The organism is Actinokineospora lacus (assembly GCF_053813445.1).
The window spans coordinates 681,157-737,888 of sequence record NZ_JBQERA010000003.1 but is presented as its reverse complement, the minus strand read 5'-3'; the positions used below and the strand labels follow the sequence as shown (position 1 = coordinate 737,888).

The window sequence follows — 56,732 nt, the reverse complement described above, 5'->3', positions numbered from 1 at the left end:
GCCAGGGAAGCGGCCGAGGAAAGTGGTTGGGAACCTGTAGGCGAATCGGAGCACTTGATTAGCTTTGAGCCGCTGCCCGGTCAGGTTACGGCAGCAGTGGACGTCTACTTGTGGCGCGACGCTCAACGAATCGGTGAGCCAACCGACACCGAGGAAGTTGGGCGAGTGGAGTGGGTTCCACTGGCGCAGGTCAACGAACTTGCGAAGAACCGTCAACTATTGGGTGCGGGTACGCTTGTTTCACTGCTCTACTACATAAGCTCACGCGCTATGTGAGGAACTGTTCGGCAGGATGAGCCGTCCGAGCCGACGAATATGTCGATCGCTGCGAATCTGTTGGCCGAGTTTTCGCGCCTGCTGTGTGTACGAGTGCGCTGCGTCTCGCTCACCTGCGGCGGAGTGCGCGAACGCTAGGTCTACCAGCATCCCGACGCGGGCACGGATGAACTCTCGTGGCAGGACCGGGAGCGCGCCTGTCAGGTGGCTGATGGCTTCCGGGTCGCCGACCGTGGCAAGGGCGTTCCCGCGCCACCGTGCGAGATGGCTACCGCCGAGAAAGACGTACGGGAGAGACGGGTCGGTCGGGTCTTCCGGGAGTAGGGCGTCCGCGTCGTCGAATGCCTGCATTGCTTCGTCTCGCCGACCGTTGGCGGCGTAGCCCTCGCCGTGTGCGGCGGCCAGCCACGCGCGGAGAAGTGGCGTAGCCGTGTCATCGGCGAGGCTGCGGGCCTGTGCGAGTTGATCCAGGGCCAGCGCGGTCTCACCGAGATCGATCAGCACGAACGCTTGCTCGGCCGTGGCGTGTGCCAGCAACGGCAACGAGCCCGCTTCCCGCGCTGCCGCTTTGGCGCGTTGGTAGTGGTTCCATGCCTGAGTGATCGCGTTCCGGTCCAGCGACTCCCAACCGGCCAGTGTGGACGCTTCGACCATGACGCTCGCTAGTTCCTCCCGGTGCCTCTGCTCTGTGCTGTACCGGAGGAACGTCTCTACCTGGTCGATCTGACTCCTGAGCTGGTCAAGCAAGGTGATCCCGCCGAAGCGGCGGTCCATGTGCCGCGTCTGGTCGACTTGCCGCCGGAAGATGTCCACAGTCGCGGGATCGATGATCCGAGCGGCGGCCAGCCGTGCGCGTAGCTCCACCGCTTCCTCGTCCTGAGCTTCGGACGGGAACCCAAGTTCCTCGTTAGTCCGCCCGTAGATATCCCGGAACAGCCGACGGTAGATATCTCCGGTTACCGGCTCATGGCCGTTCTCCCACCGCGACAGCTTTGTCTTGAGACTTGTACGGGTCATGATCTGCTCGCCGAGCATCTCGGCGCGTTTGATCATCATGCTCATGACCGCATCAGCCGAGTAGCCAAGGTGCTTCCGCACGGCCTGAAGCTGTGTCGGTGGCATCAGGCGGCACCCCCTGGATAACCGCGTTGAGCTGCGTAGTTATCTCTGGTTAATGGGCCGCGGGTTAACTCGCGCCACCTGTTTCCGGCATCCGAAATGCCGATGCTTGGAAGCATGAACGCGAACCGGAACGACAAGCGGACTGAGCCGGGTGGTTGCTCGGCAGTCCGCACGGCGTGCCTACCGGCCGTCCTGTCGGCCGGTGCGGCCGATGGCCTGAGCTACGTCAGCGCTCACGGCGTCCAGACGTTCGCTGAGGCTCTCCAAGCGGTCCCTGATGGCGTCCAGGTGGGCGAGGATCTCGTCCGTGGGGTCGCCACGCTCCCCGGGCTTCAGCGGCGTCCTGCCGTGCAGCAGCGCGGCCAAGTGGCCCGGGTGCCACTCAAGCGCGATCGAGAGCGCTTCGAGCGTTCGAGTACTGCGCCTGCGTTCCACGGTGTGGTTCTCAAGCTCACGGATGATGGCCTGCGACACCTGCGAGCGTTCCGACAGTTCGTACTGCCGCAACCCAAGCTCCCGCGAACGGCTCTTAATCGCCGCCGCGACCGCAGACCAATCCTCTGCCACGTATTCCTCCGCGCTCCGCCTCGTCGCCGAGATTAGCGCGATCAGCGGTTTTGGTGGCTGAGGGCGCAGCCCCGCCACGCGAATGAGCCATTTGTCGCAACGACATGCGCTGAAGTTGGCGTCCACAAGCGATGAAATAGTCGCTTCTTAGCTTCGAGGTGATTCAGCAATGGGTACCGCCATGTCAGACGCCGGAAGCCCGGCGTTCTACTCAGTTCGAGAAGTCGCCCGAATTCTCGGCATCGATCAGTCGACTCTCTACCGGGCGATCCGCGAGGGTGGGTTTCCGGCCGTGCGTGTTCGGTCTCGGTACCTCATCCCCTCCGCTGTGCTGGACAAGTTGATCGCCGAAGCCGCTGAGTGCGGTGGTGTGGTCGACCCGTCGCAGATGACGCTGGAGCGTCGTGCCGCCCGTGAGGCTGCCCGCCTGTCCGGGGGTGCGTGGTGAACGACCACGTGAATCCGGATGGCTGGCTTGAGTCGGTGGTGGCTGGCCTTGACCGGCTGGCCGACGTCCCCGAGGACGTGTTGTGGACGGTCGTGACCCGCGACGGGGCTTGCATGTCGCTGGCACCAGGTGAGCCCGGTTGGCCGGAGTTCAGCGGGCAGGCCGTGACCGATCGAGAGTTGGCCGCGCGAGTGTGCGCGGGCTGCCCGGTGCGGGATGCCTGCCTTGAACTGGAGTTCCGCACGGCCGGTGCGGACGGGCTCGGCGTGTGGGGCGCGCTTGGTGAAGACGACCGGCGCGCGGTCTACCCGCTGTGGCTCGCTCGCCGCGCCGAGTCCGAGCAGGACGACCGGACGGGAGGTGAGCGGAAGTGAACGCCGAGATGTTCACCGTCACGCCCACGGTGCTGTTCGCCGGGTTCGGTGTCCTGTTGGGTGTGCTGTTGGTCTGGCGGGCTGGTGTCCGCAAGGCGCGGGCTGCCGCTGACAGGGCGCGGGCCGGTGCTCGCGCGGTCTCCCTGATCGGGCGTGTTCTGGTCGTGGCCGGGGTGATCACCGGGATTCAGTGGGTGGTGATCACCCACGCTGCCCAGGACACGACGTTGCTCGCGGTGGTGCTCGGGCTGCCTGCGTTGTTCACCGCGCACACCGTGGTGCGCGCGTTGACCATCGTCGCCGACGCCGGCACCGGTCGGGAGCGTCGTCGGGGTGGTGGTCGCTGATGAGCACCCGCCCTGGTGGGTGGGCGACCGGGGAAGGGGCAGCCGCCGGCGTGCGGCTGCCCCGCCCGCCCGGCGCCGCTCGTGATCAAGAAACGGTGACTGACCGGCTTGCGCGTGAGGCGGCCGACGCGGCTCGGGTCCGGGCATACCGCACGCACCCGGACGTAGTGGCACTGCGCGTGGAACAGGTCCGCCACCAAGTCGACCGGCTGTGTTGGGCCGGGGTCGTACTCGGGCTGGCGTTCACGATGGTCAACGTCCAACAGTTCGCCGCCAACGGTGCCCCGGTGTGGTCGCTGCCGTGGTGTGTGGCGTGGCTGGTCGATCCGATGGTCTCGCTAGTCCTCTTGGCGATCCTGCGGGCAGAGCAGGTCACCGCTCGGTACCGGGTGCACACCGGGGTGTGGGTGCGACGGGCGAAGTGGTTCACGTTCACGGCTACCTATGTGATGAACACGTGGGAGTCGTGGGCGGCCGGATCGGTGTCGGGTGTGGTCCTGCACTCGGTGCCGCCGCTGGTGGTGTTCACGGCTGCGGAAGCCGTCACTGACCTGCGGGACAAGCTCACCGCGGCCGTCACCGCAGCGTTCACAGAAGCCCGTGACCAGGCTGCCGTGAACCCCATCCTCGCCGCCCCGGTGACGGGAGTAGAGCCTGTTGACCGACCCCGGCCGGACGCGCTGGTTCGACGTCGGCCGACGCCCAGGCCGAAGGCCGGTCGGCGGCTGTTCGCCGACTACCTCAGCGATGCCCGTGCCGCTTGGACACCAGGCGTCGAGGTGACTCCGGCATGGGTGCGGCAGGCGACCGGATGCTCACGCGGGCTGTCCTCCCGACTGGCCGCCACGCTCGCGGCCGAAACCGGTCAGGAGGTGACTCAGTGAGCCCCCGCGACCACGAGGCCGTGAACGGTCCGCAGAGCGCCGTGGTCGGGCCGGTGCTCGATGGCGAGCTGGTTGACGACACCGACCAGTCGGCGGCACGTCGTGAACGGCTCGGCGAGCGGCTGGCACGGTGGTGGCGATACTCCCCGCGCGTGCCGCTGTGGGCCAAGGATCGCGCCTACGCCCGCCAGCGAGCGCGGGACGCGCTGGTGTGGCTGATGCTGCGGCCGTGGCGGTTTCTGCGCGCCGTGGTCCGGGGCATCGTGTCCGCTGCCCGGTGGTGGCGAGCATGGGTCAAGGTCGCGGACTATCGGCAAGCCGCGACCGATCAGGACAAGCTGGCGGACAAGTTCACCGAGATACGCACACTCACCCTGTTCCGGTGGAAGGTCACCGGTGCTGTGCTGGCCGCGCTCGCCGCTGGCGTTCTGGTCGCCTACCTGGTCTATGGAGACCAGGTGTGGTGGATAAGTGGCACTACTGTCTCCGTGGCGCTGGCGGTGCTCGGAAGGCAGCGTGACGGGGCACCAGGCCGCAAGGCCGTGCTCTCCGGGCCGCGAAGTCTGACGTGGACGATGGACCCACAGATTCTGGTGGACGCGTTCCGGGATGCCCGGTTGATCGGCAAAGACGAGACGCTGCGTTTGGTGCACCGCGCCCAGCGTCAAGGCGACGGGTGGGCCGTCACGGTCGACCTGCCCGCGACCCGCAAGGCGGCAGACGTGATCAAGAACCGGGACGCGCTCGCCTCCGCGCTCGCGGTGGATGAGGTCCAGCTGATCGCCGAGCGGGTCCGGGGCAACGGCGGGCACGCCGGGCGGGTGGCGCTGTGGGTGGCGGACAACGACCCATACTCGGCACCGCCGCAGCGCACGCCGTTGCTCGGCGCTGCCCGGTGGGATGCCTGGCGGCCGGTGCCGTTCGGCCGTGACGCGCGGCAGCGCCGAATCGATCTGCCGTTGGTGTGGACGTCGCTGCTGGTTGGCGCGATTCCTAGGCAGGGCAAGACATTCGCTACTCGGCTGGCAGCCGCGGGCTTGATCTTGGACCCGCACACCCGTGTCTACGTGGCCGATTTCAAGGCGGGAAAGGACTGGGACGCCGCCGCGCGGGTGGCACACCGGTTCCTCTCCGGTGACGAGCCCGAGCACATCTTGACCTTGGTCGGGTGGCTCTCCGAGCTGATCGGCGAGGTTCAGGGCCGGTACCGGCGGATGCGGGACCTGGACGACACGGTGTGTCCAGAATCCAAGATCACCCCGGCCATGTCTCGTGATCCGGGCCTGGACATGCCGGTCACGGCGATCGTCGTTGACGAGGTCCAGGTGCCGTTGGAAGACCGGACACCGTTGCAGGTACAGGGAAAGAAGCTCACCGCAGGCGAGTACGTGGGGGAGCTGTTGACGTGGTTGGCGAAGAAAGGGCCAGCAGCCGGGATCGTGCTTATCCTCGCCACCCAACGCCCGGACTCCAAGACCATCCCCTCCGGCTTGCGCGCCGTGCTCGGCTCTCGGCTCGCGCTGCGGGTCATGGACTGGCGTGACAGCAACATCGTGCTAGGCGAACAGATGAACACGCGCGGCTATGACGCCAGCCGCCTACTCCCGACACACAAGGGTGTCGGCATCCTGCGGCCGGACGGGGACACCGACGCCGGGGCCGACGTGCTCGCCGTGACCGTGCGCACCGACTACATGCCCAACGAGGATTGGCGCACCCTCTGCGAGCGTGCCCGCACGTTGCGGGAGACAGAGGGCACGCTCACCGGACATGCGGCCGGACAGGACACCCCCGCACTGATCGGACCGGGAACGGTCGTTGACGTGCTCGCCGAGGCCGGGCCGTCCGCCGTGGTCGAACCGGTCGAGCTGCCCGAACCGCTCGCGTCCGTCGTGGACTACTTGGACGATCACGGCGACGGACGGGACTTCGTACCGAGTGCCGAACTCACCGACGCACTCGGGATGGAACCGACGATGTTCGGACGCCAGATGAGCGAACTGGGGTGCGGCACCGTCCGGGGCAGGATCGCCACACCAGAAGGCCAACGGCAGGTACGCGGCTACCTCACGGCCGCCATCCGCAGCGCCGCCGAGCGGCACGCCGATCCGGGCGAACCGACGTGACGGGTAGCCGCGCCAACCCGTCACACGCCCGCCGAACCCGTCACACGTCCTGTGACGGGTTCGCGGCGTGTCTGAGCAGGGAAAACAGTCTTTGTGACGGGTGTGACGAGTTCAGTCGCAACCCGTCACACCTCGCCGATCTCGACACGTACGCGCCAGGGACAGAGTCGACTGAACCCGTCACATCAGCTCGCCGCCCGCCAACCCTCCCCGAGCGCAATCAACCGCCCCCGCGACTGGTCAGTGTTGAGCGCTGCCAGCCGGAGATCAGCCAGGACACCCAGGCAGTCCGCCACCGTCGCCGGATCGGTGTAGTAATGCGCGGCGGTCCGTGTCTCCTGACACACCACAAACCACTCCGGCGACCGGTACACCTGGAACGCACCGGTCAACCCCGAGTGCACCCCCACCGACGCCGGAACCACCCGCACCGACACATTCGGCCGCTTACTCATCTCCACCAAGTGCGCGCACTGATCAGCCATGACGCGGGCGTCCCCCACCTCGCGGTACAACACCTGTTCCTGCACCACCCAGCACAACTGAGCCGAAGCGTCCGCCGAGATCGTCTCTCGCCGACGTGACCACCTCTCGTCGTCCACACGGGCGAGCTGGCCGCCGAACGCTTCGGCCAAGCAACGCGTGTAGTCCCCAGTCCTCAGCAACGGCGTGATCACGCTCGTGTCGTACACCTCGATCGTGTCTGACACCGCTTCCAGCCCTACGGCCAAAGCGCCATCCAGAACCCACCAGCCCGCACCGCCGACATACCCGCAGACTGCCGCACCCGGATTTCGCCCAGATCGCGCGATAGTGAGAATCTCCGTCAGCACCGGCAAACGATGCTCCGCGCCCAGGTAGCTCAACATCACTTCCAGAGCAGCGCGGCTCAGCAAGTTCTTTCCCGTCAGAAATTGAGTCACCGATGCCCGGCTTATCCCCAACCGTGCTCCCAGCTCGGCATGTGTCACCCCTGACCGCGAACACCACAACTCCAATTCAAACCGCAGCAACCGCCGCGCGACCTGTGACTCCAACCCTGCTACGCGCATCGCACACCCTCACGGTCGGAACGGATCTAAATGAAGCGGGCGGGTGAGGTGGCTTGAACCAGCCTCACCCGCCCAACGGTCCAGAACGGACCGCATTCCTGGTGACGAGTCGGGAACCACTCGTCACCAGGGAACCCATCCAGCCAGCGTGTGGGGCGGACACGGCCGGTGGACGGGTCTCAACCGCTGCGGAACCTCTCCGGGGCGGAGGCAACCCGGAGGTATCAACGCGGCGGGAGCATCACCCCTTCTCCCAGCATCAATTCCCGCAACCGCACCATTTCCGGTGTCGGAGCCTGCGCCATGCAACGCTCACACGGCATACCGGTAATGCCGTCCAACACCTCAGCGTTGCTCGGTGCGACGCTTGTGCCGCACCACGTCTTCCAAGGGTTGTCTGGTTCGTTGATCGCGTCGGCAGGAACAACGTGCACAGCACGCTGACTCTGCCGAATGCCGGGAATGTCGTGCCTGAGTCGAACGAGAACGATCGGCACACTCGCTTGCATCTCGTTCTCTGTCATCGGTTTCGCCGCCGAACTCCGCAACGGAAGATCCGGCGACGCGGCGTCTGCCGCGCCATCCGCTCTTGGACTCCGCGCATGGTCCGTTGGGCTCGCAGGTACAACAAACACCGTTCGCACGGCCGTTGCGATACCTCGATCATCGGCGCGGGAAGGAACCGCGTACCGCAGACCGCGCGGAACTCGTTCCTCCCGTGCAATCCGGCAGTCATGTCCTCATCCGTGACCGCGTGGTCCACTGGCACGCCGTCAACGCATGTGATCCAACGGGTGAAGTCGCGCCGCGTCTGTGTCGTCATCACGTCCTCCCGATCGTTCGCTCAGACGTCCCGAACGGACATGACGACGGCGGCGGCCGTGAACAGACCTAGCAAGATCAATCCCGCGATCGGCGTGTTCATCTACCCGCTCCTTGGACGTCGTCCGTCCGTGTGCTTGACGGTCCGTGAAAGACTCAATGTCAGCGTTCCGTCAGCGCATGGGCTGACGGAACGACACGAGCACGCCGTAGGGACGACATCCGGTGACCGATGAGACGAGCGGAGGAGGTGGAGTCATGGGGGTGCCGGGCTCTGCGCCGATCAGGACGGAACTGGTCCGCCAGATCCGGGAGCGCCGGATGACCTTCCAAGAGTTCGTGGACTTCGCCGAACGATTCGCCCGTGAAAACGGCGAGGACGGCACTCTGTCGTTTCGCCAACTGCAACGACTGGCAGCCGGAAGAAGGCCGGATGGAACACCACTCGGATCGGTTCGGCCAGCCACCGCTCGACTGCTTGAAAAGATCTTCGGCATGAGTATCGCCGACTTGCTCGGTCGGCCCAAGCTTCAAACGAACGATGACACGTCGGATGAGTTGCGGCGGATGCTGAGTGCTTCCAGCCGCATTGACTCGTCGGTGATCATTTTGTTGCGGACACAGCTGGATTCGACACGTCGCCTTGATCGACAACTTGGCGCAATTGTGGCCCATGAAGAAGTTGCGGCCAAGGTTTCTCAGGTGGAACGGCTGCGACAGTTCTGTCTGTCGCCTGGGACCAGGTCCGCGCTAGGGGCATTGCAGTCTGAACTATGCACGCTGGCCGGATGGCAGGCGCTAGACCTCGGTAAGCGGGCCGAAGCGTGGAATTACTACGAGCGCGGTAAGGCTGCGGCGAGCGAGTGTGACGATCCTTCGTATCTCGTACACACTGTAGCTGAACAAGCGTTTGTGCTGCTTGACGTTGACAACAATGAAGGCGCGGTCAAGCTGCTTGAGCCGCTGGTCGCTCAAGCAACGGCCGTCTCGTCGCTACTCGCGTCGTGGCTTTACGCAGCCGTGGGAGAAGCCTACGCGGCCACTGGTGACATTTCGGCCAGTATGGGAGCGTTCGATAAAGCGTCGGCACGGTTGGCGGCAGGTGAGAATTCTACTGACGGGCCATATGTGGCACTTGACCCGACCCACTTGGCACGGTGGCGCGGTCACGCTCTTGCTCGTCTTGGTGCCCCCGAAGCAATCGACCTTTTGAACTCGGCTCTCGATTGCCTCGACCCCTCGTTCACGCGTGCCGCGACGAGCCTGCGTGTGGATCTCGGAACTGCGCATCTCATGATGGGGGAGCGCGATGAGGCGCGACGTCATATTGACGCTGCGGCGAGTTCGGCCGCAACAATCGGTTCGGTCAGGCAGCAGAGGCGAATTACAGCGCTTCTGGCTTCATGAAGGTTTTCTCTGGTAATTCTTCTTTGTGTATGTGAAAATTCGCGGTCGACGTGAGGTGGCATCGGCTGGCGGATGACGACACGCCCGACGGACGCGACACGCCCGCCGAGACCATGATCTTTTACCGCTGGTCGTGGAGCCATATGTGGAGCGAGACGCTGCCCAACGGTGCCTCATGGAGCCGTTTTTGATCCTAGGTGGACAGCTAAAGACGCAGGTCAGCAGCCGTGCAGTCCGGGAAATGGACTCTCGTAATGAGCAGGTCAAGGGTTCGATTCCCTTAGGCGGCTCGCAGGTCAGAGGCCCGTCCCCTTCCGGGGACGGGCCTCTTGCGCGCCATGGCTCGTGACGCGGGGCGCCTGAAAAGCGGGGAGCTGCGAGGTCGTGGCCGAGCGACCGGCTTTGCCTTGCCGTGGGGCGCTTTCAGCTCTCGCAGGCCAGGCCGTTGTGGTCGCGGTCCAGGGCGGGGCGGTAGCCGGGGGAGCCGAGGGGGATGGGGGCCACTCCGGCGGCGCGGGCGGCGGTGCAGTTGCGGTAGTAGCCCGCGGGCTTCTTGGCGGTGGTGGGGGCGGGTTTGGTCGCCGTCGTGGGCAGGGCGACCGGGGGCGGCACCGGCACCGGGAGGACGTCTTCGCCCAGGCAGGGCTGGCCCCACAGGCCCTGGGCGCCCGCGCCCGCGGCCGTCGCGGCGGCGTGGTGGGTGGGGGAGGCTTCGCGGGTGGGTTTGGCGTGGCCCTGATGCAGGGCCACGGCGGCGAAGTCGGTGCCGTCGGGCAGGAGCAGGGTGGCGGTGACGGCGGGGGTGCCCTGGGTCGGGAAGTCGCCGATGGCGGCGGTCAGGAGCGGGGCGGGGTCGACGATGGAGACCTCGGCGCCCAGCAGGGTGACGGTGGTGAAGTCGGTGGCCGCCGCTGACCAGCAGCGGCCCGGTGGGGCGAGGCCCGCCACCACGACGCGTTCGCCCGCCGAGGTCAGGACGGTTCGGGCGTCGACTACCCGGGACACCGTGGCTTTCGCCTGCGCGGGCGGTGTGGTGGGTGTCGGGGACGCGATCGTGGTGGCGGGCCTCGCCGCCGGGAGTAGTGCCGAGGGGGCGGGCGGGCCGGACAGCTCGCTCACCAGCCAGACGATGCCGCAGGCGCCGACGACGGCCATCGCTGTGCTCAGCCTGCGGTGGCTCTGGCGCGCTGTCGTCATCTGGTCCCCTCGCGCACGGGTGTACTCGTGATGGAGGTCGACCGGGCGGCGACCCAGTGTTACTTGAGCATTCAATTATCACTCGAACGGACTAGCGAATCCGTTATCGGCGGCGGGCCGACCACGCGGTCGCCAGCACCAGCGCGGAGGCCGCGACCGCCCCCGCCCCCGCCGACCCGAGCCCGTAGGCCAAGGCGGGCTCGCGGGCGGTCAGCGCCGAGACCAGCAGCCACACCGCCGCGCCGAAGAGCGCGCCCAGCGGCAGCGCGGCGAACGGCGCGGCCGGACGACGATATCCCCGCCGCAGCGTGCGCGCCAAGGACTCCACGTACGCCAGCGCGAACAGCGCCAGCAGCAGGCTGCCCGCGCCCATGACGCTGGCCATCGGGTGCTGCGGGGTCCGCACGGTGAACGCGTGGACGCGGCCGTCGGCGGTGATCTCCCCGGTGGCCGCCCCGCCGACCACCCAGCGCAGCAGCGGCTGCGGCTCGGCGGTGACCTTCTCGCCCTCGGGCACGCTCACGCTGCCCAGCGGGATGCCCGCGGCGTTGAGGGTGAACGCCGTCGCGCCACCGGTGATCCGCAGCGGCTCGCTCAGGTCCAGCGTCACCGGCGCGGTGATCGGCTGCCCGTTGACGCTCACGCCCCCGCCCGTCGGGTGCTCGACGGTCGCCCCCGCCAGGAACGGCAGCACCGCCACGACGACCAGCGCGACGGCGGCCACCAGGCCGGGCCACAGCGGGGAGGGAGCGGACCGCATCAGCTCGCGAGCCGGGCGCAAACCCTTGTCGCGCAGGATGTTCGGGTCGAAGGTGCGGGTCGCCTCGTGAACGGCGCCGCGCACCGGCGGGGTCGCCACCGTCGGGGCGTCCGGGCGGGCGTGCGCGGTGATGGCGGTCAGCACGCGCGGGGCCAGGTGCACCGGCACGCCCGCGCGGTCCAGCCAGCCCGGCCCGAACACCGCGGTCGCCGCGCCCGCCAGGTCCACCGCGAACGCCTCGGCGTCGCGGTAGCGCTCACCCGGGTCCCTCGCCAGGCTGCGCATGACCACAGTGGACAGTGGCGCGGGCACGACCGGCAGCGGGCGGGGGTCGTTGAAGATCCGCTGCCGCATCATGCTGACCGCGCCGCGCGTGCGGTCGTAGGGCAGGTCGCCGGAGAGGAGTTCATAGAGAACGGTGCCCGCGCCGTAGATGTCGGCGGCCGGGGTGAGCGCGTTGCCCATCGCCTGCTCGGGGGCGATGTAGGCGGGGGTGCCGAGGACCTCGCCGCCGTGGGTGACCAGGGTGGCGCCCTCGCTGACCACCTGCGCGATGCCGAAGTCGGCCACCTTCATCACCCCGGCCGAGGTGAACAGCAGGTTCTTCGGCTTCACGTCGAGGTGCAGCACCCCGGCCTGGTGCGCGGCGTGCAGCCCGGCCAGCATCGCCAGCGCGATCGCGCACGACTGCTCGCCGGTCAGGCCCACGCCGTGGAAGCGGCTGTAGACGGTGCCGCCGTCGAGCTTCTCCATCACCAGCAGGTTGTCGCGCCCGGTCTGGACGTAGTCGTACACCGGGACGATGTGCGGGTGGTCGAGGCTGGCCAGCACCCTGGCCTCGCGGTCGAACCGGGTGTCGACGTCGGCCTCGCCGGGCACCAGCTGCTTGATCGCCACGGCCCGGCCGAGCGAGCGGTGCACCCCCTCGAACACCACCCCCATGCCGCCGGAGCCGATCTTGGCGCCGACCGCGTACTGCGGCAGGGCCGCGCCGACGTCCGCGGTCATCCGGTCCTCATCGGCTGGGTCGTCATGCTGTGGGTCTTGTCGTCGTCGGGGGCCATCAGCGGCGCCGGGTGCGGGGTGAGGAAGCCCAGGATCATGGCGACCAGCGCCGCGCCCAGCACGATCGGGACCTCCACCGCGGGCTCCGGCGGCACGAGCCGCAGCACCGACAGCGTCACCACCGCGACCAGCCCGGTGCCCACGCCCGCGGGCAGGAACCGCAGCGCCCGCCGGAACCGGTTGCCCGACAGCCGGTGCCTGGCCAGCGCCAGCAGGGCGCTCGCCCAGGTCAGGACCGTCAGCAGGAACATGGCGATGCCGAAGACGCCGTAGACCGACCACAGGGAGCCGCGGACGTCGGCCACGGTGTCCACCCCGCCCAGCACCTCGCGGTCGTCGTCGAGGAGCTCGATCGACGTGGGGAGCAGGCCGATCGCCTGATCCCGCAGGTCGCGCACGTCCAGGGGGAAGGTGCGGGTGGTCTGCCCGCCCGCGGGGACCTCGAAGGGGATGGTGGTGTCGTAGGCGAAGAAGGTCAGCGCGAGCGCGACCCCCGAGACGCGCACGAGCCGGACCTCGCGGGCCTGCCTGCCCGGGTTGACGGCCGTGACCGACAGCTCGGCGGGCCTGCTCGGGTCGAACACCACGGTGCGGCCGGTGACGTCCTGGCCGTCCAGGGTGACGGTGACGGTGAGCGGATCGCTCTGCGCGGTCGCGGCGGGGGCTCCCAGCAGGGAGATCCCCACAAGCGCAACCGCGACGACGGTGAGACGTCCCATGGGTGACCCCCGGTTGGTACGGGTCCGAACGAGGCGGAATGCTACAGCGGGTCGGGGCCCGCTGGAGCGTTCCTTCGGACAAGGGATGTGGCTTGTGCGCGCTTTAGGACGCATCGTGAGCATCGCGGTTGCCGCTGTCACCGTAATGCTGGCAGTGGGCGGTGTGATGCCCGCCTCCGCCCAGAGTGTTCTCAGCCTGTCGGTCTCGCCGAGCACCGTGCAGGCGGGGGGCAAGTTCGCGCTCTCGTGGGCGGTCGCCTCGGAGCGCTACTGCCGGGTGATCACCTTCGAGTCCGCCCTCGGCGGCATCCCCGGGGCGACGGTCCCGCCGCTGTCGGGGTCGCGGTCGGTCGCTGTGCCCGCCAACGCCAAGCCGACGGCGTACTCGATCACCGGCTACTGCGGCAATTACCAACAGACGGTCAGGGTCGTGGTGACCACACCGCCCACCACGACCACGCGACCGCCCACCACCACGACCCGCCCCCCGGTCAGGACGACGACGACCCGGCCGCCGGTCGTCACCACCCGTCCCCCGACCACGACGCGCCGCCCCCCGGTGAGGACCACCCGGCCGACCACGACGACCACCACCCCGCCGCTGACGACGACCACGACCACCACGACCACCACGACCCCGCCGACCACGACGCCACCGACCACAACGGACACTCCGGCGACGACGACCGGTGCCGCGCCAGGCGACCTGACCCTGGACCGGGAGAGCGTCCAGCCCGGTGAGCCGCTCTCGGCCAAGGGCACCGGCTGCACCCCGGACACGCCCGTGCGCCTCACCTCCGGCGGCGAGACCGTCGGCACCTCCTTCGCCGACGGCGCGGGGGTCTTCACCGCGCGGATCGAGTTCGCCAAGGTCGAGCCGGGCAGGCACCTGATCACCGCCGAGTGCGGGATCGTGCTCACCGGGACCGTCGACCAGCTCGTCACCAGCTCCATCGGCGGCGGGTCGACCGCGCTGGTCGTGCTCGTGTTCTTCGTGCTTGCGGGCGCGGCGCTGATCCGGTTCAGCTGAGCGCGGCCAGCACCGCCGGGTCGGGGGCCGTGAGGGTCACGCGGTCCACGACGTCGCCGTAGCGGCGGGTGATCTCGGCGGCGGCCTCGGCGGGCGTGCCGACGACGGCGAAGGTGTGCAGCACCTCGTCGTCGATGAGGGCGGGCATCTCCGCCCACCGGCCGCGCTTGGCCAGCGCGTTGAGGTCGTCCTGCAGGTCGCCCCAGCCGTGCAGCTCCAGGACCGGGCGGTAGGACGGGGTGGAGCCGTAGAAGGCGATCTGGCCGCGGGTCTCGGCGACCGCGGCATCGACATCGCTCCCGCTGGCCACAAAGGACGGTCCGCTGATCTCGAAGCCCGCCAGGGTCTTGCCCGCCTTGGCCCGGCCGCGCTCGACTGCGGGGATGGTCACCTCGCGCAGGTAGCGCTCGGTGCTGAAGCTGTGGCAGAGCAGCCCGTCGGCGACCTCGCCCGCGACCTCGGACATCAGCGGCCCCACGGCGGCCAGCCAGATCCGCGGGTTGCCGTGCGGGTTGGGGCCGGGGTCGAAGAACGGGGTCATGAGGGTGTGGGTGTGGAACTCCCCGCGGAAGGCGGGCTTCTCGCCGGTCTCGAAGGCCCGCCAGATCGCCCGCACCGCGAGCACGAACTCCCGCATCCGCGCCGCGGGCCGCGACCACGGCATCCCGAACCTCTTGGTGATGTGCGGCTTCACCTGCGAGCCCAGCCCGAGCACGAACCGGCCGCCGGAGAGCAGGTGCAGGTCGTTGGCCTGCACGGCCACCGTCATCGGACTGCGCGCGAACGCCACCGCGATCCCGGTCACCAGGTCGATCCGGCTGGTCTTCGTCGCGGCGACGGCCAGGGCGAGGAACGGGTCCAGCTTGGTCTCGGCGACCCACGCCCCGGCGTACCCGGCCGACTCCGCCTCGGCGACCGCGTCGGCCGCCTCGGACACGGTCGCGGCATAGCCGCCTGCGTCCAGTTTCATGTCGCCACATTACTGTGGGGTAATGCCGCTGTACTCCTTTGAAGGCAAGCAGCCCGTCGTGCACCCGAGCGCCTGGATCGCGCCGACGGCCACCCTGATCGGCGACGTGACCGTCGAGGCCAACGCCTCGGTCTGGTACGGCGTGGTCGTGCGCGCCGACTTCGGCCCCGTCGTCATCGGCGAGGGCGCCAACGTCCAGGACAACTCGGTGATCCACGTCCAGCAGGGGGTCAGGATCGGCCCCGGCGCGACGATCGGGCACCTGTGCGTCATCCACGACTGCACGATCGGCGCGGGCGCGCTGGTCGGCAACGGCGCCACCGTGCAGGACGGCGCCGTCATCGGGGAGCGGGCCCTCATCGCCGCGGGCGCCATGGTCGGGCCGGGCGCCGAGGTCCCGCCCGAGGTGGTGGCGATGGGGGTGCCCGCGAAGCGGCAGGTGCCGCTGGAGGGCGCGCCGAGGATGTGGGTCGACCACAACGCCGCGATCTACCAGGAACTCGCCCGCAGGCACGCCGCGGGCGTCGAGCAGGTGTGAGGCCCCACCGGTCGTGACCCGCGGTGACCGGTCGGCTCCGGTCCTCGCGCTATGACGTGTTGGCATTACCCCGATCCCATCCGAGCGGGGTATCAATGCCCCTTATGGCAGAGCTTGAGCTGCGGCATTTGCGGGCGATCTGCGCGATCGCCGAGGAGGGCAGCGTCTCCAAGGCGGCGAGCAGGCTGGGCGTGACCCAGCCCGCGCTGACCGCGCAGCTGCGCTCGATCGAGCGCATCCTCGGTGGCGAGCTGTTCCGCCGCTCGCCCAACGGCAGCGAGGCCACCGAACTCGGGCGCAGCGTCGTGCGCTCGGCGAAGGTCGTGCTCCAGGACATGTCCGCGCTGATGGCCTCGGCCCGCACCGACGCGCCCGTCCCGGGGGAGTCCCCGCTGGTGCTGGCGTCGAGCCCGATGCTGTTCACCAGCGCCCTGATCACGGAGTTGCGCGGCTGGTTCCGCTGCTCGGAGCTGCGCACGGAGATCGACTCCTCAGGGCCCGCGCTGCTGGACCTCGTCGTGGCCAAGCAGGCCGACATCGCCATCTTCGAGCGGTTCGAGGGCTTGGAGCAGCGCTCGCTGCCGGAGGTGGAGATCCGCACGATCGTCGAGGAGCCCCAGTTCGTGGCGCTGTCCTCTGACCACCCGCTGGCCTGCGAGGACGAGGTGGACCTCGTCGACCTCGCCGACATGGACTGGGTCGTCCCGCCCGCTGACCAGGACGCCATGCGCCTGCGGTTCCGGGAGGTCTGCGAGTCCATGGGCTTCACCCCGCGCATCACCCACCACGTCACCGAGGCCCGCACGGCGATGGCGCTGACCGCCGCGGGCGCGGTCTGCCTGGCCCAGCCCGCGTCCCTGAGCGGCCCCGGCTTCGTCATCCGCCCCCTGCGCGGCGTTCCGCTGCGGCTGCCCGTGGTGCTGGTGACCCGCCTGGACGGGCTGCTGGCGGGCCGCAAGCACGAGGTCTTCGCCTGCGTGGCGCACGCCTACCGATCCATCGTGGACCGCAATCCCACCTACGCGCACTGGTGGGTCGAGCACCCGCAGGCCCACGCCGACCTCGACGCCGCCCTGGCCCTGCCGCGGCCCAGCAGCCCGCGGTAGGTGCCCCGGTTCACAGCGAAATTCGGTTGTCTTCGATCGTGCTCGACGCGCATCCTTGCATTGACCAACTACTTGGATGCTGCACGCAAGGAGATTGCCGTGGAATCCGAGCTGACCGAGCGCGAGATCGTCAGCGGCAGGCGCCTGGCGTCGGTGCTGTTCGCGTTCGGCAAGCAGCAGACGACCGTGGGCGCGCGGCTCAGCCGCTCCGGCGTCGACCGCTCCACGATCATCCTGCTCAAGACGCTGGTCGCCATCGGGCCCAGCCGCTCCAGCGCGGTCGCCGAGGCGGTGCACTCCGACCCCTCGACCGTCTCCCGCCAGGTGGCGGCCCTGGTCAGGGAGGGCCTCGTCGCCCGGCAGGCCGACCCCGACGACGGCCGCGCCAGCCTGCTGGCGCCCACCGAGGAGGGGCTGGCCGTCCTGGAGTGCCAGCGCGCCCGCTTCGCGCTCTCGCTGGCCCGCATGGTCCGCCACTGGGACGCCGAGGACCTCGACACCTTCATCGGGTTGTTCGAGCGGTTCATCGGCGACCACGAGAAGTACCTGCCGACCTTGATCGCCGAATGCGCTCCGCCGCGTTCTGATGGGGGAAATCCGTTATGACAGACACCGAGACCGAGCAGAAGCTGAGTCACCGACAGATCCTGGTCATCCTCTCCGGCCTGATGCTCGGCATGCTGCTGGCCGCGCTGGACCAGACCATCATGTCCTCGGCCATGAAGACCATCGCCGACCAGCTGCACGGCCAGACGATCCAGGCGTGGGCCACCACCGCGTACCTGATCACCGCCACCATCTCCACCCCGCTCTACGGCAAGCTCTCCGACATCCTCGGCCGCAAGCCGCTCTACCTCGCCGCCATCACGGTGTTCCTCATCGGCTCCGTCCTCTGTGGAATCGCCGACTCGATGTACGAGCTCGCCGCCTACCGCGCGGTGCAGGGCCTCGGCGCCGGTGGCCTGATGTCGCTGGCGATGGCGATCATCGCCGACCTCACCACCCCGCGTGAGCGCGGCAAGTACCAGGGCTACTTCATGGCCGTCTGGGGACTGTCCAGTGTGGCCGGTCCGGTGGTCGGCGGGTTCTTCGCCGGGCTGGACACCTTCGCGGGCATCGACGGCTGGCGCTGGGTCTTCCTGATCAACCTGCCGATCGCGCTGGTGGGCCTGTTCGTCGTGGCCCGCAACCTCAACGTGCCGCACAAGCGCGTCCCGCAGCGGGTGGACTACTGGGGCGCGGTCGCCCTGACCGTCGGCCTGGTGCCGCTGCTGATCGTGGCCGAGCAGGGCCGCGAGTGGGGCTGGACCTCCTCGGCGGCGTTCACCTCCTACGCCCTGGGCGTGCTCGGCCTGGTCGCGTTCGTCGCGATCGAGCGGCGGATGGGCGACGCGGCGCTGCTGCCGCTGCGGCTGTTCCGCAGGCCGGTGTTCAGCCTGGTCAACCTGATCAACTTCGTGCTGGGCATGGGCATGTTCGGCGCCCTGATGTCGCTGCCGCTGTACCTGCAGATCGTCAAGGGCGCCACGCCCACCGAGTCCGGCCTGATGACGCTGCCGCTGACCTTCGGCATCATCGTCGCGGCCCTGGGCAGCGGGCAGGCCATCTCCCGGACCGGGCGCTACCGGGTCTACCCGATCGTCGGGCTCGCCCTGACCACGGCGTCGCTGCTGCTGTTCAGCACCATCGGCGTCGACACCCCGCTGCTGACGACCATGGGCGTCATGGTCATGATCGGCGTCGGGCTCGGCCTGTGCATGCAGACGCTGATCCTGGCCATCCAGAACGACGTCCCGCCGGGCGACATGGGCGTGGCCACCTCCTCGGCGACGTTCTTCCGCTCCATCGGCGGCACCATGGGCACCGCGACGTTCCTGTCGATCCTGTTCACCGTGGTCGGCGGGCGCATCGAGGCGGCCATGTCGGCCGCGCGCACCGACCCGGCGTTCCTCGCCGCGCTCCAGCGCGACCCGGGCTTCGCCGGGCAGGGCGGCGCGATCGACCTGAACAACACCGCGTTCCTCACCGAGATCGATCCCGTGCTCGCCCGCCCGATCCTGACCGGGTTCGCCGACGCGCTGAGCACGGTGTTCCTGGTCGGCGGCGTGGTGATGGTCGTGGCCTTCGTCGCGGTCTGGTTCCTCAAGGAGGTGCCGCTGGGGGACAAGTCCGGCATCCAGCGCGCCGCCGACGCCGTTCGACAGCGCCAGGCCACCGCCGAACGGGAGCCGAGCCAGATCACCTGACCGGTATCACTTGGGCAACAGCTGTGCACCGAGCGTGCGGCCATCTGGGATAGTGGGCACCGACATTTGGGGGGTGCCGTGCGCGTCGTGCTCGCCATTTTCCTGATCGGCGGTCTCGTGATCGCCACGGCCTACGTGCTCGGCGTGGGGTTGCCCGCGCCGGACAGGGCGCCTGCGGTGCTCGCCTCCGGCGCGCCGTCCTCCACCGCGGCCACCACCCCCACCCCGCGCGTCCGGGACTGCGCCGTCGGCGGTGGTCCCGACCGGGTGGTGGCGGTGCCCGCCGAGGTCGCCACCCGGGTGGACCAGGCGTGGGAGCGGGTCGAGCGCTGGCTGGCCGACACCGTGCCCGCCGAGGTGACCTGGAACCCGCCCGCCTCCGACGCCGCCATCGTGCGCGCCCAGCGCGCCGCGGGCGTCGCCTTCCCGCCGGACCTGGTGGCCAGCCTGCGCAGGCACGACGGCGTGCGCGCGGGCGGGTTCACCTTCCCGCCGTTCTACGCCCCGATGTCCACCGGCGAGATCGCCGCCGACGCGCGCAAGCTGTGCGCGCACGACGCGGGCTGGGACGGCGCGGGCGTCCCCTTCGCCCGCGACCGGGGCGGCTGGTACCTCTACCTCGACCCGGCGGGCCGCGTCGCGGAGCACGCGCCCGGCACCGCGGGCGGCCCGCGCGCGGCGACGCTCGCCGAACTGCTGGACATGACCGCCGACCTGCTTGAAGGCCGCCGAACCGACACCTACCTCCCTGCGGTAGGCGCGGACGGCGTCCTGAGCTGGCGCTTGCGTTAGTGCTCTTCGGGGGCCTGGTCCTTGAGGCGGGCGTAGGACCGGACGATCTCGGCCTCGGCCTCGACGCGGCCGACCCAGCTGGCGCCCTCGACGCTCTTGCCCGGCTCCAGGTCCTTGTAGACCTCGAAGAAGTGCTGGATCTCCAGGCGGTGGAACTCGGCGAGGTGGTGGATGTCGCGCAGGTGCTCGGTGCGCGGGTCGTGCGCGGGCACGCAGAGCACCTTGTCGTCGCCGCCCTTCTCGTCGGTCATGCGGAACATGCCGATGGCCCTGGCCTTGATCAGGCAGCCGGGGAAGGTGGGCTCCATGACGAGCACCAGCGCGTCGAGCGGGTCGCCGTCCTCGCCGAGGGTGTTCTCCACGAACCCGTAGTCGGCCGGGTACTGGGTGGCGGTGAACAGCGTCCGGTCCAGCCGCAGCCGCCCGGTGACGTGGTCCACTTCGTACTTGTTTCGGCTCCCCTTGGGGATCTCGATGGTGACGTCGAACTCCACGCCGTTCCTCGCTCGTCTCGGCTGTCCTCGTTGAGGCCCTAGTGTGGACCACGGTATGCCGGTGGCCCGAACGTGCGTTGGGTGGCCGAATCCGGGGGTTTTTCGGGAGGAAGCACGTGCGCGACGGCGGGTCGGGGGACCAGGGCAGAGCCCAGGAAAACGCTCCTGAGCAGGGGGAACACGCCTCCCCGCCGGAGATCGCCTGGCCGGGCGCCGAGCAGGCGGAATGGCGGCCCGACGACACCGCGGGCACCGCCCCGACCCCGCCCGATCCCCCGTTACGTGACGAGACCCACGTCCCGGACGCGCCCGCGGAACCCACCCCGCCGAGTGAACCGCGGTGGCCCGCCACCGACCCCGGCCCGACCGAGGAGCTGCCCACCCCGCAACCCGACCCGACCCGGGTCATGCGCCCGGTCGCCGACCCGAGCGCCCCCCAGGCCGACACCCGCCCACACGCGCCCGGCGACCGCGGCCGGCAATCGCCCGCTGACAACCGCCCGTCACCCGGTGACCGGGCTCAGCAGCCGCTCCGATCGGCCGACGGCCCTGAGCAGCGGCCCGGTGACCGCACTCAGGAGACCCCCCGCCCGCCCGATGGCCGTCCACAGTCGCCGGACGACCGGACCCGGCAGGTGCCGCACACGGCCGACGCCCGCCCGCCGTCGCCCGGTGACCGCGGCCGGCAGGCGCCGCACTCAGCCGATGGCCGCCCGCAGGCGCCGGACGACCGCACCCGGCAGACGCCCCGCCCGCCCGACGCCCGCCCGCAGGCGCCGTTCCCGCAGCGACCAGCCCCCCGGCAGGGGCCGCCCGGTCACCCCCGCCCTGACGGCAGGCCAGGCGGTCCCCGCGCACCCCACGGCCCCCCTGGCCCGCGTGAACAACCTGGTCAGCAGGGCAGGCCCACCCAGCAGGGCGAGGCGACGCGGGTCGTCCGCCCGGTGCCGCCCGAGCGGCAGGCCGAGGAGACCCGGGTGGTCCGCCCGGTGGGGACCGAGCAGCCCGCCGATCCGCCCAGGACGTCCGAGGCGGATTCCTCCACAGAGGACGGCAAGCCTCGTCGCAGGCGGACAGGGCTGGTCATCGCGATCGCCGCCGCCGTCGTCGTGGCGCTGGCGGCGGGCGTCGTGTTCGTCGTCCCCGGGGTCGCCGAGCGGCTGGGGCTGCGGTCGGCGCCCGAGGTGGCCATCGCCCCGCCGCCCGAGGCCGTCGTGTTCAGCCCCGTGCTGACCGCGCCCGGCGCCTCCGCCCCCGCGCCCTCGGCCGACGGCGTCGCCGCCGCGCTCGCCGGGCCCGCGGCCAGCCCGGCGCTGGGCACGCTGACCGGCGTGGTCATCGACCCGCTCAACGGGCAGACCCTGTTCAGCCGTGGCGCGGACACCCCGCTGGTGCCCGCGTCGACCACCAAGATCCTCAGCTCCGCCGCCGCGCTGCTGCTCCTCCCGCACACCGAGCAGCTCAGCACCCGCGTCGTCGCGGGCGACAAGCCCGGGACCGTGGTCATCATCGGCGGCGGCGACCCGTCGCTGTCCTCCCTGCCGCGGGGCAAGGACTCCGTCTACCCCGGCGCCGCCCACCTCGACGACCTCGTCGCCCAGGTCAAGGCCAAGGGCCCCGTCAACACCGTCCTGGTCGACCTCGGCCGCTACACCGGCGACGACCTCGCCCGCGGCTGGGACCCCGCCGACGTCCCGGCGGGCCACATCACCCCGATCGTCCCCGCCATGCTCGACGGCGCGCGCCAGGACCCGACCACGGCGGTGTCCAGGCGCTCGGGCAACCCCGGCCGCGCGCTGGCGGAGGCGTTCGCCAAGCGGATCGGCGCCACGGTGCCCGGCTCGGCGTCCACCACCGCCGCGCCGAACGCCAAGGTCCTCGGCGAGGTGAAGTCGGCGCCGGTCGTCGAGCTGGTCGACACGGTCCTGCAGCGCTCGGACAACGTCCTCGCCGAGACCCTGATCCGCGAGGTGGCCATCGCCAAGGGCGCGCCGCCCACCTTCGCGGGCGCCACCGACTCGGTCATCGGGGTCCTGCGCGACAACGGGTTCGCCGTCGACGGCCTGACCCTGCGCGACGGCAGCGGCCTGTCGACCGAGAACAAGGTCACCGCCGCGCTGCTGGCCGAGGTCCTCAAGGTCGCCGCGGGCGACGGGTCCGACCCCCGCACCGCCAAGCTGCGCCCGCTGCTGGGCGGCCTGCCGGTCGCCGGCGGCAGCGGCACCCTCGCCACCCGCTACCTGGAGCCGCCCGCCGCCGCGGGCAAGGGCTGGGTGCGGGCCAAGACCGGCACGCTGTCCGCGGTCAGCTCGCTGGCGGGCGTCGTCCTCGACACCGACGGGCGGCTGCTGGTGTTCGCGCTGATGTCCAACGGCTCCAATCCCGGCGACGCCCGACCCGCGCTGGACACCGTCGCCGCCGCTTTGCGCAAGTGCGGGTGCCGGTGACCAGGTAGCGTTTTCCCCGTGAACCCCGTAACCGGACCCACCGCCGTCGACTGGGACCTGGCCACGTCGACCGCGCGGCGGCTGGTCCGCCCGGGGCCGGTGGTGTCCATGGCCGATGCCGAGCGCACCGTCGCCTCCCTGCGCCGGATCACCGCCACCGCCGAGGAGCACGTGCGCGGGCTGACCGGCCTCGGCCACGGCCTGCCGCTGCGCGAGGGCGACGTCGTCGACCGCGAGGGCTGGATCTCCGCCGCCGCGCACAGCATCGCCGCCCTCACCGAGGGCGCGCTGCCCGCAGGCCCCGGCAAAATCGGCAGCGGCGTGCTGGCCTCCAGCGCCGGTGTCCAGGCCGGGATGGTGCTGGCGTACCTCGGCAGCCGCGTGCTCGGGCAGTACGACCCCTACGGCGGCGACACCGGCGACGGGCGGCTGCTGATGGTCGCGCCCAACATCGTCGCCGCGCAGCAGGCACTGGACGTGCCGCCGGAGGACTTCCACCTGTGGGTCGCGCTGCACGAGTGCACCCACCGCCTGCAGTTCACCGCCGTGCCCTGGCTGGCCGGGTACTTCCGCGGCCAGGTCGCCGGGTTCATCGCGGGCCTGGAGGACGACGCCTCCGGCGTGCTCTCCCGCCTGCCCGAGGTGCTGCGCGCGGCCCGCGCCCGGCCCGACCCGACCGCCTCCACCGGCCCGCTGGCCATCGTCGAGCTGCTGCAGTCGCCGCCGCAGCGCGCCGCCTTCGACCGGCTCATCGCGCTGTCGACGCTGCTGGAGGGCCACGCCGACCACGTGATGGACGCCGTGGGCCCGACCGTGGTGCCCAGCGTGGCCACCATCCGCCAGCGGTTCACCGCGCGCAGGCGTGGCGGCGGGCTGCTCGACCGCGTGCTGCGCTCCCTGCTCGGGGTGGACGCCAAGATGAAGCAGTACGCCGTGGGCGCGAAGTTCACCAAGCACGCCGTGGACGCCGTCGGCATGGCCGCCTTCAACCGGATCTGGGACTCCCCGGAAACGCTGCCGCTGCGCGCCGAGCTGGCCGACCCGGACGCCTGGCTGCGCCGAGTCGCGTGAGCAGGCCCGACCCCGCGCTCGCCGACGTCCGCAGGGCCGTGCGCGGCCTGCTCGCCCTCGCCAAGCCCGGGGACGGCCGCGTCGCCGTGGCGGTCTCCGGCGGCGCGGACTCCCTCGCCCTGGCCGCGGCCACCGCGCACGTGCGCCCCGGCCGCGTCGAGGCGCTGATCGTCGACCACGGGCTGCAGCCCGGGTCGGCCGAGGTCGCCGCGGGTGTGGCCAGGCAGGTCGACGCTCTCGGCATGCCCGCCCGCGTGCTCACCGTGACGGTGGCAGGCCCCGGTGGCACCGAGGCGGCTGCCCGACGCGCCCGCTACGACGCCTTGCGCGCGGCCGCCCGGGGATCGCTCGTCCTTTTGGGCCACACCCGCGACGACCAGGCCGAGACCGTGCTGCTCGGTCTCGGCCGCGGTTCCGGCCCGCGCTCCATCGCGGGTATGCGCCCACTCGACCCACCCTGGGCCCGCCCTCTGCTCGACCTCCCGCGCGCCACCACAGCCGCCGCCTGCGCCGCTTTGGGCCTCACCCCCTGGCAGGACCCGCACAACGCCGACCCGCGCTTCACCCGCGTGCGCCTGCGCCACGAAGTTCTGCCGCTGCTGGAAGACGTCCTGCAAGGCGGTGTCGCGGGCGCCCTGGCCCGCACCGCCGCCCAGCTCCGCGACGACCTCGCCGCCCTCGACGCCCTCGCCGAGGACCTGCTGGCCCGGGCCCGCGAGGGCGGCGACCTCGACGCGGGCCTCGACGTGGCCGAACTCACCCCCGCCCCGCCCGCGCTGCGCCGCCGGGCCCTGCGCGGGTGGCTGCTCCAGGCAGGGGTGCCCGAACTGACCGACGCCCACCTGCGCGCGGCCGACGCCCTGATCGCCGACTGGCGCGGCCAGCGCGGGGTCGCCCTGCCCGGCGGCTTGGTGGCGCGCCGCGCGCATGGCAGGCTGACCTGCGTCCGGCCGTGACCTGGAAGGGACCACTGTGTACGACGGTGACATCGCCTCCGTGCTGATCAGTCAGGAACAGATCGACGAGAAGATCACCGAGCTGGCCAAGCAGGTCGCCGCCGACTACGCCGAGACCAACGCCGACCTGGTGCTGGTCGGCGTCCTCAAGGGCGCGGTCATGTTCATGACCGACCTCGCGCGCGCCCTCCCGGTGCCCGTGCAGCTGGAGTTCATGGCGGTCAGCTCCTACGGCTCGTCCACGTCGTCATCGGGCGTCGTGCGCATCCTCAAGGACCTCGACCGCGACATCGCCGGGCGCGACGTGCTGATCGTCGAGGACATCATCGACTCCGGCCTGACGCTGTCCTGGCTGCTGAAGAACCTGGCCTCCCGCAACCCGCGCACCATGGAGGTCGTCTCCCTGCTGCGCAAGCCCGACGCGATCAAGGTCGAGGTGCCGGTCAAGTACATCGGCTTCGACATCCCCAACGAGTTCGTCGTCGGCTACGGCCTGGACTTCGCCGAGCGCTACCGCGACCTGCCCTACATCGGCACGCTGGACCCCCGCGTCTACACCTCCTGACAAGCGCCACTTGTCGTGATCTCCTGACCCGGTGCACCCGGGTGCGTTAGCCTCAGGGCACTGCTACGGGTGGAGCAGTCGAACGCGGGGACCAGGGGAGACTGACGTGTACGACGCAGGCGGGATCGGCGGCGCGGTCGGCGCGTTCTCGGGCGCGGCGGCCAGCGGGATGGTCTCGATCGACCCGGACGCCGCCCAGGCCGCGCTCACCGAGATCGGCGCCGTCCGCGACGAGCTGGCGCTGCTGCGGCAGGCCGCGGCCAACCAGGCCGAGGACGTCAAGCTCGGGGCGAACCCGGTCGGCCAGGCGATGGCGACGAAGTCGATGGACCGCTTCGACGGCTCCGGCGACTCGTTCATGCACCTGGTCCGCCAGCTGTCCGAGCAGACCGAGACCGCGGAGCGGGCGCTGAAGCAGGCGATCGCCAACTACCGCGACACCGACTACGGCAACGCGACCACAATCGGGAGCTGACCGCCGTGGTCTCCACGCTCGCGCGCGGCATCGGGCTCACCGTGATCGCGCTGTCGGTGATCGCGCCGTCGGTCGCGTGCTCGGCGGAGCCGGGTGTTCCCGCGCCGAGCGCGACCGGCCAGGCGGACATCGGACCGGCGCCCACCACCGCCGCGTCGACGACCACTTCGGCCGGACCGCGCACCGTCTCCCTCGACAGGGAAGCGCTCTGCGCCCTGCTCACCGAGGCGGAGGCCGCGCGGTTCGGGTCGAGGAGTCCCCGGGAGGGCAACAGCACCGCGACCGGCAACCCGCAGTGCCAGTGGCGGGGCGAGATGGGCCTGACGCTGGAGTTCAGCGACAGCGGCACCTACACGCCGGAAGCGGGCGCCACCGGGATCACAGTGGACGGACTGCCCGCGTTCCTGGTGCCCGTCGCTGAAGAGCAGTTCTGCAAGGTCGTCGTGCGGTTGAACGAGGGCGTGTCCGGTCTCGCCATGGGCGCGGGAGTGCTCTCGGCTGGAGAAGGCAAGGGCCGCCAACCGTGTGATGTGGCGAAGCAGCTCGCCGAAATCGTTATTCCCAAGGTGAAGGGCTAGGGGGCCGCCACGATGCCGAACGGCGATCAGCGCTACGACACGCACGAGTACGCGGGCGACCGCGCGGGCGACATCTCCCGCGTCATGCGGAACATGCCGGAGGAAGACCGCTCGACGCGGACCGAGTTGCAGCAGAGCATCGCGCAGCGCCAGCAGCAGCAGCTCGCGCCGAACGTCGACATCGGCGCCGACCGCGTCGTGGTCCCGCAGAACTGGGAGAGCCGCACCAGCACCGAGCTGTACGCCGCGGCCACCGAGCTGAACGTGCCCACCAGCGCCGACGGCCTCGGCCGCGGCTTCACCGAGGGCGGCAACCGCCTCGCCGACGCCGCCAACCGCCTCCTCGACGCCGTCGCCCAGCTCGATCAGGCGTGGAAGGGCGAGGCCGCCCAGGCCGCCCGCGGCGCGCTGACCCCGCTGGCCCAGGCCACCGGCCAGGCGGGCATCGCCGCGCAGTACATGGGCACCGCCATGGCCCAGCAGGCCACCGCGGCGGCGACCGTGCGCAACCTGCCCCAGCCGATGGAGTTCGACCCCGGCGCCGAGCTGACCAAGGCGCTGGCGAACCCGAACCCGGTGGCGGGCATGGCCGACATGGCCGCCAAGGAGCAGCAGGCCAAGGAGGTCAAGGCCGAACAGGTCAAGTACCTCAACGACTACACCACCACGATGCGGGACATCGACGCCCGCACGCCCACCTTCGTCCCGCCGCCCCCGCGCATCGACGAGGGCGGCGGTGACACCGGCTTCCAGGACAGCGCCCGCGTCAACTACGGCGACGGCCCCGGCGGCGGCAGGGACTTCCCCCCGACCGGCGCCACGGGCTGGACCGGTCAGCCGGGCCACGTCCCCGGCCACGGCACCAACACGCCGTCGACCACCACCCCGCCCGTCGGCACCGTCGGTGTCGACACCGGCACCACGATCTCCGGCCACACCCCGCCGTCGACGTCCCCGGTGACCACGCCGACCGGCCCCGGCCTCGGCACCACCCCGCCGTCGGCGCCGCAGCCCACCACCGGCAACCCCACCCCGGTCGGCCAGTTCAGCCGCGGCCCCGGCGGGCTGCCCACCGGCACTCCCACTGGCACTCCCACTGGCACGCCCGGCAGCGGACGCGCGGGCACCGGCCTGGGCGGACCGCGCGGCGGCCTGGGCGCAGGCGGTGCTGGTGGTGCTGGTGCTGGTGGTGCGGGCAACTCCGGCGCGGCCAGGCCAGGCGCGGGTATGGGCGCGGGCGCGGGCCCAGGCGCGGGCCAGGGCGGTCCCGCTGGTCGTCCCGGCGGCCCCGGCGCGGGTGCCGGGACCGGCGGCCGTGGCGGCGCGGGCGGGATGGGCGGCGCGGGTGGCCGCGGCGGGCAGGGCGGGGAGGACAGCGAGCACGAGCGCGCCTCCTACCTGGTCGAGCCCGACCCCGAGGCCGCCTTCGGCACCGACCAGGCCACCGCCCCGCCCGTCATCGGGGGGTGACGCCATGCCCTCGGCCGAGACGCTGGACCAGCTCGCCCTCGACTTCCTCTGGGAGGCCATGGACGCGGGCGAGCTGCCTTACCCGCTGCGCGTGCGCTCGCACGGCGACACCGTGGACGAGCGCTCCCGGCTCCGCGCGCGGATGCACGCGGAGCTGGCCTCCCGCGGCCTGATCGACCGCTACGGCCGCGTCGAGCCGCACGTCGAGGACTGGCTGGGCGTGCTCGCCCGGCCGGAGGTGGCGATCGACGCGCTGTTCCTGCCCGCGGTGCCCGGCGCCGCGATCTGCGTGTACGCCGCGGTGGCGGGCGGCATCGGGGTGGTCGCCACGCAGTCCGCCGACGACCTGCACCTGCGCCGCGTCCGGGCCGACGGCCTGGTCGCCGAGGTGGTCGGGCTGCTGCCCGCCGCCCAGCGCGGCGCGGAGGCGTCGGTCTCGCTGCCCGCCGAGGAGTTCGCCGCGATCACCCCGGGCAGCGCCCGCGGGGTGCCGGACTCCGACCCGCGCGCCGGTCTGGCCCGGCTGGTGGCGCAGCCGAACCTGCGCGGCGGGCAGTTCGGGGTCAGCTCGCGCGACCGCTCCGGGACGCGCAGGCGCGGCCCGGTGCTGTCGTGGTTCGACAAGCCCAACGGGCGCTACCTGGCCTCCACCAGCCGCGGCCGCGACGGCCGGGACTGGATCACCGTCGCGCCCGCCGACGTGCAGACCCTGCGCCACCGGCTCGGCCTGCTCCTCGCCGAGGTGGCCGAGCCGCGCTGAACACCCGTCGACGGCGGCGGGAACCTGATCCGCCCGCCAACCGTTGACCACGTGGCACCCCTTCCCGGCCACTTCGTGCGGTGAGGGGGCCGACGCGGGCGGTACTCTGGGATGACCGGGGCCAACGCCCGGCCGGGTAATGGTCGTCATTGCCCTCACGTGCACGTCAGGGAGGGTCGAGGCCGCACGCCGGCCGTAAGTGAATGGACCGTAAGCGACTGCTGCGCAACCCGCTGCTGTGGATTTTGGCGGTGTTGCTGATCTACTTCGCCTTCAGCATGCTGTTCGACGACACCCGTGGGTACACGTCCGTGCCCACGTCGAAAGCCGTCGCGCAGATCGAGGCCAACAACGTCAAGGCCGTTGAGCTGGGGGACAAGGAACAGCAGCTCAAGCTGACCCTGAACACGCCCATCGAGCACGACGGCCAACAGGTCACCCAGATCCTCGCCCAGTACCCGGCGGGCGCGACCGCGCAGCTCTACACCTCGATCATCGACAAGTCGGGCATCGAGCTGCGCACGACGGTCACCCAGGACAGCTTCCTCACCCAGATCCTGATCTTCCTGATCCCGTTCGCCCTGCTCCTGCTGCTGCTCATGTGGATGATGAACAACGTCCAGGGCGGCGGGAACCGGGTGCTCAACTTCGGCAAGTCCAAGGCGAAGCAACTCTCCAAGGACATGCCGAAGACCACCTTCTCCGACGTCGCGGGCGCCGACGAGGCGGTGGAGGAGCTCTACGAGATCAAGGACTTCCTCCAGAACCCCGGCCGCTACCAGGCCCTCGGCGCCAAGATCCCCAAGGGCGTGCTGCTCTACGGCCCGCCGGGCACCGGCAAGACGCTGCTGGCCCGCGCGGTCGCCGGTGAGGCCGGGGTGCCGTTCTACTCGATCTCCGGTTCGGACTTCGTGGAGATGTTCGTCGGCGTCGGCGCCTCCCGGGTGCGCGACCTGTTCGAGCAGGCCAAGCAGAACGCGCCGTGCATCATCTTCGTCGACGAGATCGACGCGGTCGGCCGCCAGCGCGGCGCGGGCCTCGGCGGCGGGCACGACGAGCGCGAGCAGACGCTCAACCAGCTGCTCGTCGAGATGGACGGCTTCGACGCGCGCGGCGGCATCATCCTCATCGCCGCGACGAACCGCCCCGACATCCTGGACCCGGCGCTGCTGCGCCCGGGCCGCTTCGACCGGCAGATCCCGGTGTCCGCGCCGGACCTGACCGGGCGGCGCAAGATCCTGGAGGTCCACTCCAAGGGCAAGCCCTTCGCCTCCGACGTCGACATGCTCAGCCTGGCCAAGCGCACCGTCGGCATGTCCGGCGCCGACCTGGCCAACGTGATCAACGAGGCCGCGCTGCTCACCGCGCGCAAGAACGGCACGGCGATCGACGGGGCCGCCCTCGAGGAGTCGGTGGACCGGGTGATCGGCGGTCCGGCCCGCAAGAGCCGGATCATCTCCGAGAAGGAGAAGAAGATCACCGCCTACCACGAGGGCGGGCACGCCCTGGCCGCGTGGGCGATGCCGGACCTGGAACCGGTCTACAAGCTGACGATCCTGCCCCGCGGGCGCACGGGCGGTCACGCGCTCGTCGTCCCCGAGGACGACAAGCAGCTCATGACCCGCTCGGAGATGATCGCGCGGCTGGTGTTCGCCCTGGGCGGGCGCGCGGCCGAGGAGCTGGTGTTCCACGAGCCCACGACGGGCGCCTCCAGCGACATCGACCAGGCCACCAAGATCGCCAAGGCGATGGTCACCGAGTACGGCATGAGCGCCCGGCTCGGCGCGGTGCGCTACGGCCAGGACCAGGGCGACCCGTTCCTGGGCCGGTCGATGGGCCACGCGCCGGACTACTCCCTCGAGGTCGCGCACGAGATCGACGAGGAGGTGCGCAGCCTGATCGAGGCCGCGCACACCGAGGCGTGGGACGTGCTCAACACCTACCGCGACGTGCTCGACGAGCTGGTGGTCGAGCTGCTGGCCAGGGAGACGCTGACGCGCAAGGACCTGGAGCGGATCTTCTCCAACGTGGAGAAGCGCCCCCGGATCACCGCGTTCAACGACTTCGGCGACCGCGTGCCCTCGGACAAGCCGCCGATCAAGACCCCGCGCGAGCTGGCCCACGAGCGCGGCGAGCCGTGGCCGGACGAGGTGCCCGCCCTCGATCCGACCCCGGTCGGGGCCGTGCCGGGCGCGGGCGACCTGCCCGGCGGTCCGCCGCGGCCGAACCCGGAGCTGCCGCCCGGCGGCGGCAACGGCAACGGCGCGCCCCCGCAGTACGGGCAGCCGCACCCGCCGCCGTACGGCCAGCCGAGCCCGCCGCAGTACCCGCAGCCCTACGGCAGGCCGCAGTCCGACGGTCCGGGCGCGGGCCCGCCGCACTACGGCGCGCCGCCCGGCTGGAAGCCCGCCACCACCCCGTCCGGCCAGCCGTGGCCGCAGCCGGAGTGGGGCAGGCCGGAACCCCGTGACCAGGACAACTCTGACGGGCGCGCACGCGGGTCCGAATGAGATGGTGGCGGCAGCCTGCCGCGACGATCTCGGAGACTGGCGATGACTGATTTCGCAGTGACGCGCGGCGGGACGGGTGACACCGTCCCGCTCGCGTCCTTCGACCCTCCCCGGGCCGAGAAGGCCATTCGGGAGCTGCTGCTCGCCTGCGGGGAGGACCCCGACCGCGAGGGCCTGCGGGACACGCCCGCGCGGGTGGCCCGCGCCTACGCCGAGCTGTTCGCCGGGCTGTACACCGAGCCCGAGCGGGTGCTGGACAAGACGTTCAACGAGAGCCACGACGAGCTGGTCCTGGTCACCGACATCCCCATGTACTCCACCTGCGAGCACCACCTGGTGCCCTTCCACGGGGTCGCGCACGTCGGGTACATCCCGAACGAGCAGGGGCAGGTCACCGGACTGTCCAAACTGGCCCGCCTGGTCGACCTCTACGCCCGCCGCCCGCAGGTGCAGGAGCGGCTGACCTCGCAGGTGGCCGACGCGATGATGCGCAAGCTCACCCCGCGCGGGGTGATCGTGGTGATCGAGGCCGAGCACCTGTGCATGGCGATGCGCGGCATCCGCAAGCCCGGCGCCCGCACCACGACCTCGGCGCTGCGCGGCATCCTCAAGACCTCGCCGTCCTCGCGCGCGGAGGCCATCGAGCTGATCAACGGGCGGTCCCGGTGACGCTGCCCGCACCCGGCCGCTGCGCGGTGGTGGGCGTCCTCAACGTCACCCCGGACTCCTTCTCCGACGGCGGGCGCTACCTGCGGGTCGCCGACGCCATCGAGCACGGCGTGGCCATGTGGCGCGCGGGCGCGGACGTGATCGACGTCGGCGGGGAGTCCACCCGGCCCGGCGCCGACCGGGTCGAGGCCGAGACCGAGATCGCCCGGGTGGTCCCGGTGATCAGCGAGCTGGCGGCGGCGGGGGTCGTGGTCAGCGTCGACACCACGCGGGCCTGGGTGGCCGAGGCCGCGCTGCGGGCGGGGGCGACGATCGTCAACGACGTCTCCGGCGGGCTGGCCGACCCCGACATGGCCGGTGTGCTCGCCGGGTCGGGCGCGCCGTGGGTGCTGATGCACTGGCGCGGGCACAGCCGCGACATGCAGGCCCTGGCGACCTACGCCGACGTCGTGGCCGAAGTGCGCGACGAGCTGCGCGCCCGGGTCGACGCGGCGCTGTCCGCCGGTGTCGCGGAGTCGGCGATCGTGCTGGACCCCGGCCTGGGGTTCGCCAAGGACGCCGCGCACAACTGGGCCCTGCTGCGTTCCTTGGGCGCCCTGCTTGACCTGGGGTTTCCCGTGTTGATCGGGGCCTCGCGCAAACGTTTTCTGGGCGCGCTGCTGGCCGCCGACGGGGTGCCCCGGCACTCCGACGGCCGCGAGGACGCCACCGCCGCGGTGTCGGCCCTGGTGGCGATGGCGGGGGCGTGGGGCGTGCGGGTGCACGACGTCGCCCGCTCGCTGGACGCGGTCACCGTGGCCGCCGCGATGGGGGGAGTCCCACGATGACCGACCGCATCACCCTGACCGGCCTGCGCGTGCGCGGCCACCACGGCGTCTTCGAGCACGAGCGCCGCGACGGCCAGGACTTCGTCGTCGACATCACCCTGTGGATCGACCTCGCCCGCGCCGCCGAGACCGACGCCATCGCCGACACCGTCCACTATGGCGAGCTGGCCGAGCGCGCCGCCGCCGTCATCGCGGGGCCTCCCCGCGACCTCATCGAAACCGTCGCCGCCGAGATCGCCGAGGCGGAGATGGCCGACGACCGCGTGCACGCCGCCGAGGTCACCGTCCACAAGCCCGGCGCCCCCATCCCCCTGGCCTTCGCCGACGTCGCGGTGACGGTCCGCCGCTCCCGCAAGTCCCGGGCGGCCCGCGGGTGACCCGCGCGGTGCTGTCCCTCGGCTCGAACCTGGGCGACCGGCAAGCCCACCTGCGCGCCGCGGTCGCCTCCTTCGCCGACGTGCTGCGGGCGGTCTCCCCGGTCTACGAGACGGCGCCGTGGGGCGTCGAGGACCAGCCCGACTTCCTCAACGCCGTCCTGATCGTCTCGGACCCCACGTGCGACGAGTGGGGCTGGCTGCGCCGCGGTCAGGACCTGGAGGCGGCGGCCGGGAGGGTGCGCGAGGTCCGCTGGGGCCCGCGCACGCTGGACGTCGACGTGGTGACCGTGGACGGTGTCCGCAGCGACCACCCCGACCTGCTGCTGCCGCACCCCGGCACCCCGGACCGGGCCACCGTCCTCATCCCCTGGCTGGACATCGACCCGAACGCCGAGGTCCCCGGCCACGGCCCCGCCCGCGCCCTGCTGGCCGGATTGGACACCACCACCGTCCACCGGCGACCCGACATCGACCTCCGGGTCGCGGGGTGAGCACCGTGGCGTGTCCGACTGTTGTCCGCCCGACGCCGATGCGGGGTATGCGGTGAGGTTCACCAAGGCAAGCGATCTCGTCCCCGCGGGCCTGGTCACGGCGGTGGCGCTGTACCTGTTCATCCGCCTGCTGTACGGCCGGCTGCCCCCACTGCCCACCTTCGCGGGCGTCACCCTGCTGGTACTGGCCATTGTGGAGGCCGTCTTCGGCCACACGCTGCGGGGCCGGATCAGGCGGACCTCCCAAGGCAAGCCCCTGCACGCCATCACCGCGGCCAGGGCCTTGGCCTTGGCCAAAGCCTCCTCACTACTCGGCGCGATCATGCTCGGCGCCTGGCTGGCAGTACTCGCGTACGTGGTCCCAGAGAGCGACCGCATCGCCGCGGCCCGCTCGGACATCCCCAGCGCAACGATCGGCGCCGTGAGCGCGGCAATCCTGATCGCCGCCGCCCTGTGGCTGGAATCCTGCTGCCGCACCCCGGAAGAACCCGACGACCACGCCCGCCCCCACTGAGTCGGCCAGGCCCCTGAAGTCTGGTTGTCGCGTCGAACCCGAGTCGGTGAGTCTGATGGCGCGGTTGGTGTGGGCTCTTGTCGTGTTGGGTGGGGCGCGCTGAAGTCTGGTTGTCACGCCGGAACCCGAGCGGGTGAGCCTGATGGGCGCGGTTGGCGTGGGCTCTGCCGTCTTGGGCGGCCGCCACAGTCTGGTTGTCGCGCTGGAGCCCGTGTTTGGTGCCTTCAGGGGTTGATCGGCCGCGCTGTGGCGTGTGGCCGGGCCTGATCTGTGGTGTTGATCATGTTCTGCCGTCGGCGCGTTCTGTTGACCTGCGCGGAAGGGCCGTTCGGCGCACAGCGTGACATCCTTTTGGTCTCGTGGAGGTAACGGCCAGGTACGGTGGTCGCCATGACGGGCCGGAGTGACCGAATGGCGCGCGCGACTGGAGCGCGGCTGCTCTTCTTGGCCGCTCTCGGCCTCGCCGCCGCCGCGACCGCCGTCCTCGTGCTCAGCGACTCGATCCGGTGGATGCGGCTGGGGGTGGTGGCCGCCCTGTGGGCAGCGCTGGCCGGGGCGTTCCTCGCCGTGCGCTACCGCAAGCTCTCCGCCGAGCGCGCCGAGGACGCCGCCGAGCGCCAGCGGGTCTACGAGCTGGAGCTGGAGCGCGAGGTCGCCGCCCGCCGCGAGTTCGAGTTGGCCACGGAAGCCGAGATGCGCGCCAAGGCCGAGGACAGCGCCCGCGACGACCTCGCCGAACTGCGCGCCGAGCTCAAGTCCATGCGCGAACACCTCGAACTGCTCCTCGGCGGCGAAGTCCTCGTCGAGCGCATCGCCCTCCACGCCGAAGCCACCCGCATGCGCCGCTCGGAGGACCGCGGCATCGAGCCCCGCCCCGAGTCGATCCGCCGCATCACCGCCAGCACCGCCGAACCCCAGACCGACCTCATCGAACGCGTCCGCGGCGGCAAGGAGCCCTGGCTGGAAGACCCGCCCAGCAGCCGCCCCATCGACCCGACCTGGACCCCCTCCTGGGAATCCGGCGAACACCCCCGCCGCCCCGCCCGCCCCCAGACGCGCCCCACCCCCACCCGCCCGGCCGACCAGGCGCCCCAACCCCACCGTCGCCCCGCCGACCCCACCCGCACCCCCCGCCCCACCGACCCCCACCACGATGGTGACCCACGCCAGTTCGCCGACTCTGGTAGCCAGTCTCGACGTAACGGCGAGTCGGACAGATTCGCCGCCGCCGGGCACCGTGAGGGCGACCCACGTCAGTTCGCCGACTCCGGCGCCCAGTCCCGTCGTAACGGCGAGTCGGACAGGTCGGCCGAGTCCGCTGGGCATCGTGAGGGTGATCCACGTGAGTTCGCAGGCTCTGGTGCGCAGTCCCGTCGCGATGGTGACTCGGGCAGGTTCGCTGACTCCGCCGGGTACCGCGATGGTGACCCACGTCAGTTCGCCGACTCCGCTGCCCACCCGCACCGGGAAGGCGAGCCCGCCCGTGGTGGCCAGGCACGCACCCCGGGCCGAGCCGCCGAGCCGAGCCGTGGCAGCCAGCCCGCACGCCCGGAGCCCGCCCGCGCCGCCGACGCGGGCCAGCCCTCGCGTACCGACGCCGAGTCCGGCCGAGCCCGCCCGCACCGCCGGGAAGCCGAGTCCGGCCACCCGAATCAGCCCAACCGCCCCCGTCGCGAGGCCGAGCCCCCCGGCGGCGTGCCCCCCCGCCGCGATGCCGAGCCCCTCAACACCTCGACCGGCCTGCGTCCGCAGCCTGCCCCCACCCGGCCTGCCGACACCGTCCGCCGCTCACCCGTCGACGCCGAGTCCACCCGCCAAGGCGTCCGCCCGGTGGAGGAACCGACCCAACACGGCGTCCGCCCGGTCACCCCACCCGACCGCGCCGCCCCACCCCGCGTGGTCAGCCGCCGCCCCGCCGAGGCCGACCCGCGCTCCGCCGACTTCCCCACGCCACCTGAGGCCGCCCGAGGCAGGCGAGCCGTCGACTCCGCCGTGTTCCCCCCAGCCGACGCCGCCCGTCGAGCACCGGAACCCACACCAGAGCCCCCCCGCGGCAAACGAGCCGCAGAGTCCGGCGTGTTCCCCCCTGCCGAGGCCGCCCGCAGGCCGGAGTCCCCTGCCGAGGCCCGTGGCAAGCGCGCCGCCGAGTCCGGTGTCTTCCCTCCCGCCGAGGTTCGTGGCAAGCGCGCCGCTGAATCCGGCGTCTTCCCGCCTGCCGCTCGCAGGCCAGAGTCCCCTGCCGACCCCCAAGGCAGGCGAGCCGCCGAGTCCGGTGTGTTCCCACCAGCCGCAGCCGCCCGCAGGTCAGAACCCCCTGTCGACGCTCGTGGCAAGCGTGCCGCCGAGTCCGGCGTCTTCCCGCCTGCCGCCCGCAGGCCGGAACCGCCCGCCGAACCTCGCGGAAAGCGCGCCGCTGAATCCGGTGTGTTCCCACCAGCCGCGGCCGCTCGCAGGCCCGAGCCTCCTGCTGCGGCCGCCCGCAGGCCAGAGCCCTCCGCCGAGACCCGTGGCAAGCGCGCCGCCGAGTCCGGGGTGTTCCCGCCCGCCGACCCCCGCCGACCAGAGCCGCCCGCCGACGCCACCCGAGGCAGGCGCGCCGCTGAGTCCGGCATCTTCCCGCCCGCGAGCGCCAGGCCAGGGTCACCGGCGGCCGCCGCGAGCGCAGGCCGACGAGCCGCGACGGACTCCGGCGTCCACAACCCCGTCGCCGACAACCGCAGGCACAAGCCCGAACCCGACCCCGAATCCCAGGGCACCCACGCCTCCGGCACCTCGGTCTCCGACCTCCTCGCCGCCCACGGCGGCTCCCAACCCCGCCGCAGGCGCAGGCGTGACGCGGACTGACCAGCCCGCACTTCCCATCCCTCATCACCACTCACGCCTCCAGCGATCCGATTGCCGGCTGAACGCTCCTGCCTCCTAGGTTGTGAGCTGCGGTCTCCAGTGATCCGATTGGAGGCGAGGCGCTTCCACTGATCACGCCTGAGATGCGTTTCGCGCCAACTCGGGCTGAACCCACGCGGCGAGCTGGGCGTTCCGGTTGGTCAGCCATGAGCCGGGCTTTAGGCAAATCAGCCAGCGGTTGGGCGTTTTCCGGTCGACCGGGCCGTGCGTCGTGCTTCCAGTGGTCCGGCTGTCACCGCGCTTCACTCGATCGGGTGGAAGCTGTGGTCGGGGACATGTCGGCCTTTGGAGTTCGCGCGGCGAGCGCGGTGGCTCGGACCTGCCGCACCGTCCACAGGAGAAGGGCGATCGGGTTGGATAGGAAACCTGACTTGCCATTCGCCTGCCCTCCGGTCAAAGCCCTCTCAGCACGGCAATCGATGGGAAACCTTCCTGTCTGTTCCGTCCTCATCCCCCTCCGCGCGTCCGTCCGCCGCCTGACCGGCCCCTAATATCACTTCTCGTGTCCGATGATCAGTTGCGCAGGCACCAGCCGCGGCGCAAGACGGTGTTGCTGCCGGTGGTGGGGCTGCTCGTGCTCGCCGTCTGCGGGCTTGTCCTGCTCGCCGTCAGCACCGCGCGGGTGGGGCTCGAGGCCGAGTTGGTCGGGATTCTCGCCGCGCTGGTGCCGGTGGGGCCGGTCGTCGCGGCCTTCCTGTGGATCGACCGCTGGGAGCCCGAGCCCGCCCGGCTGCTCTGGCTGGCCTTCGGCTGGGGCGCCTGCGTCGCCGCCATCACCGCGCTGCTCATCAACAACACCGCCGAGGTCGTCGGTGACCTGCTCCTCGGCAAGGGCAACGGCGACAAGATCAGCGCCCTGGTCTCGGCGCCCCTCTTCGAGGAGTTCGTCAAGGGCGCCTTCGTCTACGGCATCTTCCTGTTCCTGCGGCGGGAGTTCGACGGCGTCATCGACGGGATCGTCTACGCGGGACTGGTCGCCGCCGGGTTCGCCTTCACCGAGAACATCTACTACTTCGGCCGCGCCTTCGCCGAGTACGGCATCGGCGACGGCAGCTCGCCCGGGGTGGTGGCCGCGTTCGTCCTGCGCGGCGTGCTCTCCCCCTTCACCCACCCGCTGTTCACCGCCATGATCGGCATCGGGATCGGCCTGGCGGGCCGGTCGAGGCGGGCCCGGGTCCTGGCCCCGCTCGGGGGCTACCTCGCCGCCGTCGTCCTGCACGCCGCGTGGAACGGGGCGGCGACGCTGGGCGGGGGCACCGCCTTCCTGACCGTCTACTTCCTCGTCATGGTCCCGATGTTCGCCGCCGCCGTGTGGTTCATGGTCTGGCACCGCCGCCGCGAGCAGCGGGTCATCGCCGCCGCGCTGCCCGCCATGGTCGAGCAGAACCTGATCCTGGACACCGAGGTCGACGCCCTGGCCCGGCTCGACGGCAGGCGCAAGTGGCGCAAACGGGTCCGCGCGCGCTCCGGCCGCGCCGCCGCCGCCCGGATGGCCGAGTACCACGCCGCGGTCAGCGAGCTGGCCTTTCTCCGCCACGGCATGGCCCAGGGCACCGTCGGCAGGCACGACGTGACCGACGAGGCCAACCTCATCGCCGTGCTGCGCTCCACGCGCAAGGCCGCCGTGCGGGCGAGCGCCGACCCGCCCCGGTGAACCTGGTCACCCGGACGCCACGGCGCAGTTCACCCTTGGTTACGCTCGCGCCGTCGTCTGGTACCCGCGGAGCCGCGGGACTGGAACGTGCGAAGGGGAGAGAAATGCGCCCGAACGGGGTCACGCTGTGACCCGGCCTGCCCGGTTGGCGGTCGGAGTCGTCTCGGCGGGCCGGGTGGGTGCCGTGCTGGGGGCCGCGCTGGCCCGGGCGGGGCACACCGTCACGGCCGCGTCCGGGGTCTCCCGCGCCTCCCTGCTCCGCGCCGAGGCCCTGCTGCCCGAGGTCCCCATCAGGCCGCCCGACGAGGTCGCCGCCGCCGCGGACCTGGTCCTGCTCGCCCTGCCCGACGACGCCCTGCCCGGCATGGTCCGCGGCCTGGCCGCCGCGGGCGCCCTGCGCGCCGGGCAGATCGTCGCCCACACCTCCGGCGCCTACGGGGTCGACGTGCTGGCCCCCGCCACGGCCAACGGCGCCCTCGGGCTGGCCCTGCACCCGGCGATGACCTTCACCGGCCGCGCCGAGGACCTCGACCGGGTGGCCGCCTGCTGCTTCGGCGTCACCGCCGACGACCACGACGAGGCCGCCTGGAACGTCGCCGAGGCGCTGGTCGTGGAGATGGGCGGCGAGCCCGTCCGCATCCCCGAACAGGCCCGCCCGCTCTACCACACCGCCCTCGCCCACGGCGCGAACCACCTGGTCACCCTGGTCGCCGAGGCCGTCGACCTGCTCAAGGCGGCGGGCGCCCCTGAGCGCCTGCTCGGCCCGCTGCTGTCCGCGGCCCTGGACAACGCCCTGCGCCACGGCGACCGCGCCCTCACCGGCCCGGTCTCCCGCGGCGACGCCGGGACCATCCGCAAGCACGTGGCCGTGCTGGCCGAGCACGCCCCGCCGATGCTGCCCGCCTACCGGGCGATGGCCAGGCGCACCGCCGAGCGCGCCACCGCGGCCGGGCTGCTGCGCGCGGACCTGGCCGAGGACGTCACCGCCGCCATCGACACCGGAGAAACCCCATGACCGCCCCGAGTTTCACCGCGGGCCGCCTGCACGTCCACAGTGGACCTACCGAGCTGGCCAGGGTCACCCGCGCCCTGCGCGCCACCGGCCGCCGCATCGCGTTCGTGCCCACGATGGGCGCCCTGCACGACGGTCACCGGGAGCTGATGCGCCACGCCCGGCGCATCCCGAACACGGTCCTCGCCGTGTCGATCTTCGTCAACCCCTTGCAGTTCGGGGAGAACGAGGACTTCGACCGCTACCCGCGTCCACTGGAGACCGACCTCGAAGCCTGCGCGGCCGAGCGCGCCGAGCTGGTGTTCACCCCCGCGCGGGGGGACATGTACCCGCGGGACGCGCAGACCACTGTCCACCCAGGACCGCTCGGTGACGAGCTGGAAGGCGTGGTGCGCCCAGGCCACTTCGCCGGTGTGCTGACGGTGGTCGCCAAGCTGTTCAACATCGTCCGACCGGACTACGCGCTGTTCGGCGAGAAGGACTACCAGCAGCTGACCCTGATCAAGCGCATGGTCAAGGACCTCGACATGGAGGTGGCCGTCATCGGCGTGCCCACCGTGCGCGAGCCGGACGGCCTCGCCCTGTCCTCCCGCAACGCCTACCTCGACGACGCCCAGCGCGCCGCCGCGGTGACCCTGTCGGCCGCCCTGGCCGCGGGCGCCCACGTCAGCGCGCACGGCCCGGAGGAGGTCCTGCGGGTCGCCGGTGACGTCCTCGCCCAGACCCCCGAGCTGGACGTGGACTACCTGGCCCTGCGCGCCACCGACCTCGGCCCCGCCCCGGCCTCCGGCGACGCCCGCCTGCTGGTGGCGGCCCGCCTGGGCGGCACCCGCCTCATCGACAACGTCCCGGTCCTGCTCGGCTAGGGAGAGCCATGTTCCGCACGATGCTCAAGTCCAAGATCCACCGCGCCACCGTGACCCAGGCCGACCTGCACTACGTCGGCTCGGTGACCGTCGACCCCGTCCTGATGGAGGCCGCCGACCTGCTGCCCGGCGAGCAGGTCGCCATCGTCGACGTCACCAACGGCGCCCGCCTGGAGACCTACGTCATCGAGGGCGAGCGCGGCAGCGGCGTCATCGGCATCAACGGCGCCGCCGCACACCTGGTGCACCCCGGCGACCTGGTCATCCTCATCGCCTACGGCCTGATGGACTCCGCGGAGGCCGCCGCCTACGCGCCGCACGTGGTCTTCGTCGACGCCGACAACCGCGTCGTGCACCTCGGCGCGGACGCCGCGCACGTCCCGGCGGACTCCGACCTGCTCAGCGGGGCCGAGACCGCCGACGCGGCCCGGCTCGACGCCCTCCTGGCTGTCGAGAGCTAAGTGCTACTCGCCATCGACGTCGGCAACACCAACATCGCGCTGGGCCTGTTCGATGGCCAGGAGCTGGTCCGCGACTGGCGCACCCGCACCGACGCCCGGATCACCGCCGACGAGCTGGACCTGAGCCTGCGCGGCCTGCTCGGCCCGCACGCGGACGCGGTGACCGGCGTCGCCGCCCTGTCCACGGTCCCGACCGTGCTGCGGGAGCTGCGCGCCATGCTCGCCAAGTACTACGGGCGCGTGCCGCGCGTCATGGTCGAGCCGGGCGTGCGCACGGGCGTGCCGCTGCTGGTCGACAACCCCAAGGAGGTCGGCGCCGACCGGGTGATCAACACCCTGGCCGCCCACCACGTGTACCGCACCGCCTGCGCGGTGGTCGACTTCGGCACCTCGACCAACATCGACGTCATCTCGGCCAAGGGCGAGTTCCTCGGCGGGGTCTTCATGCCCGGCATCGAGATCTCCGTCGACGCCCTGGCCACCCACGCCGCCGCGCTGCGCAAGGTGGACATGGTGCGCCCGCGGTCGGTGATCGGGAAGAACACCGTGGAGTGCCTGCAGTCGGGGATCATGTACGGCTTCGCGGGCCAGGTCGACGGCCTGATCACCCGCATCAAGCGCGAACTGGCCCGCACCGGCCACACCGGCCCGGTGACGGTGATCGCCACCGGCGGCCTCGCCCCGCTGGTCGTCGACGAGGCCGACGGCATCGACCACCACCGCCCCGACCTGACCCTCCTCGGCCTGCGCCTGGTCTACGAGCGCAACCAGCGCTAGAACCGCGACCAGCGCTAAACGCGCACCGCCCGCACCGCCTCGGTGATCAGCGGGCGGACGAACACCCCGCGGGAGTCCGGCAGCCCGGTCAGGTACTCCCGGGCGCGCTCCAGGATCTCCGCGCGCTCGGCCTCCGGCGCGACGGCGATGTGCGAGTACGTCCTCAGCGTCTCGACCATCGCGTCCACCGTGCGCACCTGCTGGTTCCGGAAGGACTTCTCCTCGGCGTCGCCCAGCAGGTCGTGCTCAGGGACGTGCCGCTCCCCGCGCCGGGTCGGGTCGTCGACGCTGGTCGCGCACATCGCCAGCAGCGTCTTCACCCACGGCACGCTGTCGTCGTCGGCGTTCCACAGTGCCCCGAACACCCCGCCCGGGCGCAGCACGCGGGTGATCTCGCCGAGCGCGTCGGGGTTGTCGAACCAGTGGAAGGCCTGGCCCGCGATGACGACGTCGACGGAGGCGTCGCGCAGGGGGATCTTCTCCGCGCGGCCGTCCATGGTGGGCACGTCGGGCAGCAGCCTGGCCAGTTCGGCGCGCATCTGCGGGTCCGGCTCCACGGCCGTGACGTCCAGTCCGAGGGCGAGCAGGCCCGCGGTGAGCTTGCCGGTGCCCGCGCCGAGGTCGAGCACGCGGGTGCGGTCGCCGACGACCCACTCGATCGCCTCGGCGGGGTAGTCGGGCCGGTGCTCGGCGTAGGTCGTCGCATTGGCTCCGAATGAGCCCGCTCTGGTCTCGTGCAACTGCGGATCGTCCACCGAACAACCGTAGGCCAATACCCGTTGTGACCTCGCGCGGATGCCCCCGTACCCTGACGCCGTGAACGAGGAGACCGCCCCGCCCGTCGACGACCTGCCCGAGCAGATGCGGATTCGGCGGGACAAGCGCGAGCGAATGCTGGCCGCCGGGGTCTCGCCCTACCCGGTGGAAGTTCCGCGCACCCACTCCCTCGCCGATGTGCGGGCCGCCTATTCGGATCTGCCCGTCGACACCGCCACCGGAACGAAGGTCTCCGTCGTCGGCCGGGTCATGTTCCTGCGCAACACCGGGAAGCTGTGCTTTGCGACACTGCGCGAAGGCGGCGGAACCGAACTCCAGGCGATGGTGAGCCTGAACAACGTCGGCGCGGAGTCGCTTTCCGAGTGGAAGGCCAGTGTCGATCTTGGTGATCACGTATTCGTCACCGGCGAGGTGATCACCTCCCGCCGCGGCGAGCTGTCGGTCATGGCCGACGAGTGGGGAATGGCGGCGAAGGCGCTGCGGCCGCTGCCCGTCGCCCACAAGGCCCTCGGCGAGGAAACGCGTATTCGCCAGCGTTATGTCGACCTCATCCAGCGGCCCCAGGCCCGCGACACGGTTCGGGTCCGTTCGGCGGTTGTGCGGTCGCTGCGCGAGTCTTTCCACACCCGGGGTTTCCTTGAGGTGGAGACCCCGATGCTGCAGACCCTGCACGGCGGCGCCAGCGCGCGCCCGTTCGTGACCCACTCCAACGCGATGGGCATGGATCTCTACCTGCGGATCGCCCCCGAGCTGTTTCTCAAGCGGTGTGTCGTGGGCGGGATCGACAAGGTCTTCGAGATCAACCGCAACTTCCGCAACGAGGGCAGTGATTCCTCTCATTCGCCCGAGTTCGCCATGCTGGAGTTCTACGAGGCGTACGCCACCTACGACACCAACGCGGTGATGGTGCGCGAGGTCATCCAGGAGGCCGCCCGCGCGGTCTACGGCTCCGAGACCGTCACGCTGGACGACGGCACCGAGTACGACCTGTCGGGGACCTGGACCACGCTGACCATGTACGGGTCGCTCTCGACGGCGCTGGAGACCGAGGTCACGCCCCGGACCACGGTGGAGGAACTGCGCAAGCACGCCGCCGCCGTCGGCATGGAGCACGACCCGAAGCTCGGCCACGGCAAGCTCGTCGAAGGGCTCTGGGAGCACTTGGTCGGCGATCACCTCCACGCGCCGACTTTTGTTCGGGATTTCCCCGTCGAGACCTCACCGCTGACGCGTGAACACCGGTCCCAGCCGGGTATCGCGGAAAAGTGGGACCTCTACGTCCGCGGTTTCGAGTTGGCCACCGGCTACTCGGAGTTGGTCGACCCGGTCGAGGAACGGCGCAGGCTGGCCGAACAGGGCAGGCAGGCGGCAAGCGGAGACGACGAGGCCATGCGTCTGGATGAGGACTTTCTGCGCGCGCTGGAGTACGGAATGCCACCGAGCGGCGGTGTCGGAATGGGCATTGACCGGCTCCTGATGGCGCTGACCGGTCTCGGCATCCGGGAGACCATCCTGTTCCCCCTCGTCCGCCCGGAATGAGACACCTCTCGCGCATTCCGGTTGATTTGCGCTAGCCTGCCCCCAGGGAGTATTTGTAACAGTGGCCGAGACGCTCGCTGAGCCGGCACATTCAGTCTGAGGGAGGCGCTATGGCGCAGAAGGTCACGGTTTCGCTCGTCGACGACCTCGATGGTTCGGAGGCTGAGGAGACCCTGGAGTTCGCACTCGACGGGGCGACCTACCAGATCGATCTGTCCAGCAAGAATGCCGATCGACTCCGTTCGGCGCTGTCGGACTTCGTGGAGAGCGCCCGCCGTTCCGGTGGCCGCAAGCGCCCGGTGGGCAAGGCGGCCTCGGGCCGCGCCCCCCGCACCGCCACGGCCGACCGCGAGCAGAACCAGGCAATTCGCGAGTGGGCCCGCAAGCAGGGCATGAAGGTCTCCGACCGCGGTCGAATCCCGTCGGAGGTCTTGGACGCCTACAACGAGCAGGCGTAGTACTTCGACCACCCACGTGCATAGGGGTCGTCGCCGTCGGCGACGGCCCCTTACGCATTTCGCGGGGCACTCGCCGCGATCGGCGGGAACCGTCCCGCCATTACCCCCGTCTGATCCGCTGGTGACCCCGCCCCGGCATGGGGCAACGAGGTGAGGGTGAGACGCCCGTGTCAGGACCGAATTCGGACCGTGACGAGGACAGCCCGGTCTTTCGCGACGCCGATCGGTGGGCCGAGCGGGTCGACCGCGCCGAGACGCCGGGCGAGCGCCGCCGGGCGTGGGCGGGCTTCCTGCCCCGGGGCGCGGCCGTCATCATCGAGGGCCTGCTGCGCGACTCCATGGTGTACGGCGCGGTGGTGTTCTCGATCATCGTCGCGGTGCTCGGCGCGACCTCCGGGGACCTGCCCTGGGCCGTCGCGGCGATCGCCTCCGGTGTCCTCGGCATCGGGCTGGCCGTGCTGACCCACCTGCGGCGCTGGTCCGTCGGCAGGCAGTGGGCCGTGCTCGGCGCCGTCGTGCTCGTCCAGGTCGCCTTAATGGTCTTCTTCTGGAAGATCCACAACTAGCGGAAACGGTGGCGGCGATGGCTGATGTGGTGGTCGAACTGAGCGACCTGCGGGGCTGGGCGTCCCAGGTGGGTCGCGGCGCGACGGACCTGGGCGCGGCCCACGAGTACGCGACGGGCAACATCGCCGACGCGGACTTCGGCCGGATTCTGGAGCTGTTCACCAGCGAGTACGCGGGCCTGCTGCCCAAGATGCACGCGATCCTGGAGGCGGACGGCACCGGCCTGGGCAAGGAGCAGGCCGCGCTGCTGGCCAGCGCGGAGGCCTACGCCACGGCCGACCGGCAGGGCGCGCAGAGCTTCACCGAGCTCGGCGGCTCCGGCGCGCTGACCAGCTCCGACGACGGCGAGGCCGCGGCCTTCACCGACCAGACCATGCCCCGCTCCAAGCTCGCGGTCCTCAACGCCGGGGACATCACCCTGCCCGAGGTGTCCTTCGGGGCCATCTGGGACACCGTCTGCGACCTGATCAACTCGATCGCGGGCATCGATCCCCGCGAGTACGTGACCAAGTGGATCGCCGGGGACGTCAGCAAGGCGTCCATGCAGGTGGCCGCCTGGAACTGCCTCGCGGAGTGCGTCGAGGGCGTCGACGCCAACCTCAAGGCGGGGTCGGCGGCGATCGCCCGCACCTGGCAGAGCGCGGCGGCCTCGGCGGCGGGCGCGCAGATGACCGAGTGGGGCACCGCCCTGACCGACCAGGCCGCGAAGATGCGCTCGCTGTCGGAGTTCATGAAGGACATGGTCGACCAGGCCGTGAAGATGGCCCAGGTCGTGGTGGACATCATCAAGACCGTCATCGACCTGCTGTCGGCGGCGCTGACCAACGCCGCGATCCCGTTCTACGGCCAGTGGAAGCTGATCGACAGCGTGTGGGACGGGGTGAAGATGGTCAACAGCGCCCGCAAGGTGATCACCGTGTTCTGGGACGTGATCAAGCTGGTGATCGACATGGTGAAGCTGTGCGTCGCCACCTTCACGGCCGAGTCGCTGCCGCCCGCGCCCTCCGCCGCCCCGGCCGGTGCGGGCCGATGACCTTTCCGGACATGGAGGGCCGCCTGCGGGCGGCCATGGCCGATCTGGACCAGGTGATCAGCCGCGCGCAGGACGACCTCTACCGGTTCCAGCGCAAGAACCAGCCCACCCGCGAGGAACTGCAGGCCCTTCAGGACGCCGCCCGCCGCGGTGAGCTCGGCGGCGACATGCGCGAGCTGGCCCGCCGGGTCGAGCGCGGCCAGGACTCCTGGCAGGCCATCTTCAGCGGCGCCTCCCCGCACGCGGACCTGTTGCGCGGCCACGTCGAGCGGATGGTCGAGGAGAACCGCGAGGCGATCAGGACGGCGTTGCAGGAGAACGAGGAGTTCGACCCGCTCGCTCCCAGTGAGGGACTCCGGTAGGAACGCGAACGCCCGGTAGTCGGGTCCGATACTTTGTGGACCATGACGATCGCGGTCCGCGTCTTCCAGGGTCTGCTCATCCTCGCGGGACTGGTGGCCTGCGTCACCGCCGTGTCGCTGGCGGGCGCGGTCCACGACGACGCCGACGCGCACTGCTACATGCGCGAGGTGCAGTACATGCGCGAGGCGCAGCGGAGCGACGACGAGGTCCCGGCCCCCGCGTGCGCCATCGTCTCCGTGCACCAGACCCAGGCCATCTCGGCCGGGGCGATCGGGCTGGCGGGCATCGGGGTGATGATCGGCGCGGTCGCCATGAACGGGATGGCACCGCGCGGTGCCGCGAGCGGTCCTGCCAAGCGGCCCATCCAGTCGAGCCCGAGCCCGTACAGCGGCTACGGCCCGCCGCCGGGGCCTCCGCAGCCCTACGCCCAGGGACCGCAGCCTCCCTACGGCCCGCCTTCCTGATCTAGCGGGGGGTGACCCTCGGGCACGTCCCGCACGGGCCCTTGCCGTGTTCCAGCAGGTAGTGGAAGCAGCAGCTCTCCCGGCGCCGCGTCCACTCCCCGTCCACCGGTCGCAGCGTCGAGCCCGAGGTGAGCGGGGACGGCCCGTCAGCGAGCACCAGGGCCGCGTCCAGGACCCCGGCGGCCTCGTCCCCGCCATAGCGGCCCGCCTGCCACAGCGCGCTGTCCAGGGCGTCGGTGGCCGCCGCCCACAGCGTGCGCCTGCCGAAGCGCACCTGCGGGGCGAAGACGTCGATGAACCGTGCCGCGTGCGCGGTGTAGCGCCCGCGCAGCACGGCGGCCAGGGCGGACTCGTCGGGTACGACGAGTGCCTCGGGAGCGCTCGCCGCCGGGTCGTCGGGCAGGCAGGCGAAGCCGCGGGAGAGCACCGCGACGGCCGCCGGGTGCGGGCGCGGGTAGCCGGTGCGGAAGGCGAGGTCGGCCGGGCGCAGGGACGGGACGCGGCGCTCGTGGTGGAACAGCAGCCCCGCCACGTACGCGGGCACGGAGAGGTACCACGCCATGACGTAGCCCGCGGTGGTCTGGTCGGGGGAGTCGGCGTACTGGTCGCGCAGCCATCGGGACAGCGCGGCCCGCCAGCGGGGGACGGCCTCCGGCGTGGCCAGGAAGCCCGCGCAGGTCACCCAGCCCGCCGCGGACGGCAGGCCGTGGGTGAGCGCCATCCGCGACTGGCGCGAGTTCACGACGGAGAGTGATTCCGACAACGTCCGGTGGCTGGGGCGCGGAGCGGCGCGGATGCTGGAGTCGAGGCTCAACTGCTGCTCCAGAAGGACGCGGTCAGTTGATAAGGCATGCCTAACCTTACCGAACGGCGTTGACATCCGCCTGTCAGGCTCGAAGCGCGGAAACGCGAGGACGTGTTCGCGCTCAGCGGACAACCCCATGATCACGGAATTCGACCCGGTCATCGCACGTTGTGATGGGTGACGGGGCCTCCGTCTGGGCGACGTTGGCATGTTGAGCCGCTTGCGGCCATGAGCATGGCAGCCCGGCCTACTACAGTGGTCCCACGGTGCTGAATCCACTACCAAGAGGTGGAGAAGGGCCGCCGGCGCAGCAGTCAGGGAGTGAGAATGTTCGAAAGGTTCACCGACCGCGCGAGGCGGGTGGTCGTCCTGGCCCAGGAAGAGGCCAGGATGCTAAACCACAACTACATCGGCACCGAGCACATCCTCCTGGGCTTGATCCACGAGGGTGAGGGTGTCGCCGCCAAGGCCCTGGAGTCGTTGGGGATCGCCCTCGAGGGCGTGCGCCAGCAGGTCGAGGAGATCATCGGCCAGGGGCAGCACGCGCCCAGCGGGCACATCCCGTTCACCCCGAGGGCCAAGAAGGTGCTGGAGCTGTCACTGCGCGAGGCGCTGCAGCTCGGCCACAACTACATCGGCACCGAGCACATCCTCCTGGGCCTGATCCGCGAGGGCGAGGGCGTGGCCGCCCAGGTCCTGGTCAAGCTCGGCGCCGACCTCAACCGCGTCCGCCAGCAGGTGCTGCAGCTGCTCTCGGGCTACCAGACCGGCAAGGAGGCCACCGAGACCGGTGGCCGCGGCGAGGGCACGCCGTCCTCCTCGCTGGTGCTCGACCAGTTCGGCCGCAACCTGACCGCCAGCGCCCGCGAGGGCAAGCTGGACCCGGTCATCGGCCGGAGCAAGGAAATCGAGCGGGTCATGCAGGTGCTGTCGCGGCGCACCAAGAACAACCCGGTCCTCATCGGCGAGCCCGGCGTGGGCAAGACCGCCGTGGTCGAGGGGCTGGCCCAGATGGTCGTCAAGGGCGAGGTGCCCGAGACGCTGAAGGACAAGCAGCTCTACACCCTGGACCTGGGCTCGCTGGTCGCAGGCTCCCGCTACCGCGGTGACTTCGAGGAGCGCCTGAAGAAGGTGCTCAAGGAGATCAAGACCCGCGGCGACATCATCCTGTTCATCGACGAGATCCACACCCTCGTCGGCGCGGGCGCGGCCGAGGGCGCCATCGACGCGGCCTCCATCCTCAAGCCGATGCTGGCCCGCGGCGAGCTGCAGACGATCGGCGCGACCACCCTCGACGAGTACCGCAAGTACGTCGAGAAGGACCCGGCCCTCGAGCGCCGCTTCCAGCCGATCCAGGTGGGCGAGCCGTCGCTCGAGCACACCATCGAGATCCTCAAGGGCCTGCGCGACCGGTACGAGGCGCACCACCGCGTCACGATCACCGACGCCGCCTTGGTGGCCGCCGCGACCCTGGCCGACCGCTACATCAACGACCGCTTCCTGCCGGACAAGGCGATCGACCTCATCGACGAGGCGGGCGCGCGCATGCGCATCCGCCGGATGACCGCGCCGCCGGACCTGCGCGAGTTCGACGAGAAGATCGCCGACGTGCGCCGGGAGAAGGAGTCCGCGATCGACGCGCAGGACTTCGAGCGGGCCGCCAAGCTGCGCGACACCGAGAAGACGCTGCTGGGCCAGAAGGCCGAGCGGGAGAAGCAGTGGAAGGACGGCGACCTCGACGTCGTCGCCGAGGTCGACGACGAGCAGATCGCGGAGGTGCTGGCCAACTGGACCGGCATCCCGGTGTTCAAGCTCACCGAGGAGGAGACCTCCCGCCTGCTCCGCATGGAGGACGAGGTCCACAAGCGGATCATCGGCCAGGAGGACGCCGTCAAGGCCGTCTCCCAGGCGATCCGCCGCACCCGCGCGGGTCTGAAGGACCCCAAGCGCCCGTCCGGCTCGTTCATCTTCGCCGGTCCGTCCGGTGTCGGTAAGACCGAGCTGTCCAAGGCGCTGGCGAACTTCCTCTTCGGCGAGGACGACGCGCTCATCCAGATCGACATGGGCGAGTTCCACGACCGCTACACCGCCTCCCGGCTGTTCGGCGCCCCTCCCGGGTACGTCGGCTACGAGGAGGGCGGCCAGCTCACCGAGAAGGTGCGCCGCAAGCCGTTCTCGGTGGTGCTCTTCGACGAGATCGAGAAGGCGCACCAGGAGGTCTACAACACCCTCCTGCAGGTGCTGGAGGACGGTCGCCTCACCGACGGCCAGGGCCGCACGGTGGACTTCAAGAACACGGTGATCATCTTCACCTCCAACCTGGGCACCCAGGACATCTCCAAGGCCGTGGGCCTCGGGTTCACCTCGGGCAACGACCAGGGCTCGAACTACGAGCGGATGAAGAACAAGGTCAACGACGAGCTGAAGAAGCACTTCCGCCCGGAGTTCCTCAACCGCATCGACGACATCATCGTCTTCCACCAGCTCACCGAGCCGCAGATCATCAAGATGGTCGACCTGATGATCGGCCGCGTCGAGACGCAGCTCAAGAGCAAGGACATGGCCCTCGAGCTGACCGACAGGGCGAAGATGCTGCTGGCCAAGCGCGGGTTCGACCCGGTGCTGGGCGCGCGGCCGCTGCGCCGCACGATCCAGCGCGAGATCGAGGACCAGCTCTCGGAGAAGATCCTGTTCGGGGAGATCGTGCCCGGCCAGATCATCGTCACCGACGTGGAGGGCTGGGACGGCGAGGAGACCCCGTCGGACAAGGCGCGCTTCACCTTCCGCGGCGAGAAGCGCGACCGGGTGCCGGACTCGCCGCTCGTCGAGCTGTCGGCTTCCGGCGGCGGCGAGGAGTCGGCCGAGTCGGCTGACTGAGCGCAGAAGACCAGAAGCAGACCGCTCCCGGGCCGAATTGGCCCGGGAGCGGTTTTTTGTGCGTCAGCTGGGCAGGACCAGCTCGGCGACGACCGCGTTGTGGTCGCTCCCCGGGAGGTCGTAGACGGCGAGGGTGGCGGCCTGGACCCGGCGGTCCACCAGGACGTGGTCGATGGTCACCGGGGGGCCGAACGGGGGTTGCGACCAGGTGGGGCGGAGCCCTTCGCCGGTGAGTTCGGCGGCGTCGCGGTAGCCGCGGTCCATGAGCCTGGACAGGGCGCTGTGGTCGAGGGTGGCGTTGAAGTCGCCCGCGAGGACGCGGGGGCGGCCCGCCGGGTCGGGGGCGGGCAGCTCGGCCAGCTCGCGTTCCCAGGTCTGGCGGGCGCCCGCGCTGACCACGGCCGGGAAGACGTGCACCGAGAGGACCTCGACGTCGGTGGGCCCGGAGAAGTCGGCCACCACGGCCACCTGTTCGAGGGTGGACTGCTCGACCAGGACGATCTGGCGCAGCGGGACCCTGGCCAGGACGCCGCTGCCGGAGCCGCCGGGCTCATCGCGCAGGACGCGGTACGGGAACAGGGCGCGCAGGCCCTCGGCGTCCAGGGCGGCCACGGCGTCGGGGGTCAGCTCCTGCACTGCCAGGACGTCCACCCGGGAGTCGCGGGCCAGGGCGAGCAGGGCGGCGGGGTCGGCGCGGCCGTGCAGCAGGTTGGCCGTCATGACGCGCACCCGCTGGCCGCTGCCCGGCTGGTTGGCGTCGCCGAGGCTGCGGGGGACCAGGACGGTGCCGAGGGCGACGGTGGTGATGAGCGCGGCGACCATCAGCAGGCGGCGGCGGGCGGCCAGCGTGATGAGGGTCATCAGCGCGCCGAAGGCCGTGAGGTAGGGGGTCAGGGCCAGCAGGGCCACGGTGAACCGGTTGCCGTCGACCCCGACCAGGCGCAGCACGCCCACCCCGATGAGGAACAGCACCGGCAGCGCCAGCAGGATCGTCACCCAGCGTCGTGGGCGGCGGCGCTGCGCGGGCGGCGCGGGGGTGTCGAGTTCGGCCGTTCGCATGCGACCAGGATGCCTGACAGCGCCGTGTGCGGGCGCTGACAGCGCCGGTGGGAAGTGTGGCGGTCGAGTGAAGGGAGGACACATGTACGCGATCGAGGCCGAGGGCCTGGTGAAGCGCTTCGGCGACACTGTGGCCCTCGACGGGGTCGACCTGGCGGTGCCCGCTGGGAAGGTGCTGGGGGTGCTCGGGCCCAACGGGGCGGGCAAGACCACCGCCGTGCGGGTGCTGGCCACGCTGCTCAAGGCCGACGCCGGGAGTGCCAGGGTCGGCGGGTACGACGTGCGCACGCAGGCCACGGCGGTGCGCGGGCTGATCGGGCTGACCGGGCAGTACGCCTCGGTGGACGAGGACCTGTCCGCCACGGAGAACCTGGTGCTGATCGGCAGGCTGCTCGGCAAGCCCAGGGCCGATGCCCGGGCCACCGCGGCCGACCTGCTGGCCCGCTTCGAGCTGACCGACGCCGCGGGCCGGTCGGTGAAGACCTACTCCGGCGGTATGCGCCGCCGCGTCGACCTGGCCGCGAGCCTGGTCGGCGGGCCGCAGGTGCTCTACCTGGACGAGCCCACCACCGGCCTGGACCCGCACAGCCGCAACGAGGTGTGGGGCATCGTCCGCGGCCTGGTCGGCGACGGGGTGACGGTGCTGCTGACCACCCAGTACCTCGACGAGGCCGACCAGCTCGCCGACCTCGTCACGGTGATCGACCACGGCCGCGTCATCGCCAGCGGCACCCCGCACGAGCTCAAGCGCAGGACCGGCTCGCAGTCGATGCAGGTGCGCCCGAGCCTGGCCGCCGACGTCCCCGCCGTGGCGGGCATCCTGGCGGCCCTCACCGGCGCGGAACCGCACGTCAACCCCGACACCGGCGTCCTCACCGTCCCCGTGGCCGACTCGGTCCTGCTGTCCACATTGGTCAGAAGGCTGGATGAGGCGGGCATCACCGCCGACGAGCTGGCCCTGCGCCTGCCCAGCCTCGACGAGGTCTTCCTGTCCCTGACCGGCCATGTCGCGGAAGCGAGCGTCGCATGAGCGCGATCGTCCACGTCGGACCGCTTGACGGGCTGCGGCACGGCCTGGCGCTGGCGGGCCGCAGCATCACCAAGACCCGCAAGAACCCCGCCTCGCTGCTGGACGTCACCCTGCAGCCGATCATCTTCCTGGTCGTGTTCGTCTACCTCTTCGGCGGCGCGATCTCCGGCAGCCCGGGTGAGTACCTGCAGTTCCTGCTGCCGGGCCTGATGGTCCAGAACATCGCCTTCGCCAGCCTCGGCACCGGAACGGCCCTGAACACCGACATCACCACGGGCGTCTTCGACCGCTTCCGCAGCATGCCCATCGCCCGCGCCGCCCCCCTGGTGGGCGCCGTCCTCGGCGACATCGTGCGGTTCGTGGTGACCTTGACCGTCCTGCTGGTGTTCGCCGTCATCCTCGGCTTCCGCGTTCAGACCGACCCGCTGCGGTTCCTGATCGCCTTCGCCATGATGGTCCTGTTCGGACTCTGCCTGTGCTGGGTCTCGGTGTGGGTGGGCATGCTGGTGAAGTCACCGCAGGCGGTGCCGGGCACCCTGGTCGCCTTCATCATGCCCCTGACCTTCGGCAGCGACATCTTCGTCCCCGCCGACACCATGCCCGGCTGGCTCCGCGCCTGGGTGGAGGTCAACCCCGTCACCCACCTGGCCGCCGCCGCCCGCGGCCTGCTCCTCGGCGGCGAGTGGGTGGCCTCCGCGGGCTGGGCCTTCCTCTGGGCCGCGGTGATCGTCGCCATATTCTTCCCCCTGGCCCTGCGCGCCTACCGCCGCCGAATCTCCTGAGCCCCAGCGTGAACTTCGGCCAAGTGTGCTTACCGGTGTCAGATCTCTTGTACCGCTGTGGTCAGTTCGGCCAGGGCGGCGGTTCTGGGGAGGGCTGCGCCTGCTTCTTGGGCGGCGGTCCTCGCCTCCTGGCCGATTGCCTTGTCCACCTTGGAGAGTAGGTCTGCCAGGTCGGGGCTGCCCAGGTCTGGGGTGCCGCGGATGGCTGTGCCGACGCCCGCCATGCGGGCGGCGGCCCGGTGGTCGCCGGTGGCGGCCATGGCGTAGGCGGTGGAGTCGGCTATGGCCGCGGTCACTGGCATGTCGGGGACTTCCGCCATCGCCATGAGTGCTTGGCGCAGGTGGGTGAGGGCGGCGGCCTGGTCGCCGCGGTCGGTGGCCAGGTCGGCTTCGGCGCACAGGTGGATTGCCGTCCACTGTGGAGAGACGCGGGGGACCTCCGCCAGCAGGGAACGGCCGGTGGCCAGGTGGGCGGCGGCGGTGTCGGGGTCGCCGCGGCGGCGGGCGACGGTGCTGAGCCAGAAGTGGGCCAGGGCGGCCAGTTCCCTGCCGCCGCGGTCGGTGGCCAGGCGCAGGGCCTCGGTCAGGTCGCGCTCGGCGCCCGTGAGGTCGCCCCCGCGGGCGCGTTCGACGCCGAGGCGGGCCAGGGTGCCCGCCAGTTCGTCCTGCGCGCCCAGCTCGGCGACCAGGCGCACGGCCTCCTCGTGGGTGGCGAGCGCGGCGGGGTGGTCGCCTTGCAGGGAGTGGCGCTCCGCCACGTGCATGACGGCCATGGCCTGGCCCCACCGGTCGCCGATGGCGCGGAAGTCGGCGAGGGCGCGCGCGCCGTGGTGGGCGGCGGCGCTGTGGTTCCCGTCGTTGTCGGCCAGGTAGGCGCGGCCGAGCTGGGCGACGGCGCGGGCCCACGGGTCGCAGTGGGTCTCGGCGCGGGTGAGGCGCTGGTCGGCCAGGGCGGAGTCGCCGCTGTAGGCGGCCAGCATCGGCTCCAGCATCGCCATGACGGGGTGGTGCGCCATGGCGTCGGTCTCGGCCAGCTCGGCCACCAGCGCGCGCACGACCTCCGGTGAGGGCATCCCGCCGAACTCGCCGAACGCCGAGTACGCCCGCAGGGTCGCCACCGCGTGCGGCGGCCCGCTCCCGGGGAGCTTCAGCACCTCCGCGGCGAGCGGGCTGTTCTCCTGGTGCGTGCCGCTGAGCACCCAGTACCAGGTCGCCCGCGCCGCGATCAGGCAGGCCAGCTCGGCCGCACCCGCCGCGGCCGCCCCGCGTATCGCGGCCAGCAGGTTGGGCTGCTCGGCGCTCAGCCGCGCCAGCCACGGCACCTGGTCGGGCCCGCGCAGTCGCGGCTCGGCCTCGGTGAGCAGGTCCAGCACGTGCCGGGCGAAGGCGAGCCGGACCCGGCCCGCGTCCTCGCCCAGCCGTTCGCCCGCGTACGCCCGCACGGTCTCCAGCATCCGGTACCGGACCTGCCCGTCGCGCCCCTCGGTGGCGGTCACCAGCGACTTCTCCACCAGCGACGCCAGCACGTAGACCACGTCGTCGGCGGGGAGGTCGGCGGCCACGGCGGTCACCGACTCGGCCACCGCGCCCGCCGGGAACACCGACAGCCGCGCCGCCAGCAGCCGCTCGGGCTTCTCCAGCAGGTCCCAGCTCCACTCCACCACCGCGCGCAGGGTCCTGTGCCGCGGCAGCGCCGTGCGGTCGCCGCCGGTGAGCAGCCGGAACCGGTCGTCCAGCCGCTCGGCGACCTGCCGCAACGTCATCGACCGCAGCCGCGCCGCCGCCAACTCCACCGCCAGCGGCAGCCCGTCCAGCCGCCCGCACACCTCGGCCGCGGTGCCCAGGTCCACCCTGACCCCCGGACTGGCCGAGGCCGCCCGCTCGACGAACAGCCGCAGCGCGTCGTCGGCGGGCAGCGGCCCCACGCTGAAGACCGCCTCCCCGGTGATGGCCAGCGGCTCCCGGCTGGTGGCGAGCACCCGCAGCCCGGGACAGCGCGCGAGCAGCCGGTCGGCCAGGTGCGCGGCCGCCTCGATGAGGTGCTCGCAGTTGTCGAGCACCAACAGCCCCGGCTGCGCCGACAACACCTCCACGATCCGGTCGACCGGCGTCCGCACCTGCACCGCCTCGAACAACGGCGCGTCCCGCCCACCCAGCGCAGTGAGCACCGCGGCCGTCACATCCTCGGCGGCCCGCACCCCGGCCAACTCGACAAACCACACGACCGCCGCCCGTTCACCACCGGTCCGTTCGACGCGCGGCACGGTGTCGGCGGCCCGTGCCCCTTCGGCGTGTCCGGGGGACAGTCCGGCGCCCTCGGTGTCGCCGGGTTCGGTGGCGAGCACTGTTGCCAGCCGGGTTTTCCCTGCCCCTCCTGGACCGACCAGCGTCACCAGGCGCCTGCGGGCGAGCAGGCCCCGCAACTCGGCGAGTTCGCTCGTCCGGCCGACGAAGCTGGTCAGCGGGGCAGGCAGCCGGGTTCCGCGCCTGGGGGTCAGCTCGCCGCGCAGTACCGCGAGGTGCAGCTCACGGAGTTCCGCCGACGGCTCGACCCCCAGTTGCTCGGCCAGGTCGCGGCGGATGCGGTCGTACGCGGACAGGGCCTCGGCCTGCCGTCCGGCGACCGCCAGCGCGCGCATCAACAGCCCGGCGGGCCGCTCCCGCAGCGGCTGCTCGGCCACCGCGCTCCGCAGCTCGCCGATTACCTGGCCGCCGAGGTGGAGGTCCGCCTCGATCCGGTCCTCGACGGCGGCCGTGCGCAGTTCGCCGAGCCGCACGACCGCCGCCGTCGCGAACCCGACGTCCCCCACCCCACCCAGCGGCGTCCCCCGCCACAACCCCAGCGCGGCCCGCAGCACGGCAGCCGCCTCCCCGTACCGCCCCGCCCGCACCGCCGCCCGCCCGTCAGCCACCCCCTGCTCGAACCGCGCGATGTCCACATCGGCCACCAGCCGGTACCCCACCGCGTGCGACTCGACCACACCCCCGTCCCGCAGCGCCTTCCGCAGCCGCGACACCAGCGAATGCAGGGCGTTGACCGCATCCCCAGGCGGCGCCGCGCCCCACAACTCGTCGATCAACGTCCCCACCGGCACAACGCGACCCGCGTCCAGCGCGAGCCGAGCGAGCACCGCCTTGAGCCTGCTGCCGCCGAGCGCCACCTCCACCCCGTCTCGCCCAACAGCGCGCACGGGCCCCAGCAGCAGCACCTCCACGCCGCCCAGCCTCCCAGATCACCCCGCCCCAGTCCCG

At 71.5% G+C, this 56,732-nt stretch carries 55 protein-coding genes (1 of these 55 running past the window's edge); 42 read left to right on the top strand and 13 right to left on the bottom strand.

Going from position 1 to position 56,732, the window contains the following annotated elements; all coding sequences use genetic code 11:
• Positions 1–276, top strand: the 3' portion of a protein-coding gene (locus ACTG9Q_RS11605) for an NUDIX hydrolase (protein WP_455572739.1). Its footprint begins 270 nt before the window's first position; the window shows 276 of its 546 coding nt (coding positions 271–546); its start codon lies beyond the left edge, outside the window; the stop codon is at positions 274–276.
• On the opposite strand, the gene ACTG9Q_RS11600 is transcribed toward ACTG9Q_RS11605, so the two are convergent.
• Positions 262–1,338, bottom strand: coding sequence for a tetratricopeptide repeat protein (locus ACTG9Q_RS11600; protein WP_455572679.1), 1,077 nt, complete (start codon positions 1,336–1,338; stop codon positions 262–264). The genes ACTG9Q_RS11605 and ACTG9Q_RS11600 overlap by 15 nt on opposite strands.
• Positions 1,339–1,578: 240 nt before the next feature.
• Positions 1,579–2,091 carry an XRE family transcriptional regulator gene (locus ACTG9Q_RS11595; RefSeq protein WP_455572678.1) on the bottom strand — a complete coding sequence of 171 codons (513 nt, stop codon included), beginning with the start codon at positions 2,089–2,091 and terminating at the stop codon, positions 1,579–1,581.
• A gap of 43 nt (positions 2,092–2,134) precedes the next feature.
• On the opposite strand from ACTG9Q_RS11595, the gene ACTG9Q_RS11590 reads away from it, so the two are divergent.
• The 5 genes from ACTG9Q_RS11590 (at position 2,135) to ACTG9Q_RS11570 (ending at position 6,144) form a co-directional block, all read left to right on the top strand.
• A complete protein-coding gene (locus ACTG9Q_RS11590; protein WP_455572677.1) occupies positions 2,135–2,413 on the top strand; it encodes a helix-turn-helix domain-containing protein in 279 nt (92 codons plus the stop codon).
• Entirely contained in the window at positions 2,410–2,787 is a 378-nt protein-coding gene (locus tag ACTG9Q_RS11585) for a WhiB family transcriptional regulator (RefSeq protein WP_455572676.1), read from the top strand. Before ACTG9Q_RS11590 ends, ACTG9Q_RS11585 begins: the two co-directional genes overlap by 4 nt.
• A complete protein-coding gene (locus tag ACTG9Q_RS11580; protein ID WP_455572675.1) occupies positions 2,784–3,134 on the top strand; it encodes a hypothetical protein in 351 nt (116 codons plus the stop codon). Before ACTG9Q_RS11585 ends, ACTG9Q_RS11580 begins: the two co-directional genes overlap by 4 nt.
• A 50-nt stretch (positions 3,135–3,184) precedes the next feature.
• Positions 3,185–4,018, top strand: coding sequence for a hypothetical protein (locus ACTG9Q_RS11575; protein ID WP_455572674.1), 834 nt, complete (start codon positions 3,185–3,187; stop codon positions 4,016–4,018).
• A gap of 218 nt (positions 4,019–4,236) precedes the next feature.
• Positions 4,237–6,144: a cell division protein FtsK gene (locus ACTG9Q_RS11570; RefSeq protein WP_455572738.1), complete on the top strand. Its 1,908-nt coding sequence runs from the start codon at positions 4,237–4,239 to the stop codon at positions 6,142–6,144.
• A 185-nt stretch (positions 6,145–6,329) separates the two neighbouring features.
• Here ACTG9Q_RS11570 and ACTG9Q_RS11565 read toward each other — a convergent pair whose 3' ends face one another.
• Both ACTG9Q_RS11565 and ACTG9Q_RS11560 read right to left on the bottom strand, forming a co-directional pair.
• Positions 6,330–7,196: a helix-turn-helix domain-containing protein gene (locus ACTG9Q_RS11565; RefSeq protein ID WP_455572673.1), complete on the bottom strand. Its 867-nt coding sequence runs from the start codon at positions 7,194–7,196 to the stop codon at positions 6,330–6,332.
• A 224-nt stretch (positions 7,197–7,420) separates the two neighbouring features.
• Positions 7,421–7,720 carry a hypothetical protein gene (locus ACTG9Q_RS11560; protein ID WP_455572672.1) on the bottom strand — a complete coding sequence of 100 codons (300 nt, stop codon included), beginning with the start codon at positions 7,718–7,720 and terminating at the stop codon, positions 7,421–7,423.
• A 523-nt stretch (positions 7,721–8,243) separates the two neighbouring features.
• On the opposite strand from ACTG9Q_RS11560, the gene ACTG9Q_RS11555 reads away from it, so the two are divergent.
• Positions 8,244–9,425 carry a hypothetical protein gene (locus tag ACTG9Q_RS11555; protein WP_455572671.1) on the top strand — a complete coding sequence of 394 codons (1,182 nt, stop codon included), beginning with the start codon at positions 8,244–8,246 and terminating at the stop codon, positions 9,423–9,425.
• Positions 9,426–9,848: 423 nt separating this feature from the next.
• Here ACTG9Q_RS11555 and ACTG9Q_RS11550 read toward each other — a convergent pair whose 3' ends face one another.
• The 3 genes from ACTG9Q_RS11550 to ACTG9Q_RS11540 form a co-directional block, all read right to left on the bottom strand.
• Positions 9,849–10,622 (bottom strand): excalibur calcium-binding domain-containing protein, encoded by a 774-nt coding sequence (locus ACTG9Q_RS11550; RefSeq protein WP_455572670.1) that lies wholly within the window; start codon positions 10,620–10,622, stop codon positions 9,849–9,851.
• 103 nt (positions 10,623–10,725) lie between these two features.
• A complete protein-coding gene (locus ACTG9Q_RS11545) occupies positions 10,726–12,390 on the bottom strand; it encodes a serine/threonine-protein kinase (RefSeq protein WP_455572669.1) in 1,665 nt (554 codons plus the stop codon).
• Positions 12,387–13,166 (bottom strand): hypothetical protein, encoded by a 780-nt coding sequence (locus tag ACTG9Q_RS11540; RefSeq protein WP_455572668.1) that lies wholly within the window; start codon positions 13,164–13,166, stop codon positions 12,387–12,389. Before ACTG9Q_RS11540 ends, ACTG9Q_RS11545 begins: the two co-directional genes overlap by 4 nt.
• A 115-nt stretch (positions 13,167–13,281) precedes the next feature.
• Between ACTG9Q_RS11540 and ACTG9Q_RS11535 the strand changes: the two genes are divergently transcribed.
• Positions 13,282–14,196 carry a hypothetical protein gene (locus ACTG9Q_RS11535; protein ID WP_455572667.1) on the top strand — a complete coding sequence of 305 codons (915 nt, stop codon included), beginning with the start codon at positions 13,282–13,284 and terminating at the stop codon, positions 14,194–14,196.
• On the opposite strand, the gene ACTG9Q_RS11530 is transcribed toward ACTG9Q_RS11535, so the two are convergent.
• Positions 14,189–15,166 carry a TIGR03617 family F420-dependent LLM class oxidoreductase gene (locus ACTG9Q_RS11530; protein WP_455572666.1) on the bottom strand — a complete coding sequence of 326 codons (978 nt, stop codon included), beginning with the start codon at positions 15,164–15,166 and terminating at the stop codon, positions 14,189–14,191. The genes ACTG9Q_RS11535 and ACTG9Q_RS11530 overlap by 8 nt on opposite strands.
• 22 nt (positions 15,167–15,188) lie before the next feature.
• Between ACTG9Q_RS11530 and ACTG9Q_RS11525 the strand changes: the two genes are divergently transcribed.
• From ACTG9Q_RS11525 to ACTG9Q_RS11505, 5 genes are all read left to right on the top strand, one after another.
• Complete coding sequence (locus ACTG9Q_RS11525) at positions 15,189–15,704, top strand: gamma carbonic anhydrase family protein (RefSeq protein ID WP_455572665.1); 516 nt, start codon at positions 15,189–15,191, stop codon at positions 15,702–15,704.
• A gap of 104 nt (positions 15,705–15,808) precedes the next feature.
• The gene (locus ACTG9Q_RS11520; protein ID WP_455572664.1) at positions 15,809–16,810 is read left to right on the top strand and encodes a LysR substrate-binding domain-containing protein; all 1,002 of its coding nucleotides are present in this window, start codon (positions 15,809–15,811) and stop codon (positions 16,808–16,810) included.
• 99 nt (positions 16,811–16,909) lie between these two features.
• Positions 16,910–17,416, top strand: a complete 507-nt coding sequence (locus ACTG9Q_RS11515) for a MarR family winged helix-turn-helix transcriptional regulator (protein ID WP_455572663.1) — start codon at positions 16,910–16,912, stop codon at positions 17,414–17,416.
• Positions 17,413–19,056 carry an MDR family MFS transporter gene (locus tag ACTG9Q_RS11510; protein ID WP_455572662.1) on the top strand — a complete coding sequence of 548 codons (1,644 nt, stop codon included), beginning with the start codon at positions 17,413–17,415 and terminating at the stop codon, positions 19,054–19,056. The genes ACTG9Q_RS11515 and ACTG9Q_RS11510 overlap by 4 nt, the downstream gene beginning before the upstream one ends.
• Positions 19,057–19,134: 78 nt before the next feature.
• Complete coding sequence (locus ACTG9Q_RS11505; RefSeq protein WP_455572661.1) at positions 19,135–19,848, top strand: SMI1/KNR4 family protein; 714 nt, start codon at positions 19,135–19,137, stop codon at positions 19,846–19,848.
• Here the strand turns inward: ACTG9Q_RS11505 and ACTG9Q_RS11500 are convergent.
• Positions 19,845–20,342: an inorganic diphosphatase gene (locus ACTG9Q_RS11500; protein ID WP_455572660.1), complete on the bottom strand. Its 498-nt coding sequence runs from the start codon at positions 20,340–20,342 to the stop codon at positions 19,845–19,847. The two genes, ACTG9Q_RS11505 and ACTG9Q_RS11500, sit on opposite strands and share 4 nt — an antisense overlap.
• Positions 20,343–20,458: 116 nt before the next feature.
• Between ACTG9Q_RS11500 and dacB the strand changes: the two genes are divergently transcribed.
• From dacB to ACTG9Q_RS11400, 20 genes are all read left to right on the top strand, one after another.
• On the top strand, positions 20,459–22,789 hold the full coding sequence (dacB, locus tag ACTG9Q_RS11495; protein WP_455572659.1) for a D-alanyl-D-alanine carboxypeptidase/D-alanyl-D-alanine endopeptidase: 2,331 nt from the start codon (positions 20,459–20,461) through the stop codon (positions 22,787–22,789).
• A gap of 18 nt (positions 22,790–22,807) precedes the next feature.
• Entirely contained in the window at positions 22,808–23,860 is a 1,053-nt protein-coding gene (locus ACTG9Q_RS11490; RefSeq protein WP_455572658.1) for a zinc-dependent metalloprotease, read from the top strand.
• Positions 23,857–24,816, top strand: coding sequence for a tRNA lysidine(34) synthetase TilS (gene tilS, locus ACTG9Q_RS11485; RefSeq protein WP_455572657.1), 960 nt, complete (start codon positions 23,857–23,859; stop codon positions 24,814–24,816). The genes ACTG9Q_RS11490 and tilS overlap by 4 nt, the downstream gene beginning before the upstream one ends.
• Positions 24,817–24,832: 16 nt before the next feature.
• Positions 24,833–25,381 carry a hypoxanthine phosphoribosyltransferase gene (gene hpt / locus ACTG9Q_RS11480; RefSeq protein WP_455572656.1) on the top strand — a complete coding sequence of 183 codons (549 nt, stop codon included), beginning with the start codon at positions 24,833–24,835 and terminating at the stop codon, positions 25,379–25,381.
• Between the two features lie 106 nt (positions 25,382–25,487).
• A complete protein-coding gene (locus ACTG9Q_RS11475; protein ID WP_455572655.1) occupies positions 25,488–25,856 on the top strand; it encodes a hypothetical protein in 369 nt (122 codons plus the stop codon).
• A 5-nt stretch (positions 25,857–25,861) separates the two neighbouring features.
• Positions 25,862–26,434, top strand: coding sequence for a DUF3558 family protein (locus tag ACTG9Q_RS11470; protein WP_455572654.1), 573 nt, complete (start codon positions 25,862–25,864; stop codon positions 26,432–26,434).
• Between the two features lie 12 nt (positions 26,435–26,446).
• On the top strand, positions 26,447–27,904 hold the full coding sequence (locus ACTG9Q_RS11465; RefSeq protein ID WP_455572653.1) for a hypothetical protein: 1,458 nt from the start codon (positions 26,447–26,449) through the stop codon (positions 27,902–27,904).
• A 4-nt stretch (positions 27,905–27,908) separates the two neighbouring features.
• Positions 27,909–28,664, top strand: coding sequence for an ESX secretion-associated protein EspG (locus tag ACTG9Q_RS11460; protein ID WP_455572652.1), 756 nt, complete (start codon positions 27,909–27,911; stop codon positions 28,662–28,664).
• A gap of 203 nt (positions 28,665–28,867) precedes the next feature.
• Positions 28,868–31,174, top strand: a complete 2,307-nt coding sequence (ftsH, locus tag ACTG9Q_RS11455) for an ATP-dependent zinc metalloprotease FtsH (RefSeq protein WP_455572651.1) — start codon at positions 28,868–28,870, stop codon at positions 31,172–31,174.
• 42 nt (positions 31,175–31,216) lie between these two features.
• On the top strand, positions 31,217–31,843 hold the full coding sequence (folE, locus tag ACTG9Q_RS11450) for a GTP cyclohydrolase I FolE (RefSeq protein WP_455572650.1): 627 nt from the start codon (positions 31,217–31,219) through the stop codon (positions 31,841–31,843).
• A complete protein-coding gene (gene folP, locus ACTG9Q_RS11445) occupies positions 31,840–32,670 on the top strand; it encodes a dihydropteroate synthase (protein ID WP_455572649.1) in 831 nt (276 codons plus the stop codon). Before folE ends, folP begins: the two co-directional genes overlap by 4 nt.
• Positions 32,667–33,047 carry a dihydroneopterin aldolase gene (gene folB, locus ACTG9Q_RS11440; protein WP_455572648.1) on the top strand — a complete coding sequence of 127 codons (381 nt, stop codon included), beginning with the start codon at positions 32,667–32,669 and terminating at the stop codon, positions 33,045–33,047. The genes folP and folB overlap by 4 nt, the downstream gene beginning before the upstream one ends.
• A complete protein-coding gene (gene folK, locus ACTG9Q_RS11435; RefSeq protein ID WP_455572647.1) occupies positions 33,044–33,538 on the top strand; it encodes a 2-amino-4-hydroxy-6-hydroxymethyldihydropteridine diphosphokinase in 495 nt (164 codons plus the stop codon). Before folB ends, folK begins: the two co-directional genes overlap by 4 nt.
• A 52-nt stretch (positions 33,539–33,590) precedes the next feature.
• Entirely contained in the window at positions 33,591–34,052 is a 462-nt protein-coding gene (locus ACTG9Q_RS11430; RefSeq protein WP_455572646.1) for a DUF3180 domain-containing protein, read from the top strand.
• A gap of 411 nt (positions 34,053–34,463) precedes the next feature.
• The gene (locus ACTG9Q_RS11425; protein WP_455572645.1) at positions 34,464–36,896 is read left to right on the top strand and encodes a DUF6779 domain-containing protein; all 2,433 of its coding nucleotides are present in this window, start codon (positions 34,464–34,466) and stop codon (positions 36,894–36,896) included.
• Positions 36,897–37,458: 562 nt separating this feature from the next.
• Positions 37,459–38,610, top strand: coding sequence for a PrsW family intramembrane metalloprotease (locus tag ACTG9Q_RS11420; protein WP_455572644.1), 1,152 nt, complete (start codon positions 37,459–37,461; stop codon positions 38,608–38,610).
• A 127-nt stretch (positions 38,611–38,737) separates the two neighbouring features.
• Positions 38,738–39,625 carry a Rossmann-like and DUF2520 domain-containing protein gene (locus ACTG9Q_RS11415; protein WP_455572643.1) on the top strand — a complete coding sequence of 296 codons (888 nt, stop codon included), beginning with the start codon at positions 38,738–38,740 and terminating at the stop codon, positions 39,623–39,625.
• A complete protein-coding gene (gene panC / locus ACTG9Q_RS11410; protein ID WP_455572642.1) occupies positions 39,622–40,488 on the top strand; it encodes a pantoate--beta-alanine ligase in 867 nt (288 codons plus the stop codon). The genes ACTG9Q_RS11415 and panC overlap by 4 nt, the downstream gene beginning before the upstream one ends.
• A gap of 8 nt (positions 40,489–40,496) precedes the next feature.
• Complete coding sequence (gene panD / locus ACTG9Q_RS11405) at positions 40,497–40,949, top strand: aspartate 1-decarboxylase (RefSeq protein ID WP_455572641.1); 453 nt, start codon at positions 40,497–40,499, stop codon at positions 40,947–40,949.
• Positions 40,950–41,726, top strand: a complete 777-nt coding sequence (locus tag ACTG9Q_RS11400; RefSeq protein WP_455572640.1) for a type III pantothenate kinase — start codon at positions 40,950–40,952, stop codon at positions 41,724–41,726. It begins immediately after the preceding gene.
• 14 nt (positions 41,727–41,740) lie between these two features.
• Here ACTG9Q_RS11400 and ACTG9Q_RS11395 read toward each other — a convergent pair whose 3' ends face one another.
• Complete coding sequence (locus ACTG9Q_RS11395; RefSeq protein WP_455572639.1) at positions 41,741–42,481, bottom strand: class I SAM-dependent methyltransferase; 741 nt, start codon at positions 42,479–42,481, stop codon at positions 41,741–41,743.
• Positions 42,482–42,521: 40 nt separating this feature from the next.
• Between ACTG9Q_RS11395 and lysS the strand changes: the two genes are divergently transcribed.
• From lysS to ACTG9Q_RS11365, 6 genes are all read left to right on the top strand, one after another.
• Positions 42,522–44,042 carry a lysine--tRNA ligase gene (lysS, locus tag ACTG9Q_RS11390; protein WP_455572638.1) on the top strand — a complete coding sequence of 507 codons (1,521 nt, stop codon included), beginning with the start codon at positions 42,522–42,524 and terminating at the stop codon, positions 44,040–44,042.
• Positions 44,043–44,152: 110 nt separating this feature from the next.
• A complete protein-coding gene (locus tag ACTG9Q_RS11385) occupies positions 44,153–44,500 on the top strand; it encodes a histone-like nucleoid-structuring protein Lsr2 (RefSeq protein WP_455572637.1) in 348 nt (115 codons plus the stop codon).
• A 167-nt stretch (positions 44,501–44,667) separates the two neighbouring features.
• On the top strand, positions 44,668–45,066 hold the full coding sequence (locus ACTG9Q_RS11380; RefSeq protein ID WP_455572636.1) for a hypothetical protein: 399 nt from the start codon (positions 44,668–44,670) through the stop codon (positions 45,064–45,066).
• Positions 45,067–45,083: 17 nt separating this feature from the next.
• Positions 45,084–46,100, top strand: a complete 1,017-nt coding sequence (locus tag ACTG9Q_RS11375; protein WP_455572635.1) for a hypothetical protein — start codon at positions 45,084–45,086, stop codon at positions 46,098–46,100.
• Positions 46,097–46,462, top strand: coding sequence for a hypothetical protein (locus ACTG9Q_RS11370; RefSeq protein ID WP_455572634.1), 366 nt, complete (start codon positions 46,097–46,099; stop codon positions 46,460–46,462). Before ACTG9Q_RS11375 ends, ACTG9Q_RS11370 begins: the two co-directional genes overlap by 4 nt.
• Positions 46,463–46,504: 42 nt before the next feature.
• Positions 46,505–46,927 (top strand): hypothetical protein, encoded by a 423-nt coding sequence (locus ACTG9Q_RS11365; protein ID WP_455572633.1) that lies wholly within the window; start codon positions 46,505–46,507, stop codon positions 46,925–46,927.
• A 1-nt stretch (position 46,928) separates the two neighbouring features.
• Here the strand turns inward: ACTG9Q_RS11365 and ACTG9Q_RS11360 are convergent, their stop codons facing one another.
• Positions 46,929–47,669 (bottom strand): (2Fe-2S)-binding protein, encoded by a 741-nt coding sequence (locus ACTG9Q_RS11360; protein ID WP_455572632.1) that lies wholly within the window; start codon positions 47,667–47,669, stop codon positions 46,929–46,931.
• A 390-nt stretch (positions 47,670–48,059) separates the two neighbouring features.
• Between ACTG9Q_RS11360 and ACTG9Q_RS11355 the strand changes: the two genes are divergently transcribed.
• Positions 48,060–50,609: an ATP-dependent Clp protease ATP-binding subunit gene (locus ACTG9Q_RS11355; RefSeq protein WP_455572631.1), complete on the top strand. Its 2,550-nt coding sequence runs from the start codon at positions 48,060–48,062 to the stop codon at positions 50,607–50,609.
• A 63-nt stretch (positions 50,610–50,672) separates the two neighbouring features.
• Here the strand turns inward: ACTG9Q_RS11355 and ACTG9Q_RS11350 are convergent, their stop codons facing one another.
• Complete coding sequence (locus ACTG9Q_RS11350) at positions 50,673–51,668, bottom strand: endonuclease/exonuclease/phosphatase family protein (RefSeq protein ID WP_455572630.1); 996 nt, start codon at positions 51,666–51,668, stop codon at positions 50,673–50,675.
• Positions 51,669–51,750: 82 nt separating this feature from the next.
• On the opposite strand from ACTG9Q_RS11350, the gene ACTG9Q_RS11345 reads away from it, so the two are divergent.
• Together ACTG9Q_RS11345 and ACTG9Q_RS11340 are read left to right on the top strand one after the other, a co-directional pair.
• Positions 51,751–52,698, top strand: a complete 948-nt coding sequence (locus ACTG9Q_RS11345) for an ATP-binding cassette domain-containing protein (RefSeq protein WP_455572629.1) — start codon at positions 51,751–51,753, stop codon at positions 52,696–52,698.
• Complete coding sequence (locus tag ACTG9Q_RS11340; protein WP_455572628.1) at positions 52,695–53,480, top strand: ABC transporter permease; 786 nt, start codon at positions 52,695–52,697, stop codon at positions 53,478–53,480. The genes ACTG9Q_RS11345 and ACTG9Q_RS11340 overlap by 4 nt, the downstream gene beginning before the upstream one ends.
• A 38-nt stretch (positions 53,481–53,518) precedes the next feature.
• On the opposite strand, the gene ACTG9Q_RS11335 is transcribed toward ACTG9Q_RS11340, so the two are convergent.
• On the bottom strand, positions 53,519–56,695 hold the full coding sequence (locus ACTG9Q_RS11335) for a BTAD domain-containing putative transcriptional regulator (RefSeq protein ID WP_455572627.1): 3,177 nt from the start codon (positions 56,693–56,695) through the stop codon (positions 53,519–53,521).
• Positions 56,696–56,732 lie beyond the last annotated feature (37 nt).

Bases quoted from the DNA above. Each gene is read 5' to 3' on its own strand.
- ACTG9Q_RS11600 (WP_455572679.1), bottom strand. From the start codon at position 1,338: ATGAGCATGATGATCAAACGCGCCGAGATGCTCGGCGAGCAGATCATG.
- ACTG9Q_RS11590 (WP_455572677.1), top strand. From the start codon at position 2,135: ATGGGTACCGCCATGTCAGACGCCGGAAGCCCGGCGTTCTACTCAGTT.
- ACTG9Q_RS11570 (WP_455572738.1), top strand. From the start codon at position 4,237: ATGCTGCGGCCGTGGCGGTTTCTGCGCGCCGTGGTCCGGGGCATCGTG.
- ACTG9Q_RS11565 (WP_455572673.1), bottom strand. From the start codon at position 7,196: ATGCGCGTAGCAGGGTTGGAGTCACAGGTCGCGCGGCGGTTGCTGCGG.
- ACTG9Q_RS11560 (WP_455572672.1), bottom strand. From the start codon at position 7,720: ATGACAGAGAACGAGATGCAAGCGAGTGTGCCGATCGTTCTCGTTCGA.
- ACTG9Q_RS11550 (WP_455572670.1), bottom strand. From the start codon at position 10,622: ATGACGACAGCGCGCCAGAGCCACCGCAGGCTGAGCACAGCGATGGCC.
- ACTG9Q_RS11545 (WP_455572669.1), bottom strand. From the start codon at position 12,390: ATGACCGCGGACGTCGGCGCGGCCCTGCCGCAGTACGCGGTCGGCGCC.
- ACTG9Q_RS11540 (WP_455572668.1), bottom strand. From the start codon at position 13,166: ATGGGACGTCTCACCGTCGTCGCGGTTGCGCTTGTGGGGATCTCCCTG.
- ACTG9Q_RS11530 (WP_455572666.1), bottom strand. From the start codon at position 15,166: ATGAAACTGGACGCAGGCGGCTATGCCGCGACCGTGTCCGAGGCGGCC.
- ACTG9Q_RS11525 (WP_455572665.1), top strand. From the start codon at position 15,189: ATGCCGCTGTACTCCTTTGAAGGCAAGCAGCCCGTCGTGCACCCGAGC.
- ACTG9Q_RS11520 (WP_455572664.1), top strand. From the start codon at position 15,809: ATGGCAGAGCTTGAGCTGCGGCATTTGCGGGCGATCTGCGCGATCGCC.
- ACTG9Q_RS11510 (WP_455572662.1), top strand. From the start codon at position 17,413: ATGACAGACACCGAGACCGAGCAGAAGCTGAGTCACCGACAGATCCTG.
- ACTG9Q_RS11465 (WP_455572653.1), top strand. From the start codon at position 26,447: ATGCCGAACGGCGATCAGCGCTACGACACGCACGAGTACGCGGGCGAC.
- ACTG9Q_RS11460 (WP_455572652.1), top strand. From the start codon at position 27,909: ATGCCCTCGGCCGAGACGCTGGACCAGCTCGCCCTCGACTTCCTCTGG.
- ftsH (WP_455572651.1), top strand. From the start codon at position 28,868: ATGGACCGTAAGCGACTGCTGCGCAACCCGCTGCTGTGGATTTTGGCG.
- folE (WP_455572650.1), top strand. From the start codon at position 31,217: ATGACTGATTTCGCAGTGACGCGCGGCGGGACGGGTGACACCGTCCCG.
- folB (WP_455572648.1), top strand. From the start codon at position 32,667: ATGACCGACCGCATCACCCTGACCGGCCTGCGCGTGCGCGGCCACCAC.
- ACTG9Q_RS11425 (WP_455572645.1), top strand. From the start codon at position 34,464: ATGGCGCGCGCGACTGGAGCGCGGCTGCTCTTCTTGGCCGCTCTCGGC.
- panC (WP_455572642.1), top strand. From the start codon at position 39,622: ATGACCGCCCCGAGTTTCACCGCGGGCCGCCTGCACGTCCACAGTGGA.
- panD (WP_455572641.1), top strand. From the start codon at position 40,497: ATGTTCCGCACGATGCTCAAGTCCAAGATCCACCGCGCCACCGTGACC.
- lysS (WP_455572638.1), top strand. From the start codon at position 42,522: ATGCCCCCGTACCCTGACGCCGTGAACGAGGAGACCGCCCCGCCCGTC.
- ACTG9Q_RS11385 (WP_455572637.1), top strand. From the start codon at position 44,153: ATGGCGCAGAAGGTCACGGTTTCGCTCGTCGACGACCTCGATGGTTCG.
- ACTG9Q_RS11375 (WP_455572635.1), top strand. From the start codon at position 45,084: ATGGCTGATGTGGTGGTCGAACTGAGCGACCTGCGGGGCTGGGCGTCC.
- ACTG9Q_RS11370 (WP_455572634.1), top strand. From the start codon at position 46,097: ATGACCTTTCCGGACATGGAGGGCCGCCTGCGGGCGGCCATGGCCGAT.
- ACTG9Q_RS11365 (WP_455572633.1), top strand. From the start codon at position 46,505: ATGACGATCGCGGTCCGCGTCTTCCAGGGTCTGCTCATCCTCGCGGGA.
- ACTG9Q_RS11355 (WP_455572631.1), top strand. From the start codon at position 48,060: ATGTTCGAAAGGTTCACCGACCGCGCGAGGCGGGTGGTCGTCCTGGCC.
- ACTG9Q_RS11350 (WP_455572630.1), bottom strand. From the start codon at position 51,668: ATGCGAACGGCCGAACTCGACACCCCCGCGCCGCCCGCGCAGCGCCGC.
- ACTG9Q_RS11345 (WP_455572629.1), top strand. From the start codon at position 51,751: ATGTACGCGATCGAGGCCGAGGGCCTGGTGAAGCGCTTCGGCGACACT.
- ACTG9Q_RS11340 (WP_455572628.1), top strand. From the start codon at position 52,695: ATGAGCGCGATCGTCCACGTCGGACCGCTTGACGGGCTGCGGCACGGC.